This is a genomic window from Planktothrix rubescens CCAP 1459/22 (assembly GCA_904830895.1).
Lineage (GTDB): Bacteria > Cyanobacteriota > Cyanobacteriia > Cyanobacteriales > Microcoleaceae > Planktothrix > Planktothrix agardhii.
In genome coordinates, this window is sequence record LR882958.1 from 4621888 (window position 1) to 4679558 (window position 57671).

Consider the following 57671-nt stretch of genomic DNA (forward strand, 5'->3'; position numbering starts at 1 on the left):
TTGGCATAAATAATTGATCATCAGGATTTTGAAAAGCAAATCCTACCTGAAGACGAATCTCAGAAAGATTTTTAGATTCTAAACTAATACCATTAATGAAAATCTGACCGGATTGCGGTAATTTTAACCCGATTAAGTTTTCTAATAAAGTGCTTTTACCCGCACCTGTAGCCCCCATTAAAGCCACTCTTTCACCGGAATTTATGGTAAAAGATATATTTTGCAATATCGGCTCTTGTCGGGTATATCCAAACATTAAATCTTGGACAATTAGGGTTTTTTCAGAACTATTAATTTTTGACATAGGAAAAAAATGTTAATAAACCAGCGATAGTGATCACAATAATTAGGGCAAAATTATCTCTGGGTGTTGATTGAGATTCTACGGGTAATTTACCTTGATAACCTCGCAAAATCATGGCATTATAAACTCGTTCAGATCGATCTAAACTGCGTAAATAAAGAGAACCAATCATGGCGGCACTTGTATAACGTAACCAACCGGAATAACCGGATAAACCTCGCAATTTTGCCGATTGTTGCATTTGACGAACTTCTGAGATTAATATTTCTAAATATTGCCCAGTTAATAAGATAATTTCTTGAAAAGTTGCGGGAATTGGTAAACCTTTTAATGCAATTCCTAAACTATGGGATGGTAAGGTGATTAGAAAACTATTCATTATTAGTAAACAGACCAGGGAACGACTTACCATAAAACTGGCTTTTTCGTATCCCATGGGTAAGGCTAATAATGAAAGGAAGATTAATTCCGCCCCTAATAGTTTTGAGATGATTTTTAGGGGCGGTTTTAAAAGAATTACCCAAAAAAATGCGATCGCACTATAACAACCTAATGCCCACCATACAGATGTTTTGAGTAAGGCAATTCCGATGACAAGGATAAGAGAAACCCGTAATTTAAACGGGATAGAAAGTTGAATCATTGTTGAATTATAACTGATTTGGTTTACCAATTTGGAGAATTCCAAAAGCAACACCAAAACAGATTAAACTACCTATAATTCCGGCAATGCTAGTGCCAATTTCCCCTAATCCTTTGATAGTATAATCAGCGAGAGGTGTGGGAATACTAAACCGCACATTTTCGGCTAATGCACCAAAACCGTGAGTTTCTGCAACCTTTTCTAAACCATCTGGCCAAGCTGATGCAAATAAGGATAACACTCCGGCAATTAATAATATACTAATTACGGGAGTTAACCATTTATTTAATTGGGGTTGATCTCCGGGTAATAAATCTGGTCTGACTGTAATTAAATAAGTTAAAATTCCGGCGGTAATTAATCCTTCACCGATACCAATTAAACTATGAACTCCTATCATTGCGGGTAAAATTATCGCCGCCGTAGCTGTGCCTGATAAAATTAAATTTATAGAACAAGTGATCGCAGCAGCAATAACACTAATTCCCCCAGCAATACCCGCAGCTAAAGGTAAACGAAAACGAGAACCTCCTAATAATTGTTGGAGAATTTGTGTTAAGATCCAACCTACCCAAACTCCGACAATTGCCATGTTAAAAATATTGGCTCCTAGTGCGGTAATTCCGCCATCAGCAAATAAAAAAGCTTGAATCAATAAAACCGTCGCAATGGATACAGAAGCTGCCCAAGGATTTCCTAAAATTACTGCCGCTAAAGTTCCTCCTAAAAGGTGTCCACTGGTGCCACCTGCTACGGGAAAATTAATCATTTGGGCGGCAAAAATAAACGCGGTTGTTAATCCCATAACTGGCGCGTATCGTAACCCTACATTCTCGCGGGTACGCCCCAGGCAAACTGCTAAAAATCCGGTGCTGGTAAAACTGGTAACAGTTGCTACTGCGGGGGAAATAAATCCATCGGGAATGTGCATAAATTAAGCCCTGATCCTTGAATTGCTGTATTAATGAATTTATCAACATTAATATTAAATACCTTTTTTTGATAATTTGCAATCCCCTATAGGGGTATTATCAGGAATAAATAGCAAAAAATATTATCTAACTCTTGTATTTACTGACTTTTCCATGAATAAAAATAAAATTTATGCTAGATGAGTGTATTGAGTAGATATATTGTAATATAGTAATATTTGGAGTTGAATTTTAGATTGTTAATATTTGCGCTTAAGCGCAACAACAACGGAGTTTTTTCATGTTAGATCAATTTCCAACACCATTATTAACGGCTTTAAAAAATTGTGCTAATCAGCCTGACGTACCCTTTTATACTCCTGGCCATAAACGCGGGCAGGGGATTTCACCTTTATTAACGGAATTTTTAGGAACTCAACTTTTTAAAGCAGATTTACCCGAATTACCTGAACTGGATAATTTATTTAATCCAGAAAGTGTAATAGCAGAAGCTCAATATCTTGCATCCGAAGCATTTGGGGCAGAAAAAACTTGGTTTTTAGTTAATGGGTCAACTTCTGGAATTATTGCTACTATTTTAGCTATTTGTGGAACTGGAGATAAAATTTTAGTCCCTAGAAATGCTCATCAATCTGTGATTTCAGGTTTAATTTTATCCGGTGCGATCGCAATTTTTTTACAGCCAGAATATAATCCAAGCTGGGATTTATCCTATAGTATTACTCCAGAAACCGTTGCTAAATCTTTACAACAACATCCCGATGCTAAAGCCGTATTAATAGTATATCCTACTTATCAGGGAGTATGTGGAAATATTACCGAAATTGCTAAAATTACCCATCAATATAATATTCCTCTGATTGTAGACGAAGCTCACGGAGCGCATTTTAATTTTCATCCCGACTTACCAACCCCAGCCCTAAAAGCAGGAGCAGATTTAACAATACAATCTACCCATAAAATATTAGGTTCCATGACACAATCTTCCATGCTTCATGTTCAAGGAAATCGGATTAACAAAGAGCGTTTATCTCAAACCTTACAATTTGTCGAATCTACCAGTCCCAATTATATATTATTAGCCTCCTTAGATGCCGCCCGTCAACAAATGGCAACCCAAGGCTATAATTTAATGAATCAAACAATATCCTTAGCACAAATAGCCAGAACAGAAATTAGCAAAATCCAAGGTTTATCTGTTTTTGGAAATCTCGAATTAAAATCGACATCAGGATGTGTTAACCTAGATATCACCCGTTTAACTATTAAAGTATCAAACTTAGGAATAAGCGGGTATGAAGCCGATGAGATTCTCAGTCAACAATTCCATGTTATCGCAGAACTTCCTAGTCTTCATCACCTAACTTTTATTATTAGTTTGGGTAACACTGAAACCGATATTTACCAACTAATTAACGGATTAAAAACCCTCTCCGTTGAATACCAACTTTCTGCGGCCTACCACCCTGCCCTTAATTTCTTTCCTACACCCCACTCTGCGCCTTCTACACCCCCTTTTTCCTGTCGGGATGCTTTTTTTGCCCAAACAGAAAAACGTCCCCTTACAGACTGCGTGGGGTCTGTGAGTGCGGAAATTATTTGTCCCTACCCGCCTGGTATCCCCGTATTAATGCCAGGTGAAATTATCACCTCTGATGCTCTAAAATTTTTGCAACAAGTGATAGCGTTGGGTGGGAAAATAACAGGATGTAGTGATCCGAACCTGCAACAGCTTAAAATTGTTAAGGGTTAAATTAAGAATAGACAACTATTTATTTGTCCCCAACCTAATCAATAAAAGTTGAAATCTCACCCCCAATTAATTCCCAAAATGTCTAAACTTTGGCCTTATGTTACTCCGGGTATTCCTGATGATTTATTTGAACGGTTGCCCGGTATCCCCTTGAGTAAGCGGGAAGTCCGTTTATTATTAGTATCCTTCATGCGATTGCAACCTGACTCAATTGTATGGGATATTGGGGCTGGAACCGGAACAATTGCGGTGGAAACGGGGCTATTATGTCCCCAAGGTCGAATTATTGCCATTGAAAGGGATGAAGATGTGGTGAATTTAATTCGAGTCAATTGTGAACAGTTTGAACTACAAAATGTTGATATAGTTGAAGGGAGTGTCCCCGAATGTTTACAAAGTATTCCCTATCTACCTCATCGGGTTTGTTTGGAAGGAGGAAAACCCATTAAAGCCATTCTGCATGAAGTTTGGAAATACTTACAACCGCAAGGAAGAATTGTAGCCACAGCATCTAATTTAGAAAGTCTCTATGCCATTTCCGAAGGATTTTCCGAGTTACAAGTTCGCAATGTAGAAGTGGTTCAATCTGCCATTAACCGATTGGAAAAACGGGGAAATCATCAAACTTTTGAAGCCGTTAATCCTATGTTTATTTTAAGTGGTGAAAAAATAGATTAAATTTAAAATACGCTATAGATAACTGCCCCAGACCGTCTTAACTTCTGACTCCTAACACTATGCCTTCTTTGTCTCGTATTATCAGTGGAATTATTGGAATTATTTTAGCATTGGGAATGCTCATTTTTGGAGGATGGTATTTTACCCTGGGATTGAGTGTAATTATTTATTTAGGTCAATTAGAATATTTTCAATTAGTTCAAGCTAAAGGCACTGAACCTGCGGTTAAAACAACTTTATTTGTTAGTCAAGCCCTACTTTTGACCGCCGCATTTTCTCCTAGTTTAGTCGATGCGATGTTTGCCTTAGCTGGAACATTAGTCTGTTTTTATCTATTATTTAGACCTAAATTATCAAGCATTGCCGATATTAGTTCTTCAATTTTAGGCTTATTTTATGGGGGATATTTACCCAGTTATTGGGTACGGTTACGAGTTGGACTTGAACCCAATACTTTACTAGAAAAAGCCTTCGCTAGTCCCATTGCTTTTAATGAAAATTGGTTAGAAAATTGGTCAATTTCTAATTTATCCCCAGGATTAACTGCTACCTTATTAGCTTTTAGTTGTATTTGGGCGGCAGATATTGGGGCTTATATTTTCGGAAAAACCTTTGGTCGGACTCGCCTCTCAGATATTAGTCCGAAAAAAACCGTTGAAGGGGCAATATTTGGGTTTTTAGGTAGTATTATAGTCGCAATATTGGGGTCTTGGTATTTACAATGGCCGGGGTTTCCTTGGCCGGGTTTAATCCTAGGATTATTAATTGGAATTTCCAGTTTATTAGGCGATTTAACCGAATCTTTAATGAAACGAGATGCAGGAGTTAAAGATTCCGGTCAACTCATCCCCGGTCACGGTGGAATTTTAGACCGCGCCGATAGTTATGTTTTTACCGCCCCTTTAGTTTATTATTTCATCACATTATTTTTACCCTTGATGTCACTCTAAAAAATCATCAGGCTATCCACCCGCTTATCTTAATATTATGTCCGATTGATCAACGAGAAATTTAATGCTGATCTCGAAATTGTTTAATTAATTCTACGATCTCTGTATGTTTCTCCGAAGATGCCCAAATTAAAGCCGTCCAACTATTCTGATCTTTTGTAGTTAAATCTGCGCCACTATTTAATAATAATTCTACAATGGGTTTATGTCCGCTTCCAGCCGCACCCATTAACGCCGTTAACCCAAAATTAGTTTTAGCCTGAATATCCGCCCCGGTATCTAATAATAACTGCACCATTTCTAAGTAACCACTTGCCGCCGCTTCCATCAAAGGAGTCCAATGATCATTATCAGGCACATTAACATCCGCCCCCGCTTCTAGTAAGAGTTTTACTATCTCCTTTTTTCCTAAAGTAATCGCTGTAATTAATCCCGTATTTCCCTGTTCATTCTGAGCATTAATATCTGGGTTTTGACTTAAAGCTGTTTTAACTTGATCTATTTCTCCCGTTTGAATTGCCTGAATTAACTCAGTCATTGGTTTTGCTCCTTTCGTTTATTTAAAAGTATGGATATACAGTTAAGGATACCTCAAAAATAATAGCATTTATCCCTTGCTTCTTAATCCCTAATCTAAGATTTTTCCCCTCAGAAATTGACAATTTTGCAAAATAGGGGTAATATTGTCAATAGACTATCATTAGGGATTTTATGTCTAATCCGTTCCTGCACCTCGACTATGAACCCGCATTTGAGGCGTTAGGCGGTGACTACTCCGATATTGTCACGGCTGCGGAGTTCCCGATGCACCAACTCCGGTTCCGCAATGATTTAGTATTAACCCAGTTAGGACTCAACCCCGAAACCGTTACCGACGACCATTTTATCGAAGCCTTTGGCAAATTTGAAGCCGTGCGTCCGTTGTTGGCCATGCGTTACCACGGCTATCAGTTTGGGGAATATAACCCCTATTTGGGTGACGGACGGGGGTTTTTATATGGCCAAGCGCGGGGAATAGACGGGGAATTATACGATTTCGGGACAAAGGGATCGGGAAGAACCCCCTACTCTCGAAATGCCGACGGTAGATTAACCTTAAAAGGTGGCGTGCGGGAAGTTTTAGCCGCCGAAATGTTGCATCGAATGCGAGTCAAAACCTCTCGGTGTTTAAGCTTAATTGAAACCGGGGAACAACTGTGGCGAGGAGATGAACCTTCCCCCACCCGTTCTTCCGTGATGATCCGATTTAGTCGCTCGCATATTCGCTTCGGAACCTTTGAACGGCTACACTATTTTAAACGAAAAGATCTGATTGAAATTTTGTTAGATCACGTTATTACCTATTATTATTCTAGCATAAAATTAGAGAGCGATCGCTATATTTTATTTTACATAGAATTAGTCAAACGAGTCGCAGAATTAGCCGCCCAGTGGATGGCTTCAGGGTTTTGTCACGGGGTTTTAAATACCGATAATATGTCAATTACTGGGGAAAGTTTCGATTATGGCCCCTACGCCTTTATGCCCGATTATAACCCACAATTCACCGCCGCCTATTTTGATTATGGAAAGTTATATTGTTATGGAAATCAGCCCTTTATTTGTGAAGGAAACCTAGAATTATTACAAAAACCGTTATCCTTAGTTATACCTTTAGAAGAACTTAAAGCCGGGTTAGACCCTTTTCAAAACTATTATCGAGAATTCTATCGTCAACGGATGATTAATCGTTTAGGATTTGAACAACTTCCCACCCCAGAAGCAGAGGAATTATTGCAAATTACAATTAATTTACTCAAAAATAATCGAATTAGCTATCCCGACTTTTTTATACAACTGCGAGAACAATTTTGTCAGCAATGGCAAGACCAACCCCAGAATATTTTAAAAGATGCTGAACCTATGGAATATTTAGAGGCTTGGAGACAACAATATTATCATCATTTACAAACCTTGTCTAATCCCGAACTCAATGAAATTCAACAACGATTAAACTATTATAATCCTCAAGTGGTGATTATTCGTCCTGAAATTGAAGCAGTCTGGGAACAGATTACACTTGAAGATAATTGGCAACCTTTTTATAATTTATTAACACAAATTCAAACAGAATAGCAAAGTCTTAATTAAGGGCTAGAAAATCTTAAACAGGAGATTTATTGATACTATCTCAGCGCCCTATATCTTCCCTTACCCTACATCTTCAGGGAGATTTAGCCAGATCGAATCTAATTTTCAGTAAATTCAGTTAAAATATAGAAGTAATACTCTGGGCGTTAACCTGAAATTGGGCTTAACCCCAGCAGCAATTATTTTAAAGGAAAAATCTGATGACAGAAAATCAACCCACGGATACACCCACGCCGATAACAACATCCATCCTAGACAGTATTAAAGGATTTATCGGTAAAATTCTGAGTAATTGGAAAGTCAGAATCACCCTACTAGGAATTGTGCTTTTAGGAGGAGCAATTTTCGCCTTCTTTTATCAACATATTATAGCAGAAATGGGAATGAAAATGTGGACAAGTAGTTCCGGTGCTAGGCCAATTGAATGTGTTTTGAAAGATAGTAATAATGATAATTATGTTAGCTGTAGCGCCTTATTAGGTGATCAAGTTGTCCCGTTAGAGTGTAGTTCTAGTTTATTTAATTTGGGTTGTCGAGTTAATTATGGCTCTGCTGTACCTAATATTAAAGCCTCAAAAGGGAGTTGACAACAAACCGTAGTAAGCCCTTTAGGGCTATCTTAATCCAATATTTAAGAGAGTCCTAAAGGACTCATTACAAACCGTAGTAAGCCCTTTAGGGCTATCTTAATCTAATATTAAGAGAGTCCTAAAGGACTCACTACGATAGTAAGCCCTTTAGGGCTATCTTAATCTAATATTAAGAGAGTCCTAAAGGACTCACTACGATTTTAATTTTTGTTTATTTTTGAGGATTTTGATGTTTAATTTTAATCGTCAACAAAACCCTTTACAAACCCCCCATAGTGGGTATCATTGGGATGGAAGCGATCGCCGTTTTTTTGAAGGCTGGTACTATCGAGTCACATTACCTCAAGAAAAACAGACCTTTGCCTTCATGTATTCTATCGAAGATCCCATCGGAAATCAACCCCAAAGTGGAGGCGGAGCCCAAATTTTAGGGCCCGATGATGGGTATTTATGTCGCACCTTTCCCGACGTTAAAACCTTTTGGGCAACCTCCGATCAACTCGGATTAGGACATTGGGGAAAAACCGATTTAACTGCCATTCCTGGCTATTTAGAACCCACAATTTTTGAAAATTCGATTCAACAAGGCTATCAAGGAACAGCCACCTTACATCAAGGAAAATTAGCCGATTCGGGCAGTTCTCAATATTGTAATTGGCAATATAATATTCAACCGATTTATGGCTGGGGAAATCCCAATCAACCGCAACAATCGACCGCCGGATGGTTGTCTTTTTTGCAGATATTTGAACCGGGATGGCAAATTTTAATGGCCCATGGTTTAGCCACAGGTTGGATTGATTGGAATGGTCAAATTTATCAATTTGAAAATGCTCCCGCCTATGGCGAAAAAAATTGGGGTGGGAGTTTTCCTAAACAATGGTTTTGGGTAAATTGTAATAGTTTTGATGGAGAAACAGATTTAGCATTAACGGCCGGAGGCGGGATCAGAGATGTGTTATTCTGGTCAGAATCCGTAGCTTTAATTGCAATTCATTATCAGGGAAAATTCTATGAATTTGTGCCTTGGAATTCGGAAGTTAGTTGGCAAATCGAACCCTGGGGAAAATGGCAAATGACAGCTAAAAATAACGAATATGAAGTCTGTTTGACCGCTACCACCGAACACCCAGGAACTTTATTAAGAGCACCCACCCAAGCCGGATTAATCTTTCGTTGTCGAGATACCATGCAGGGAAAAATTAACTTGCAATTAAAAGCAAGAAATAGTATAATCTTAGAGGCTACGAGTTCCCTGGGTGGAGTCGAAGTCGGGGGGGATTTATGGCAAGAAACCTGGAAAAAATAAATTATATTTCAACATCACCGAATTAAAATTTTTCAAAGCCATGTATCAACGAAGTCACACCATGAAATTTTCCCTAATTCCTGAACTCGAAAACAGTTTATACTTTTTACAGTAACTCAGACACAAACAACAATGGAATTTACAGCCACCAACACATCCTCCTTAAACTGGTCGGGAGACATCCTCGCCCTGGGTTTATTTGAAGACCAGATAGAATTAACCGGGGACTTAGCCACCTTAGATGATAAACTAGCCGGAACTCTAAAAGAATTAATCACAGAAACCGAATTTAAGGGAAAAGCAGATAGCAATATTTCAACTCGCGTGGGGGGAAATAGTCCCATTCGCAAAGTGATTTTAGTCGGTTTAGGTAAATCCGATGCTCTCAAATTAGACAGCTTACGCCGCGCCGCCGCCAATATTGCTAAAACCGCAAAATCCCTGAAAGGCAAAAGTCTTGGGGTGAGCTTACCAATTTTTGAAACTCCAGAAACCACCGCCCAAGCTATTACCGAAGGCATAGAATTAGCCCTCTATCAAGATACCAGATTTAAGTCAGAAACCGATGATAAGGGTCACGGAATTGAACAGATTGAATTATTAGGTTTACCCGGCACAGAATCCGCCATTACCCGGGCTAAACAAATCTGTTCCGGGGTAATTTTAGCCAGGGAATTAGTCGCCGCCCCCGCCAATGAAGTCACCCCAATTACAATGGCAGAAATGGCTCAATCCCTAGCTAAAGAATACGGCTTAGAATTGAATATTTTGGAAAAAGAAGACTGCGAAAAATTGGGGATGGGGGCTTTTTTAGGAGTAGCCCAAGCCTCGGATTTACCGCCTAAATTTATTCATTTAATCTATCATCCTTCAGTCACTCCTCGCCGCAAATTAGCCATTATTGGTAAAGGCTTAACCTTTGATTCCGGTGGGTTAAATATTAAACCCACAGGTGGCGGGATTGAAATGATGAAAGTCGATATGGGAGGCGCAGGGGCAACCTTTGGGGCGGCTAAAGCTATTAGTCAATTAAAACCGGACGTAGAAGTGCATTTTATTAGTGCGGTGACGGAAAATATGATTAGCGGCCGCGCCATGCACCCAGGGGACTTTCTAACAGCATCTAATGGGAAAACCATTGAAGTTAATAATACCGACGCCGAAGGACGATTAACCCTAGCTGATGCCCTGGTTTTTGCTGATAAATTAGGGTTAGATGCTATGATTGATTTAGCCACTTTAACTGGCGCCTGTGTGATTGCTTTAGGAGATGATATTGCCGGGTTATGGAGTCCCGATGATCAGTTAGCAATCGAGTTAGAAACCGCCTCCAAAACATCAGGGGAGAAACTCTGGCGGATGCCCTTAGAAGACAAATATTTTGAAGGTTTAAAAGCCATCCACGCCGACATGAAAAATACCGGGCCAAGGGCTGGAGGGTCAATCACAGCCACCTTATTCCTGAAGCAATTTGTGGAAAAAACTCCCTGGGCCCATTTAGATGTTGCTGGCCCGGTTTGGGCTGATAAAGATAACGGTTATAATAACGCCGGAGCAACGGGTTATGGGGTGCGAATGCTAGTGAATTGGGTGTTGAGTTAGTTGATCTCCTAGCAGCATCGGGAAGGGGGAATCGGAATTTGGATCATTCCCCTACCTATTACCCATTCCCTATCCTTTAACATGAACTGGAAGCCAAACACTAAAAATAGAACCCTTATCCATTTGACTTTCCACCGTAATCACGCCTCCGAGAATTTGACATAAACGCTGACTAATTGCCAGTCCCAACCCAGTCCCACCAAACCGTTTAGTTGTCGAAACATCTGCTTGAATAAAGGGTTTAAAAATATGTTGTAATTGCTCTTCAGTCATCCCAATTCCCGAATCTTTAACCCGGAATACTAAATATTGAGACGAATTAGCAACCATTGTATACATAAATTCATCATCTTCTGGAATCGGGGGTTTTTCTTGGGTACGTTCAGCAATTAAATAAATCGTTCCTTTTTCGGTAAATTTAGAAGCATTGCTGAGTAGATTTAACAGAATTTGTCGAACTTTCGGCATATCGGCATACATAGTTCCAATATTCGCTTTGGTCTTGACCTTCAAAACATTATTATTTTTTTCTGCTAAAGGGGTAGCGGTGGTAATCACATCTTCTATGAGTTGATCAACAGGAAAATTTTCTAAATAGAGAGTAACATGACCCGCTTCAATTTTAGAAATATCTAAAATATCACTAATCATATCCCGCAGATGTTTTCCCGCAGTTTGAATCCTTTCTAGGTCGGGTAAAAAGTCCGTATAGCCTAAATCTTCCGATTCATCATGGAGCATTTCACTATAGCCAATAATCGCATTTAACGGCGTGCGAAGTTCATGACTCATATTCGCTAAAAACACACTCTTAGAACGGTTAGCCGCTTCCGCTATAATTTTCGCTTTCTGTAATTCTTCCGTATATTCAGCCACCCGTTGAATTAGATGATTTAAAGATTCAGTTAATACCCCAATTTCATCGGAACTGGTAACGGGTGCTTGTAGGGCAAAATCCGATTCCTCACTCACCTGTTCTGCAACTTTAATCATAATATCCAGGGGAGTTGCAATCATATTACCCGTAAAAATTGCAAAGATTATTGCTAAACCAGTAGATAAAAATAAAGTTATGATAATAATTTTATTGCCTAAAGATTGAATTTTTTCATAATCTTTTAGAGCAGTTTCAGCCCGCTTTCTGAATCTATTTTCCATTTGGGTTGTTTCAGCATAAACCGGATAAACTTGAATAATTCCGGTTGTCCGATTCAGGTTAATCAAAGATTTTTGAACCGACTGCAAAATTTGAGGATTCAAATTCGGTTTTTCCGTAGTTTGAATCAGGGTTTCAAACTGTTCTGAATAGCTAGTCAACTGTTCTTTATAGCGTTGAGTTAAGTCCTGTAGGGCTTGATAATCCTGTTGAATTGTAACATCCATTGTTTCAGGAATATCTTGAAGTTGTTGCAATTCATTATTCATCACAAAGATATTTGAACGCAGGGCGGAAACTCCCCGTTCAATTTTTTCTATATCCTTGGTATCGCTAAAAAACTGCGCTAGATTATCCTGATTATGCTTTAACTGGAGTAGACTTTGGCTGAGTCCATCGAGAACCTTAGCTTTTTGTTGGTCAATTTCTAATTGGGTACGCAAAGGTCGCACCGAATAGGTCGCCACCAAGAAAGCAGAGGTCACACCCACAAGGACGACCCCGATTACCACCCCATAACCCCAGCCAATTTTTTGCCGAATGCTTAAACGATTAAACATAGACAGGACAATGCCAGGAGAAGTTTTACTTTTGCTTAAGTTATGTTGAGACGAAATTGGAGACATCCGTGAGGTCGCTCTTAGCCTGGAAGTTCAATACTAATTCTATGCTAGGTTGCAAAGATATTCTTTAACTATACATTGGCTGATTACCTCATCTTTGATTTGGGTGGAAGTTTTTAGGTTTTTGATTAATAAGGCTGTCAATCATAGCATTGTTTAACCTTTTGTCAATTGTAAGTATGACAATTTCAGATCTGGTACAAACTTAATGAATAAATCTAATCTATGGGTTTACACTGAGAGGATAGTGCAGTTTATGATACACGCTATTCATTCAGAGTCGTCGGTATTGCATCAGTTTTTTTTAGTGTAAATTTCAATCTAAGTTTCAACTAGCCCATACATTTGTTGAAAGAAAAGCCAAACCAAGGAAAATCAGGGTATGTCATCTAACCATAATTATATTCAAGATCAAGTGAAAACTGTCGTAGTTATTGATTCTAGTGTCGATAACTATGAAACATTATTGCAAGGCGTTGACCCAAACGCAGAAGTTATTATACTCGATCCTAATCAAGATGGAATTGCTCAAATTAGTTCTATTCTTTCTACACAAAAAGATATTGATGCCCTTCATATTATTTCTCACGGTGAAAGTGGAAGTTTACAGTTAGGGACAACTGTTATTAATGCTAATAATCTCGACCAATATTCAACCCAACTCTCCCAATGGCAAGCCAGCTTAACAGAAAATGCGGATATTTTATTATATGGATGTAATGTTGCGTCTGGAAGTTTAGGACAATCCTTCGTTACAAATTTATCCCAACTAACTCAAGCCGATATCGCCGCCTCCGAGAATTTAACAGGTGCGACTCAGTTGGGAGGAGATTGGAATTTAGAATATGCAACCGGAAAAATTGACACCCGTTTAGCTATTCAAACTCCAACTTTATTGAACTATGAGGGCGTATTACTTACCCCAGCTTTAGTTGATGAATCCTTTAAAAATAGTACCCTAGACACAGCTACACTTAATTGGCTGTATGGAAATGGTCTGGCTAATCCAACCCCATCAGATAACCTTCCTTTCTTAACAGCAAGAACTGATAGGACTGCACAAACTGGAGGGATTCCGGGCGTTCCCACAGGAACAAATCCTACACCCATTGATAGCGATGGGACTGGTGCATTAAGACTAACTTCTGTTAAAAATGCTTCCGGTACATCTCTTACCAATCAGTCCGGTTTCGTTATTTACAATACACCTATTTCTTCCACCTCTGGATTAACCATATTATTTGATTATTATTCTTATGGAGGAACTGCTGATGCAACAACTAATAAAGGGGATGGATTAAGTTTTTTCTTAATTGATGGTAGCAAATCTCCAATCAAAGCAGGAGCCTTCGGTGGTTCCTTGGGATATGCTCAAAACCGCAATAGTGGCACAGACGGCATCGCTGGAGGCTATGTTGGAATTGGATTTGATGAGTATGGAAACTTTGCTACAGAGGTCAATAGCAGTAATAATACTATTCGCGTAGGAGGCAGTCCATTAACAGGGGATACTAGCATACCGAAAAAGCTAAAACTCCCTGTTCCTGACTCGATTACAATTCGCGGGAAAGAAATTGTTCCTGTAGCGACACAAGATCGCACCACGTCTTATCCCTGGATTGCTACTTATAATACCAATACCTTACCCACAGGTGTGAATGGAATTGATGGGCCGAGTACCGCAACAAACAGAACTGACACAGGTGTTGAAAGAAAAGTAGGAATTCAACTATCTACTAATGGGCTATTAAGTCTTTTCTTTGATACTAATTCTAATGGAGTTGGAGATGCGGGTGAATATGTCTTTCAGAATTTGGATATCAAAGCAGCCAATGGAAATATAGTACCTGCTAACTTCAAGTTTGGTTTCGCTGCTTCCACAGGCGGGGCGACAAATATTCATGAAATTGCGAACTTAAAAGTATTAACCCTCGGTTCTCCCCCCGTTGTTGATTTGGATTATGCCAATATAACAGTTCCAGCAGGCTATGATTACAACACAACTTTCACTGAAGGCGATAGTCCAATTCTCATTGCTAGTTCTGATAATATTGTCCCTACGGTGAGTGATCCTGATGGGGATGATATTATTAGTCTTACCCTTGGGATTTCTGGTATTTTATCAGACCTAGATTCAGAATCTTTAACTATTGGGGGTCAACTGTTTCCCCTGAATGTAACTTCTATACCAGTAACAGTTACAGTAGGTTCTACTGAATTCACGGTTAAATACGATAATACAACAAAGCAAGTTACAATCAATAAACCCGATAACAGCAATATTTTAACGGCTGACTTACAGAGTTTATTACAGGGCATTACTTACAATAATGATTCACAAAATCCCACTGCTGGCCCTCGGACAATTAGTGTAATTGCTAATGATGGTGTTAATGTTAGTAATACTGCTGTTAGTACAATTACAGTTGTACCCGTCAACAACCCCCCAATTATCGACCTAGATGGGACGACCACCGGAAGCAACTACAGCACAACCTATACCGAAAACAGTACAGGAATAGCCATAGCTAATACAGATATTAGTATCACAGACCTAGACGATACCAATATCGAAACAGCCGTTATTACCCTAACAAATAAACAAATAGGAGACAACTTCACCCTACCCCCATTCCCCAACGGAATTAGTGGAAGTATCGACAGCAGCGTCCCTGGAAAAATCACAATTACCCTAAGCGGGCCAAGCAGTTTAAGCAACTATCAAACCGCCATCAAAGGAATTCAATTTAGCAACAATAGCGACAACCCCGACCTCACCCCTCGGACAATTGAAGTTGTTGTTAATGACGGAGATAATAATAGTAATACCGCCCAAACCACAATTAATATTGTACCGAGTCCGACTCCAACACCAACACCAACACCAAGTCCAACACCAACACCAACACCAAGTCCAACACCAACACCAAGTCCAACACCAACACCAAGTCCAACACCAACACCAACACCGACTCCAACACCAACACCGACTCCAACACCAACACCGACTCCAACACCAACACCGACTCCAACACCAACACCGACTCCAACACCGACTCCGAGTCCGACTCCAACTCCGAGTCCGACTCCAACACCGAGTCCGACTCCAACACCGAGTCCGAGTCCGACTCCAAGTCCAAGTCCAAGTCCAAGTCCAACACCAACACCAAGTCCGACTCCAAGTCCAACACCTACCCCAGTACCTACCCCAGTACCTACCCCAGTACCTACCCCAGTACCTACCCCAGTACCTACTCCAGCACCAGAGAATATTCCTCCGGTGGCTAATAACCTGAATGCTGCGGTTTTAGCTAATAGTAAGATTCCTCTCTCACTATCAGGAAGTGACTCCGATGGTACTATTGCTAGTTTTACGATTGCCAGCTTACCGGATATAGCTGATGGGGTGCTGCTCCTCAATGGTAAACCTGTGACGGCCAATCAGGTTTTAACCCCAGAAGAAGCCTCTCAACTGCAATTTCAATCTACAGGTGACTTCGATGGCGGTGGTTTTAGTTACACGGTCACGGATGATAAAGGAGCAACATCGACCGGGACGACCGTAAACTTAAACTTTCAACCCATACCCAATCCCACCCCGGAACCTATACCCAGTCCAACTCCTAATCCCACCCCCGAACCAATACCCAGTCCCAATCCGACTCCGACCCCCGAACCCACTGCCGCGCCCACCTCAACACCATTACCCAGACAAAACCGTGAGTGTGGTATTTGTCTCCCGGCTCCTAAACTCCTAGAAGTGGTATTCCCCGAACCCCCGGTGCTGGGTTTAATTTCTCCTAACCCAACCTCAAATATCCTTAACAGCACAGAGAATAACGATACTCTGACGGGAACTGTTCTGAATCAAAGTATCTTTGCCTTTGGTGGAGATGATTGGATTACCCGCCTTTACAGGGAATGACAATATCTACGCTGGCGATGGGAATGATACCGTTGATGCCTCATTCGGCAATGACTTAGTAGAAGGTGGACTGGGTAATGATTACCTGCGGGGGAGTTATGGCAACGATACCCTGCAAGGTCAAGAGGGAAATGATACCCTCTTAGCCGGAATTGATGATCTGTCGCTTACCCAGGATTTAGAAGGACAGGATCTACTTCTGGGCGGCACCGGAGATGATTTTCTCTCAGGTAACGAAAACAACGATACCCTGCTGGGGGGAGATGGCAACGATATTGCCTATGGCGGTCAGGATGATGACCTGATATTTGGAGACCATGGTAACGATACCCTCTATGGCGACCATGGCAATGATACCCTGATTGGCAGTCCCAGTGATGGTTCTGCGATCGCAGCCCAGGAACAGGACGTCCTCTATGGCTACACCGGAGAGGATTTACTACACGGAGGCATTGGCAACGATACGGTCTATGGTGGTACGGGTAATGATTTTATCTTTGGTGGCCAAGACGACGACTTACTTCGAGGGGAGTTAGGGGCGGATACCATTTATGGGGATCAAGGCAATGACACCCTCTTTGGTGACAACCTGAATATAAACGGTGAAACCGATCCTCTGAGTAACGAGGGAGATGGCCCTGACCTCCTCTGGGGTGGAGCCGGAGATGATGCTATCTATGGCAACCGCAACAACGACACCCTGATGGGGGGTGAGGGTAACGATAATGTCTATGGTGGTGAACAGGTTGACACTCTCAGGTCTGAAGACACTGAGATTCTGCGGACAGAATTAGTTTAATCTAATTCTCGCTACGATTGCCGCATATCGTCTACTGAGTTGATTGAGCATTATACCCAATCTTCCCGATACTTTTCTTAGAATGTTTGCTGCACCATTCAGGTCAGCATTAACAACAAAACCATCAGATGTCCGATAAAGCCCACGTTTAATTCTGCTTCCAGATGCTTTCCACCCCATCGGTTTTTCACCGTATTTGGGTAGGGAGTCTCCATCTAAGAAACTAGCTTTTGAAGTGTAGGCTTCTTCAGTTTCAATAAACCTAATCCCGTGCAAATCACAAAGTTGTTTTACACGGGATTTTAGTTTACCCAAAGGCATTTGAACAAACTTTTGATTATTCAAATTACCCAGATTAGCATTAGTTTTGAAACCTTCATTCCAACCAATTACCAGTGTTCCAATACCATATTTAAGACAGTGGTTAATAATTAGTTTTGCTGCTTTATTAATCCCGTCACGCATTTGGTGATTGCGCTTACGAGTTACACAGTCTAACCAATTATCCCAATAATCTTGGGATTTACCTTCTTTACGAGTTGATACTTTTTTGTTCCAAAGTTGATTTTTAGCTTTTAAGTCTCTAGCATCAATCAAAAAAGAATTTCCCAAGGTATCAACACAAGCTGCTAAGTTATCGGCAGTACCTAAATCAATAGACAACGCTTGGTTAATATCTAAGAGATAACTAGGAGGTTTAGGTCGAAAATGGAGTTGACCTTTTTCATGTAAATCTCTCAAATTCTTGAAAGATTTGAATGCTTCTGTTACCGACATTAAAGTTTGCTGCATCGGTGTTGATGGCATTGATCGTGCCAATAAAGACTTTGATACCGATGGTTTAAAAGCCAGATCAAACTTTCCTGTTAGTAATTTACCTGTCTTAAATAATGTTTGACGAGCGAAATAAATTCCCGTGTTGTACAATTTACCTGATTGTTGACAAAGGTATTCTAATAACGCACGGGTTTCTGGATCTGGAGACAACAATATTTGCTGCACTCCCATTGTTTTACTTGTTTTAGTCATTGACTCGACTATCACGACTATGTTAATTTCTTTATGATAGCATAATTGAATATTTCTAGGGGAATAAATTCCCCTGAGTCGTGTTTCCTCTCAGGTCTGAAGACACTGAGTTTCCACACTCCCATCATGATCTTATGATGTCCTGTATGGAGATGCGGGAAATGATCTCCTGTTTGGTGACCAAGGCACGGATATCCTCTGCGGTGGCAATGGGGATGACACGATCTATGGGGGTGTGGGAAGCCATAATGTCGTGGGTAATAGTTCCGACCTAGATCAACTCAGTGGCGGTGCGGGCAATGACCTGCTCTTAGCTAATGAGGGAGAAAATCTACTCTGTGGCGGTGATGACAATGATACCCTCTACAGTGGACAACAAAACGATACCTTGAACGGCGGGGCTGGGGATGATTGGTTATTTGGGGATCTCGGTGATGATTTGATCACCGGAGGTACAGGTAAAGATTATTTTGTCATCGGTGCTGGTACTGGTTTTGACCAGATTACGGATTTCCGGGTGGGAGAAGATTTCTTGGTTTTGGCAAAGGGCTTAACCTTAAACCAACTGACTATTATCCAAGAGGGAACTTCTACCTTAATTAATCTTGGAGATCAGCCCCTAGTGCGTCTGGCGGGTGTACAGGCTAATTTAATTATTTCTAATAGCTTCCAGGTCTTAGGTTAAGCTAGATCCGTAGCGTCTTCAAGTCTGTACTATTTGTGACTCGATCTCCTAATTCCCAAAAGTTAATTTTTTCCTACCTATTTGCGTCTATAACGGGTCTACTGGTCTTGTTATGGACGCTTAGGGGTCTATCTGTTTTAGCGTTTATCCCGGGTTATGTGATTTGGATTTTGCTATTTCTGTCTATTGCAACTGGAATTCTACGTTCGGCGAGCCGCTAAACTTGAGTTGCTAGGTTCACCGAACCTAATATATTATCCGCTTTGTAGCCATTACAACATGGACTAGATATTACCCATTGTTGTAATATTGCATGAAGGGGAATAATCCCACAAAAGATTTTCAAATGTTGTTGTAGACCATTTAAGGAGAGGACATGACCCAAGTTATTCTGGGTGAAAATGAACAGCTAGAGTCAGCATTAAGGCGTTTTAAGAGGGAAGTTTCTAAGGCTGGTATTTTGGCGGATGTTAGAAAAAACCGTCACTTTGAAACCCCTACAGAGAAGCGTAAGCGCAAGGCGATCGCTAATCAACGTCAAAGACGTGCTTTCCGCAAAAAACGGACATCATAGTTTTAGTTTTGTTAAGATCGGAAAACTGCTTTTGTATCTACCGCGCCCCAACTCCCGCTTAATGCTTCATGGATGCAGCAGGGAGTAACGTCGCGGATTTTGCTTTTTATAACATAAGTCTGGGAGCTTGAAAACTCAGTGTCTTCAGACCTGAGAGTGTCAATTTCTAGCAGTTATTCTCTGGAGGCGCGGTCGGGTAATTCTACAATTTCAAACCAGTAAATAGGGCTTGCTGAAAAAAGACGAAAAGCAATTAAATATAAATTCTGAACACGGATTTAACGGATTACGCTGATTTCGCTGATTTTAATTCATTTAATCTCCCAAAATCTAAAAAAATCCGTGCAATCTGTGTAATCCCCTTAATCCGTGTTCAGCCTTTATTAATTTCCTAAATTTACAATTATCTCAAATTCAGCTTTAGTTAATGGCATTATGGCGAGTCTTGGCTGTTTGACTAAGCCAATATTTGCTAATTCTGGAATTTCTTTAATCTGGCTTAATGCGATCGCTTTCTCAAAGGTTTCTACTGGCTCAAAGGTGACGCTTAACCATTTGGGATCATCGGTGGTTGGGTCTTGATGGGCGGTGACGATTACTTTCATTTTACCCATGATGCTGTTTCCTTCTTGGCTGTGGTAAAACAAGACTTGATCGTTTAGTTGCATGGCTTTGAGGTTATTCCGTGCTTGGGGGTTGCGGACGGAATAGATTTCAAATTTGCCATGTAGTAGGATTTTTTGCCAACTGTAGCGGAAGGGTGCGAATTTTACTAGCCAGTAGTTCATATTAATTAAATGCTGAACACGGATTAAGGGGATTACGCAGATTACGCTGATTTTTAAGATAACCTAAATCTGTGAGATCCGCGTAATCCGTCTAATCCGTGTTCAGATGTTTATGTTCGTATTAGTCGTTTAAATTCTAGGCTTTTACTGCCGAAGTTAATTAATAGTCCGACGTCGAGTTTATAGACTTTGAGATAGTTTAGGGATTGGGCAAAGTGGACATCTTCTAGTTGTTTGGTGGCTTTTAGTTCGACTAATACTTTTTCTTCGACAACAAAATCAGCGCGGCGTGTACCGATTGGTTCGGGTAGGTTTTTGTAATAGATTTGTTGTTCGATTTCTCTGGCAAATGTTAATCCTGCTTGATGAAATTCGTAGGCTAATGCTCTTTGATAGATTACTTCTTGAAAGCCGTTACCGAGAAATTTATGAACTTCAAAGGATGCGCCGATGATTTTTTGGGTGATGTCTTGGTGTTTGAAGGTCATAATATAAATGCTGAACACGGATTTAACGGATTACGCTGATTTCGCTGATTTTAATTCATTTAATCTCCAAAAATCTAAAAAAATCCGTGCAATCTGTGTAATCCCCTTAATCCGTGTTCAAATAGTGGGGTTAAGTTTCCGCAGGTTAGCCTTCTGAGCTTGAGATAATTTTGGATATCTACGCGCATACCAATTCTCAACCTCGGCAATGTCTTCGGCGTTAAGTCCATAGGCTTCATAGACTAATTTATCTATTTCTATCTGTTCGTGACTGGCATAGTCGTAATAAGGATCAATTTTTTGTTTTTGAATAATTGAATGGGATAATTGATTAATAGCAGAGCATCCTAAAATATTTAAAGGAAATGAGGATACTTTAAGATCGTCAACCTGTGCGTCTACAGTATGTCCTTGAAAGTTTTTGAAAAAGAACTTTAGAAGTTTTGATGAACAATAAGCCAAAGAGCAAATAACAAAAGATTCTTTAGAAAAGAACAAAGTGCAACTTTTTGTATCAAAAACAGAACCTGTTGCAACCCTAAAAGTTGGAGCGTAATTTCCAGTTCTTGAATAAGTTATACCTTTTATAAAATATGTGTCAGGACTTCTTATAATGGCGGCATTAGTAGTTTCATAATGACTCTTTATTGATGTTTTTTCTTTATACTCTCTAATTCTTTGAGCGATTGTATAAGTTTTCATTCTATTTATACTCCATTCACTCCAATCAATAAAATAATCAGTTGTGACAAAATAGTTAGGCATCCAACCATCATCAGAATCACTTTCACCACCTTTATCGTAAGGAACAATATAACGCCCACCAAAATATCTTTGACTCGAAGGATCATCTTTAGAAATGCCTTTATTGATCACATCTAAACGCAAATTCTCGTTATTTCTAATCTTGTCTAAATTCTCCTCAGTCAGCAAATACTCTCTAAAATCTTCAATACTGCGATAATTCCCCCTTGCAGCAGGATTTTGGAATAAATAAGCCTGATTATCACCAGTCGCAAGTCCTTGCTTTACATCCGCAATATCCCCTAACTTCACCACCTGAATCTCTTTTCTATTCATCTCAATCTTGCGTACTGTTAATCTTTTGCCGCCAATTTCCTGCACAATAGTTTTTGGCAGACAATCAGGATCATTACTATCATTCATCAAAGCAAACAACTTAGGACTAGCCACAAAAAATGGCAAATTACTATTAGTCCGAATCAAACCCTGCGGATAATAATAAATCCCATACTCCTCATTACTCACACATTCTTTTACCTCATCAAAATCAACCCCTCGCGCCAGCCCCAACAACTCCACAAACCGACTATAACTATCATGAACACTCACATTAGTCATATCCACCATCTGACAAACATGATCCTGATTAAAAGACTTTGACCTATTCCGTTCGCAAATAATAATCGCCGTATTTACAGTTGCCTTAAACGTATCAGGATGCACCCGAATCATCTTATGAATGTAGTTATCCATCATCTGACGGCGCAAAGCATGATGACTCTTGATCGTCATGAAAGTATCACTGACAATGTAAGCCAAAACCCCACCATTTTTTAACGGTGTTTGCTTATCACAACTTGCCAAAAACCTCGCAATAAAAGCACCATAGGGATCTTTACTATCTATTCCCAAATCCTTACGCACATCATCACTAATCTTCGTACCACCATAGGGCGGATTGCCAATCACACAATCAAAACCCTGTCCCTCAAGCTCAGGATAGAAGAAATCTAAATTAAAAAATGGAGCCGCCACCGTCGCATGGGTAAACCAATGGCGCAATAATTCCCGATTCTGTCCTGCGATATGCTTACCCATAATCTCCGTACTAAACGATGGAAAAGCACCATCTAAAACCGTCACAATGTCATCAGTTACCGATCGCTTCTCATCAATCGACAAATCAGGCTTGTAATACTTGAGTCTAGCGATTTTTAACTGGGGAATCGCACCAAACGAAAGCAAATCTGGCTGAATATTTTTGAGACTATTTGCACAAATAATTTTTGTCTCAATATTTGGCATTGGTGTAATCCCTTTCTCAACCTTTTGATCAATTAGCAAAGAGATAAAAAAGCGTAACTTGGTAATCTGTACCGCCAAAGGCTGAATATCAATGCCATAGATACTGTCACGAATAATCCCTAACTTGCGACTGTAATCATCTAAATGTTGCTTCAGTGTCTTCTCAAACTCATCACGATAATTAGCATCCACAGGTTGTAACTTTAGCCGTAACCATTTGGAATTATCTGGATCAACCAGCTTCAAAATATCAACTAACCGATGTAACACACCCATCGGAAAAGCCCCCGAACCACAGGCAGGATCAAGCACCTTAAAGCGATCAATTCCATTCACCACACCTTCACAAAAAGCATTACTCGTATTGTCTAGGATATTCTCATAAACCAACTTTTTGAGAGTTTCTACATTTGCAGGAGCAGTATGTTTTTTCAAATAGATAAACAAACTCTCATTCACCATTTCCTGAATCACCTTACGCGGTGTGTAATAGCTCCCTGTCTGCTTACGGATACTCTTAATCGTATTCTCTTCCAAATTTGGATCGAGTTCTGCCAATAGGTTCTCAAATACCAAACCCAATAACTCAGGATCTAAGGCAATATCTTCATCATAGGGCGTATTTTCTTCCAGGGTAAACTTATAGGATTTGAAAATACCATTCAAACCATTATGATAAACCTTGCTAACTTCAATCTTTTTAGCCTTACCCTTAGCCACAATCTCCTCTGTCTCAATCCCATAAAACAGAAAATTAGGCACACGCATCACCGTATCCTCAATACTTTCCTTCGCATTATCTTCATCCAAATCATCAAAAATACCACCATTCAAATATGGAATATCTATAAACCATTCAACCTGAAAGTCAGAATGTAAATACTTAGTCCATTTAAAATCTTTGAGCGACTTTTTATCCTTTTGGTTCAACGAATTAAAAAATATATTTTGCAAAACGCCGCGATAGTAGCTATTTGACTCTAAAAAGTTCTCATCCTCAAAATCTTTAACCAAAGGAAAAACCCGACCATCCCAATCTCTAAGCTCTAAAATCTCAGGTTTAATCAATCCCTTTTCCTTGATAAACCAGCAAAACATAGTTCTGGCAAGCAACCGCACCAAAAAGTTTTTAATGTTTTCCTTTTCTGGCACATAGTCAGGTCTGAAAGGAAGCTTTATATGCTGTGAGGCATAGTAAAACCAATCTTGTAAATCTGCATAAAACTGATCATTTAAAGCTTGTAATGAAAATACTGTTTGCCAATAGTCATACAACTTTTTAAAACTATTGACCTTACTCGCATCAATCTTTAAACCCTTAAAACTCTTATCGCCAAAAATAATTTTTTCATGCGCCGAGTGAATATTGCTAATACTCACATCCCTTAACAACGTTACCTTCCCCGCCTTTTCCCCTTCCTGATTCCGCTTATACTTCGATCTCTCGGTATTAGCAAACGCCAGATATTTGTTATCAGCATCAGCATACTTAAACACTACTACGACAGGCGTATAGCAAAACTCCCGATTAAAAGCCCGTGCTATTTCGGCTAAATGCGATCGCGTTGGCAACAAACCACCATCACGATTATTTAAAGTCACCCCAAAAATGATAATCCCATCATAATCCGACTTAATTTTATCAATCGCTAAACTCTTACCACCCCGAAACGCAGCATCATCAACCATCCCCAAAAAATAAACATCATCAATCAATTCAAAAGGTTCGCGATCTTTGTAATTATTTCCCAGAATATCTCTAGCATTGATCGGCTTATCCGTCACCGCATTTATCGGTACTTGCAACTCCGCAAAAAAAGCCCGTAAAGCAGGCAAAAAGTCTAATTCATTAAAAATAGTGAGTTTCATATCAAAACAAAGCCACAATCACGGATTATGCAGATTACACTGATGTCACAGATTTTACTTATTTTTATCATATAGCTTTCAACAAAAAAAATCCCTTAATCACTCTTAATCCAAAAAATCCGCGAAATCCGTGTAATCCATCTAATCCGTGTTCAAAGATAGTTAGGTTCATTATTTACAGATTCTCAAAGGATTTCAGGATTTGAAACACGGAATAGAGTTCATTGGGTGATCGCTTAAAAAGTGAAAAATCATCAGAAAGATCGTATTGCGATTGTTGCAGCTTAATAAACATAAAATGATCGCCATTGGTGACGAGTGCATAGGTTGGTTTATCACCATTTGGACTTGCCATCATATAGGCAAGAGCCTGTGGTACTGCCACTAAAAACGAAAAACTAGAACGCTTTGCCTCAATTAAAACGATCCATAAATTGTTATTCAAAACTAAAGCATCAATTCTGCCGTGATAAGTAACACTACCACTGCGATCGCTAATTTCAACTGACTGTTCACTTCGCAAACTAAAAGGAGATTCCAGAAAACCTGCCAAAAATAGTAATGGTGAAACCATCAACAAATTTACTGACCCCTCAGACAAAAAGCCTTCAGCAACATGATGTAAATATGAGCGTTTGATCCGATCTAGAGTGTTTTTTTCAGTATCAACTAATTCTGCAAAATCTCCACGCCATTCCACAAAGAAGTCTGGATCGTGCGATCGGCGCAGACCTAACTTTGTCTCTACATCATTAAGCGATCGGATATTTTCTGTAACTGCAATAGTCATAGCTATTTACTCAAATTTTTTATGTTAAGCACTCGTTTCTAACAAAATTTTCTGCAAAGAATTAGGACTACGCTTACTGATATACAGCAACTCAATCCCAATAATTTTTCCCTCAGCGTTGTAATCAAGAATAATGCCATCACTCACTTCTTCTGACTCTATAACTTCTGAATCATCTAAACTCAAATACAGAGCATCATCTTCTTTATGAACAATCAATTTCATTTTACTCTCCTATCAAAAAAGATGGTCACAACTCGATTAGGCTCAACATTGGGATTTACGACCACTCGCAACCAGCGATCGCCAAATTCCTGTATGCGCTTTAAATAATGGGTATTCCCATGAATGTCAGCTAAAAGTTCAACTCTTTCAGGATATAGCAATGTCTGTTCTATCCATGATTCTAGTATTTTTCGCTTCAGAATTTGATAACGGGCGTGTTCAGTCAGATTAAAGCTTTCTATAAATTTTGCCTCCTATCAAAAAAACGTCTTAATCGCGGATTATGCAGATTAAAGGATTTCACAGATTTTACTTATTTTTATCATATAGCTTTCAACAAAGAAAATCCCTTAATCACTCTTAATCCAAAAAATCCGCGAAATCCGTGTAATCCCCTTAATCCGTGTTCAAGTCCCCCCCTAATCCGCGCTCACCAACACCCAAGCCACCAAATCAAACTTATCAACCTGAAATTTTTCATCAACCTTAATATTTTGCTTAACAATTTCCAATGCAGATTTATTACCTTTTTTGATTTTGGCTAATAAATCTCGCGGCTCCTGATCTATTTGACTACTTAACCAAGCTTTAAGCGCATTTACTAATTCAGCGATCGCACTTTCATCACCCCGATCAACAGCATCAGGCACAAAACGTCCTTTCTCCTTATTTAAAGTCAGAAAATCTAAAACCTCCTTTTGATTATTCAAAATTAAGTTACCCGACTTATTAATATAAATTAAATCAAAAACTTGATATTGATGATCGAACTTCTTAGAAGGTTTTGCCGGATAACCAAGTAAAGCCACAATCCCATTACGATCGCCTATTTTACCATCTCCCAAAAATCCCGTATATACCCCCTTTGGCATCTGGCGATATTTATCTTTATCGCGGTCAAATTCAGCGAGTAAATCCTGTCGATAGCGCTCCAAAGACAAACTATCAAAGCCTAAACCTTGATCGCTTACCTCGATATCATCCCAAGTAGTTTGCATTTGTCGCATCATCAGATCATTCATTTTCCGATCAAAATCTTCATCATGAGCCATCTTTGCAAAGCTATCAGAAAACTGATGATCGACTTCTGACCCCGCCAACTTCATCGTCGCCATCCGTTGCTCAATTCTTCCTTGCAAATTGAGATAGGAATTAATCTTATCTGAGGGCCAGAAGTTAATCCCAAATATTTGTTGATTTGGACTACCCAAGCGATCAATTCGTCCCATCCGTTGAATAATTCTTACCGGATTCCAATGGATATCGTAATTAATCACCATATCAGCATCCTGCAAGTTTTGTCCCTCACTCAAAGCATCAGTCGCAATCAAAATATCAATGGGTTTATTCAGCTTTTGGTGAGTATCAGGATGATTTTCTTTAATCCATTCTTGCCACTCTGTAAACGCTTCTAACCCTTCTTTTTCGGAACTAAAATTCCATTCCTTTTCACAAAATAACTTAGTATAGGGCGCAAATCTCTCTAAAATCATTTCCATTTTTTGAGGGCGATCGCTATCATCAGACTGTGAACTTGTACCCGATGCGATCGCAATTTTGTTAAAACCTCTAGCCTGAAGTTGCTCAAATAAATATATCGCCGTATCACGATAAACCGTAAAAATTATCACTTTTTGATTATGGTTATTTGCCCCTAACTTCCGCTTTTTAATAATCTGAGCGATCAATGCTTCTAACTTATCATCACAGGATTTAATTTGATTGGGTTTATTTAACTCTTTATTAATTTTTGCGTCAAATTTTTGCAAATTGACATAAAGATTATCAAGAGCATCCAAATCTTTTTTGAGATCCTCCTTAAACTTATCCAAACTACCAGCAGCATCAATATCAGCAATATTAATCGGACGTTTTTTGCCTAGTGTATATTCTTCAACTGCTTCTGTAAAATCATCATCATTTTGATCATCATCCAAATCAAGAACATCATTTTCTAGTAATACTGCTTTTGCCTTGTTGGTTTGATAATCTTTAATTTTATCTAAAGCATTTTGATGATGATATTTAATTTTCTCAACCGTTGAGTAAAAGGAACACCAAGAAGACTCTAAACGCTTGACCATCAAAATATAAATCATCTTGACCAGAAAGCGATCGCGTAGTTTATCATCGCGTAATACATCCTTTTTTGTTCCCGATTTATCATCTAAATAAAACGCTGGTTGATACCCTGACAGCATCGGGGGGAAATGGTCAAATAATTCTTCAAAGGTTTCAAAATTACCAAGTTGGTGTGGTGTCACAAATAAATTTACAGGCTTATTTTTAACAGGAAATATTAAATTAGTTTGCTGACTTTCTACCATCTTGCGAGTTCTCGCCACTAATAACGAATCCGTCAATCTAAAAAAATCATTACCTGAGAGTTTTTTAATAAAGTCTCCTATTTTGGGAATGTCATCTTTACGCCATTCATTAAATATTGTCTTTGCTTCTTTAAAGGAATAATCAATATTTTTGATACCCAATTTTGTTTCATACCCATGAACATTACCCTGCACCATTAACTTAAATTGATTTCTAGCATCATTTAAAGAGTTATTGATCGGAGTCGCTGATATCAACAAAACTTTGATATCTTGATTTTTCCGCAAAATCTGCTCAACTAAAAATTTATAGCGCTGGGATTTATCATTCCTGAGATTATGACTTTCATCAATCACAATTAGCTTAGGTTTATCGTCACAAAATAATTTATCAGCGCGATCATTATAGGAATTTAGGCGATCGCTATTCATATCCGTATGAAAGCGAATAAAAAACTTGAGTTTATCACTTTCAAATTTAGATTCCTGATCTTCCTTATAGCGTCTCCAGTTACTTTCTAATTTTTTAGGACAAAGCAATATAACTTCCCTTCCCTGCATCTGGAAAAACTTGATCACCGCCAAAGCACTCCAAGTTTTACCCAAACCCACAGCATCCGCTAAAATTGCCCCATCATATTTCTGAAGCATCCGAATTAAACTAAGAGCACCTTTTTTTTGAAAGTCATACAGGGAGTGAAAAATAGCGGTATTTTCTAACCGACCTATTTGACGATTAAACTCTGGATCATTCTCGATTTCCAGAATTTGATTACCAAATAACTCAAATAAAATTTTGTAGTAAATATCTCTGGGCGTATATTCAATAAATATCTTTTCAATTTCTGCAATTAAATATTGCTTGAAATTAACTTTTTTCCTCGAACCATCTTTAAAAATAAGAGTTTTTTCTTGATGTGCTTGTGGTTTGTTCCAAAGTTCTGCAAACCATTCGACTAGCTCTTTATATTGGTTATTATTACCAGTTTCAGCAATATTTAATTCTAAATTATTTGTATGTTTTAAGCCAATTCCTGCTTCAGTTAGGTTGGAGCTACCCGAAATAAAATATTTATTACGATCATCATTCTTCGACGGGTTAAATAAATAGCACTTAGCATGACAAAAATTGGGTTCTAAAGTTTTTGCTTTCACTTTATCCTGCTTTAAAAAAGCCACGGCTTCCCGTGCTAAACGGTTAAGATTAAGTGCCGCTTCAATTGTAATGTTTTCATTGAGCAAATCTAAGGGTCGGTTTTCCACCAGATCCAAATTAACAATATCCCCAAGCACTAGCCGAAATTTAGCAATTTTCTGATTAATTTGCTGCGAAAGATAAGCTAAAGCTCCGACGGTGAAATAACCTGTAATAATGTCTACAGTACCTTCTTCCGTATATTTTACAATCCACTCATAAACTTTCAGATTGCTATTTTCATTGTCTAGTATCATTAGCCTGTCTTTATAAAACTTGATTTGGGCTTGATTTTTGTTTAAGTCCCACTAGGACTTCTTGCATCAGTAGGCGATCATCTTCATCATCCTCCGCCACTAAAAATGATAGCGTGAGCGGTTCTTCTGATGCTGAAGTTATTTACGCTGGGAAAGGAAATGATTCAATTGATGGCGGAGGTGGTGATGATTCCCTTTTCGGAAACCAAGATCAAGACACTCTTATAGGAGGAAATGGCAATGATTGGTTATTCGGTGGTGGAGGCAATGATTTAATTGTCGGTGGTAGAGGCAATGATATTTTGTACGGCAATCGCGGTATCAATACCCTAACAGGTGGCGATGGCTCCGACACATTTTTCCTGAAGCTAGATGATCAGAGTATTGATTATATTACCGATTATCAAATTGGAAGCGATCGGATTACCAGCAAGAACGGCATTTTGAATTTTGATAACTACACTTTGACTGCGGGTACAGGTGCTGATGGTACTGGTAGTGACGATACGCTGATCATAGACAAACTTACTAATCGTGCGATCGCAGTCTTGTTGAATGTTCCTCGCAGCAGTTTTCCTCCGGCTCCAACTCCAACTGTTCAACCAACACCGGAACCAGCACCCGATCCAACTGTTCAACCAACACCGGAACCAACACCCGATCCAACTGTTCAACCAACACCGGAACCAGCGCCAACTCCTGAGCCAACGATAATACCAGCAAGCAGCTTGCAATTTAGTGCGGCTACCTACAGCGTCAACGAAGATGGCACACCAGTCACATTGGTGACTGTCACCCGCACAGGCAGCAGTGATGGAGCGGTTAGTGCTGTTGTTAGCCTCTCTGACGGTACAGCTAAATTTGGATCTGGCGACTACGGCACCACTCCCACAGCCGTTAATTTTGCTGCGGGAGACACCACGCCCAAAACGATTCAGGTTCCCATCCTCGATGACACTGCCTATGATCCCGGTGAAACCCTGACGATTACCTTAAAAAACCCTACTGGTGGGGCAACTGTAGGAACCCAGAGGAACGCAACTTTGGCTATAGTCGATAATGATACGCAACCGGAATGGCTGTCTACTATTAATTTCCATCGCACCGCAGCCAACCTGCCCCCCGTCCGAGAAAACCCGATTGCGGGAGCGGGTGCTGTCGCACACTCCAAATATCTGGTTAAAAATAACGGGGGTGGGCATTACGAAGATCCAGGGAACCAGTGGTACACCCCTGAAGGCGCGAAAGCTGGTATGTCCGGCAATGTAGCGTGGGGTGGTGGTCTCAACACTACTGATGTAGACGATATCGAGGTGTGGCTGAGGGCGCCTTTCCACGCAGCGGGAATTCTCAATCAGTACGTGACCGAAGTCGGCTATGGTGCTTATCGGGAAGCAGGCGGCCAGATTACTACTGGTGCCACGCTTGTGCTTCAACGTGAATACAGCAGCATCCCCTCATCAGTGAAGTTTCCCATTATCTGGCCAGGCGACGGTCAAACCATTCCAGCTTCCATACGCGATTATGGAGGAGGAGAGTGGCCCGATCCGCTAACAAGCACAGGTACCCCCCCGTACACTGCCCCTACGGGTTTGCCATTGCTCTTGCAGTTGGGGAATGGAGACGTTACTCCTAATGTTACTGCTCACTCATTCTCGCAGGGCGGCACACAACTTGCTCACGCGGTGTTTGATGAAACTAATTACATCAATCCCAAGAATGGGGTTCTCGAAGCTTACGGGCCAGGGTCTGGATTCAACAACGATCAAGAGGTAGGACGCTCTAGTCTCGACTCAAATGACATGGTATTATTGGTTCCGCGCGATCCCCTGCTGCCTGGGGAAACTTATACTGCCTCCATTACAGCCAACGGTCAAACCTACACATGGTCGTTTACTGTCGGCCCCAAAGCACCGATTGTCGGGACTGCTGGGAATGACAACCTCTTAGGGAACGAACTGGGTGACACTATTAGCGGTTTAGCTGGCAACGACACGCTGAGCGGAGGGGGTGGCGATGATTCCCTTGACGCTGGTGATGGGAATAATTACCTATGGGGTGATGTCGGCAATGATACACTGCTGGGCGGTGCTGGCAACGACTACCTTGATGGAGGAGATGGGGATGACTTCCTAAATGGAGGTAATGGGAATGATAATCTATTCGGTGGTGCAGGCAAAGATACCTTCATCTTTGGTGCGTCAAGTGGTCAAAATAGCGTGAATCAATTTGTTGTTGCTGATGATAAGATTCAGGTCGCTGCTGGTCTTGGTTTTAGCAATGGAGTCGCTGTTTTAGCCGCAATTACTAACCAACTTCCTGTTACTGGTGGAGGCCTGTTTTCTGAAATCACCCTCAGCCCAGGAAATAAAATTAGTATCTTCCACGATGTTTCCTTAACAGCAGCAAACTTTGCCATTATCTGAATCTGGTCATCAGATAGGTTGATGATTTCGGCGATCGCCTCTGTATTTCTCAGAGCGATCGCGCTTTTTTCAACAACAAATTGCCGGGGCGGGTTTAGGGAGATAATTGCTGATAATTAAAGATGGTCTCGGAACCCGCCCCTACGGTTGAATTGTTAATCATTGTCAAAACTCGCCCCTATTAAATACGATCGCCTGAGAACAGGTTTAGGAATCACTGCAATTCTAGGGCGGTGAGGATCTTAATTCATCCCCCACAATCACATTAAGTTGGGCTCCTACTAGCATAATTAAGGAACTAATTTGTAACCAGAGTAATAAAACTACAAACGCGCCAATTGTGCCGTAGGTAATATTAAATTTGCCAAAATAGTAAACATATAAACGAAATAAATTAGATACTAAAGCCCAAAATACAGCGGCTAAAATTGCTCCTGGCATTAGAGGAGTTCCAGGTTTTCTATAATTAGGAGCATAACGATAAATAAAAGCATAGTTAGTAGAAACAATTCCCAAGGTAATCGGCCATCGTAGTTTTTGCCAGGTTTCTAATAGGGTTGATTGTAATAAACAATTCTGTACTGGCGGTTGAATCATGCAAATGGCTAAATCTTCTAAGGCACAGTTTCCGATGGTTTCAATCATACAACTTTGACGGGCAATTCCTTCAACAATCATGTCACTCACTAATACTAATGCAGTGGCTAAAATTAATAATAATAGAGTTCCTAATGCTAAAGATAAGGCAATTAATTTATTTTTCCAAAAGGGTCTAATATGGGTCTTTTCTACCCCATGAATATGATTTAATGCGGTCATCGCTGCACCAATTACACCGGAAAAAACCCACAAAGAGGCAATAAAACTCACCGAAAGTAAACCCGAACTCGGTGTTAAAGATAAATGATAAATTCCAGTTCCTATTAAATTCTGGACATCTTCTGGGACAATTTGACTGAGTAAAGTTGCCATTTGATAGAGTTCCGTTTGCAATAATTCAAAGGAACTTAGGGCAATTAATAGGGCTAATACCGCCGGAAATAATGCTAAGGTAGCATGATAAGCCATTTCCGCAGCAAAACCCGGTAGACGCTGTTCTATAGTCGCCTGAATCAGTTTTTTAAAGGTTCTGGGATTCAAATATAGAAAAAAACGGCAGAAACGAATCATCCGTCGCCTACTTCTTTTAATCTGTTTAATTATGATAGGAAACAGGACAATTAATTGCTCCGCGACGAGATCAGCACCGCGCTGAATCAGTTTAACTAAATGGGTGTGAATAGCACAAGGTCGCCACTTAAACGATTTCAGATTTCGCCAGAACATCAAAAAGCTGGCTATGCTCATAAATATTGGGGATGGATACGGTATTCCTAATTTACTCGACTTGGGAAAGATTTTGTCAAAAAATAAGATTTATTTAAGTTCGGAATTGGTTTAGGATCAAATAGTTGTTAATTTCATCAAATATGAAAGACACTCTTTTACACACTAAACCTGAATATTCTCCCTTTTCTCGATATTGGTTATTTGATCCCAAGGTAACTTTTCTGAATCATGGTGCTTTTGGTGCTTGTCCAATTCCTGTGTTAGATTCTCAATATCAATTTCGACAACAACTTGAACAACAATCTTGTCATTTTTTTGTCAGAGAATATGAAATTTTACTCGATAATGCTAGAGTTGAATTAGCTAATTTTGTGGGTGCAAATCCAGAGGAATTAGTATTCATTCCCAATGCGACAACCGGGGTAAATACGGTTTTGCGATCGCTAATTTTCTCAGAACAAGATGAATTACTTACAACTAATCACGAATATAATGCTTGTCGGAATGTATTAGATTTTGTTGCTAGTCGCACGGGGGCTAAAATCATTATAGCAGATATTCCTTTTCCGGTCGCTTCATCTGAAGAAATTATTGATGCGATTATGGCAAAAGTTTCTCCTCGAACAAAATTAGTTTTAATCGATCATATTACCAGCCAAACCGGGTTAATTTTTCCAATTCAAGAGATTATTAAAAAGTTAACTCATTTAGGAATAGATACTTTGGTTGATGGTGCCCACGCACCCGGAATGTTAGAGCTAAACTTACAAGCAATTGGAGCAACTTACTATACAGGAAATTGTCATAAATGGTTATCTGCACCCAAGGGAGCCGCATTTTTATCGGTACAAAGGGATAGACAATCATTAATTCGTCCGCTTACAATTAGTCATGGAGCTAATTCTACCCGAAGCGATCGCTCTCGATTTTTATTAGAATTTGACTGGACAGGAACCCCCGACCCCAGTGCTTATTTATGTATTCCTGAAGCAATTAAATTCATGGGTTCTCTGTTACCCGGAGGATGGTCAGAGTTAATCAAAACTAATCATAATTTAGTGGTAAATGCTCGAAAATTATTATCTGAAAAAATAGGAATAAATTTATCCTGTCCTGATGATATGATCGGTTCAATGGCAGTTTTACCTTTAGGGGAAAAATGGCAAAATTATGATAATTTGAATCAAAAACTTTGGGAAGAATATCAAATTGAAGTTCCGATTATGCCTTGGGAAGATCAAACTAAGTCCTTGATGAGAATTTCGGCTCAAATTTATAATCATTTATCTCAATATGAATATTTAGCAGAAATTTTGTTGGGGTTATAAGGGTATGCATTGACACTCTCAGGTCTGAAGACGCTGAGATTCTGCGGACAGAATTAGTTTAACTTAATTCTCGCTACGACTGCCAAAGATCGTCTACTGAGTTGATTGAGCATTATACCCAATCTTCCCGATACTTTTCTGAGGATATTTGCTGCCCCATTTAGATCAGCATTAACAACAAAACCATCAGATGTCCGATAAAGACCACGCTTAATTCTATTTCCAGATGCTTTCCACCCCATCAGTTTTTCACCGTATTTGGGCAGGGAGTCTCCATCTAAGAAACTAGCTTTTGAAGTATAGGCTTCTTCGGTTTCAACAAATTTAATCCCGTGCAAATCACAAAGTTGTTTTACACGGGATTTTAATTTACCCAAAGGCATTTGAACAAACTTTTGATTATTCAAATTACCTAAATTAGCATTAATTTTAAAACCTTCATTCCAACCCATTACTAAAGTTCCAATGCCATATTTCAGACAATGGTTAATCATCAGTTTGGCTGCTTTGTTAATCCCGTCACGCATTTGGTGATTTCGCTTACGAGTTACACGGTCTAACCAATTATCCCAATATCCTTGAGATTTACCTTCTTTGCGTGTTGATACTTTTTTATTCCAAAGTTGATTCTTAGCTTTCAAATCTCTAGCATCAATCAAAAAGGAATTTCCCAAGGTATCAACACAAGCTGCTAAATTATCAGCAGTTCCCAGGTCAATTGACAAGGCTTGGTTAATATCTAATTCATGGTGTTGTTTCTCTGCTTCGTAGGACATTTCCAGATAAAAAGCACCGTTCTTAGGAAGAATAGTAAATTCTTTAACCTTGGAATAATCAAGGTTTGATGGCATGGGTAAGAAAAATTCAGATACCCCAAACCATCTTTTGACTGTTGTTCCGAGCGCGAATCTAAGTTGACCATCAATCAGTTTTGGTCTTTGTCCTCCCGAATTGGGATAGGCAACTTTAAACAACTTTGAACTTTTTAAATAACCAGGAGGTTTAGGTCGGAAATGCAATTGACCTTTGATATACAAATCCTTTAAATTCTTAAAAGATTTAAAGGATTCCGTCACAGACATTAGGGTCTGCTGCATCGGTGTTGATGGCATTGATTGTGCCAATAAAGACTTGGCTACCGATGGTTCAAAAGCTAAATCAAACTTTCCTGTTAGTAATTTCCCTGTCTTAAAAAACGTTTGACGAGCAAAATAAATTCCCGTGTTGTATATTTTGCCTGACTGCTGACAGAGATACTCTAATAATGCACGGGTTTCTAGATCTGGAGACAACAATATTTGCTGTACTCCTATTGTTTTAGCCATTGACTCAACTATCACGACTATGTTAATTTCTTTATGATAGCATAATTGAATATTTCTAGGGGAATAAATTCCCCTGTGTCGTGTTTCCTCTCAGGTCTGAAGACACTGAGTTTCCACACTCCCATCTTGATCTTATGAAAAGTAATAAACTATTCTCCAAAACGATATCCTTTACCATAAACCGTATGAATTAGGGGAATTTCCCCTGTAGTTTCGATTTTTCTTCTTAACAGGCGAATTTGTGCTGCTAATACATTGCTGCTCGGTTGTTCACCCTCTCCCCAGAGATATTGATGAATTTGATCATGGGTTAATAACTGTCCTGGTGAACGCATCAAATAAGCTAAAAGTTGACTTTCTTTTTCTGATAAATCAATCATGCGTTCACCTCGATAGGCGAGTTGATTATCGAGGTCTAATTCTAAGTCTAATACTTGCAAATGGTTAGAATTAATGGTAGATTCTATAACTTGATAACGACGCAGTAAGGCGCGGACTCTAGCTAATAATTCGCGTAATTCAAAGGGTTTCATTAAATAGTCATCTGCACCAGCATCTAACCCTTGAACTCGGTCATCTAGGGTGTCTTTTGCAGTTAAAAATAGAATCGGTGTTTGGTCAGAATGCGATCGCAATTCCTGACAAATTTCTAAACCGGATTTTTGCGGTAACATCCAATCTAAAATTAATAAATCATAATGATTTTGACGGGCTAAATCACAGCCAAAACAGCCATCCGTTGCAATATCAACTGTATACCCTTCCCTGGTTAATACCCGGCTTAAAGGATCTGTTAATTCGATTTCATCATCAACCAATAAAATTCGCATAAAATCGATCACCTCAGATACTGTCCAGTTTTGTGTGGGTCTGTCATCGGCATCAATCAAAAAGGAATTTCCCAAGGTATCAACACAAGCTGCTAAATTGTCGGCAGTACCTAAATCAATAGACACCGATGGTTCAAATGCTAAATCAAATTTTCCCGTTAATAATTTACCTGTCTTAAAAAACGTTTGACGGGCAAAATAAATCCCTGTATTGTACAATTTACCCGATTGTTGACAAAGATATTCTATCAACGCACGGGTTTCTGGATCTGGAGACAACAAGATTTGCTGCACTCCCATTGTTTTACTTGCTTTAGTCATTGATACGTCTGGTGTCCTAACTGCCTTGGCGGTTGCTATAAAACTAAAATTAGACTTAAGTATAGATTTGGTTGTCAATTTTATTGATACAATTAATAAAAATGTAACCTGCCCTGGTCAATGTATTAATCTGTAAGCAATGGGGTCTGACGATGAAAGTACGACTAAAAAAACAGAATCGCCATGAAGTAGAATCTGTAAATCAAACCGGAATTCAAGCGAAATACCTGACAGATATTCGCCCAATGGACAACGCCCTCGCAGCGCCACAGAAACACCAAACCGAAGATATAAACCATCAGCAAATACAGAAAAAACCGGGTTTTAATTTTGCGGAAATCCCGATTACAGGAAACACAGATAGGTCAACATCCAGAATACAACCTAAATTTAATTTATCCCTACAAAAAAAATTAACTGTCGGCGAGGCTGGGGACAAATATGAACAGGAAGCGGATAGTGTAGCTGAAAAAGTGGTCAAAAAAATTAATACTCCTTCTGGGGAACAGTCAACATCGGGTCAAGGAGTCCAACGTCAGGAAGAAGAAGACCTGCAAATGAAGCCCGATATTTCCTCAATTCAACGTCAGGAAGGGGAAGAAGAAGACCTGCAAATGAAGCCCGATATTTCCTCAATTCAACGTCAGGAAGGGGAAGAAGAAGACCTGCAAATGAAGCCCGATATTTCCTCAATTCAACGTCAGGAAGGGGAAGAAGAAGACCTGCAAATGAAGCCCGATATTTCCTCAATTCAACGTCAGGAAGGGGAAGAAGAAGACCTGCAAATGAAGCCCGATATTTCCTCAATTCAACGTCAGGAAGGGGAAGAAGAAGACCTGCAAATGAAGCCCGATATTTCCTCAATTCAACGTCAGGAAGGGGAAGAAGAAGACTTGCAAATGAAGCCCGATATTTCCTCAATTCAACGTCAGGAAGGGGAAGAAGAAGAAATTCAAGCTAAATCAACCCAACCTGATCAGCAAGTTATGGCTGGTGGAGACGCATCAACAGAATTAGAGACATCAATTCAAACTGCTAAAGGAGGTGGACAGCCCTTAGATGGGGGACTGCAACGGTCGATGGGGCAAGCAATGGGGGCAGATTTTAGTGGGGTGAAAGTTCATACAGATTCGCAGTCTGACCAATTAAATAAATCAATTCAGGCAAAAGCCTTTACAACAGGGCAAGATGTGTTCTTTCGGCAGGGGGCGTATGAGCCGAGTAGTCGAGGTGGGCAGGAGTTGATCGCCCATGAGTTGACCCATGTGGTGCAGCAGAATGGCAAATCAACATCGGGTTCATCGCCAATTCAACGCAAGATGCAGTTTAAGTCAGAAGACCTAATAGGTACAATGTCTTTGGGTGCGCGTGTGAACAGATTTTTGGGCAGATCCACCAGTACTTTCACTCAGATCCAAAACCTATTAACTAAGTACGAAACAGCCAATGCTCCGAAAGACCAAGAAAAATTATTGAAGGAGTTACGAACTCTAGCTCAATCTTGGCTTGGCAATCACAATGATGACCCGATAAAGAAGGCTAGCCTTGAAAAAATGATTCCTGCGATTAATCAAGAGCTTGAACATATTATTAAAACAGAAGCCCTCGAGCACGAGAGAGACAACAAATATAAGGGAAGATTTGCACAAGAACTCCGTAAAAAAGTGAAACGTGAAATACTTGAAGATGAAATGGATTCAATCTGGCAAAGGTTTTCGTCGGCGATGAAAAACAATCAGATCTCGTTCCCGGGATGGAGCAAGGAAAAGGGAGCAGAGCTCAACTGGGGCAAGCTCGACTATTACGACAAAGAAAAAGCCGAGGGGTGGGATAAGACTGAAATACAGTTAGCCAAATTAGAAGCCTTCAGAAAAGATATAGAGTTTCTGACTAAACTCGTTGAAACTGATCAGGGTGAAGAGTTACAAATTAATAATGTCACTTTATGGAGCGATATTAACATCGGACGACCTGCCGCCAACAACCCAGAGTTAAACAAGGAAATGAGCGTAGCTAAACGTCTGGATGGTGGAACACCACTGAATAAGATGAGCATGGGCGCTTTGTTAGATCTCTTTGCGGTTGGGGCAAGTGAAGGCGACACTCCGGATTTGAAGAACGTCAACGGCGATCTTTTACTGAACGACAACAACCCGTATATGCAGTGGGGAGGATCTTTTAACGTCTGGGCAGCCGTGAGTGCCAACTTTGCCGCTAAAGCTACTGGTGAGGTACATGTGTATGTGCCTATAGGGACGAATACAGGGTCTGTGTTTTGGACGGCTGAGTTACCCGAATTACAGAAAAATCCCGCCGTCACGGGCATCTTTATTCACGAATTGAGCAGCGCTGGTAAAGCCGCGGTTGCTCAAGAAAAAGCCAAAACGATTGATCAAATGGAAATGCAAACGATCCTCAACTCACCCGAAGCGTGGACAACCTCCACTATTGGTGGTCTAACGGTCAAGGGGGCTGGCGGCAAAGAGGGGGTATCTGGGGGGACATTGAAGAAGATGGGCAACAAATGGAAAGGTTATAAAAAGCCAAAACCTTACTACAAGTTCTGGTAGTGCGATCGCGTAGGTTAGGTTGAAGAATGAAACCCAACAGGCATTATATGCAATGTGATTAACCGTTGGGTATCGCTGACACTCCACCCAACCTACTTTTTATAATTTCGCATTTTCAAACTTGGCAATAGGCGATCTTCGCAGTTTTAGTTATTGATTTTTTACTGATGCGATTCGGCGATCGCGTGGTATTGATTTCACTTTTCAACCCAACACCAACAAAGCTTGTATATATTGCGATCGTCGTTCTAGTTGTTGATTTTTTGCTGGTGCGATCGGAGATCAAAACTGCCTGAGATTTCTCAATATCTAAGTTCTTAAACTACAATAAAACTAAACATACATTGCACTTCCGCAGGTGTATCTCAGGCAACTATGAAAACTATTGCGATCGCTAGCCCCCTAGACACTTTTCTCCAGCAGCCCAACATTGAAACCTCACCTGCTTGGGAATTTATCCACGGGCAAGCCCAACAAAAGACGATGCCAACACTGTTTCATTCCCGCCTTCAGCGCAACCTAGTTAACACGATCAACAGCCAAACCCAAGCATACGAAGCCATCCAAGAACTTCGTTGCATCGTGCCACCATTATCCCCCGTCCCAGACATTACCGTAGTTAAAAGCGATCGGCTTACAGATGTTGATGGTCCACTGCAAGGAGCGCCAGACTGGCTGATTGAAATTCGCTCCCCTGACCAAAACACATTAGAGCTACAAAACAAAATCCTGCACTGCTTGCTTAACGGGACTCAACTCGCTTGGCTAATTGATATTCAGCGAAAGCAAATCTGGGTTTGGGAACAATCAGAACTGCCACTAATCTATTCTGGAACCGACAAACTCCCAACCCTTGTCAATATCTCAGACCTGACAGTAGAAATGATCATGGCAATGACCCAGCAGCGGTGAAAATAGAAATATTGCATCGCGTAGGTTGGGTTGAAGAATGAAACCCAACAGGCATTATATACAATGTGATTAAATGTTGGGTATCGCTGACACTCCACCCAACCTACTTTTTATAATTGCGCATTTTCAAAATTGGCAATAGGCGATCGCGATCGCAGTTCTAGTTATTGAACAATTACCTCTTGAATTGTGTCGTAAATAATTAGTTTGATTTGGTATCTCTCTAATGAGATTTGGGCAAATTCGCCCTTAAAGAATGATTCGTAAACACCCACTGGCACTGCTAAATACAAAATGCGTGTTGATTCAGCAATTTCTAAGGCAAGACGATAATTCAAAAACTGCCCTAATGCAGCATGATAATCAGTCAATACCCTAAAAAAGCGATACCTACAAAAAATAAAATGAGAGCGAATTTTCGTTTATCCAATTTATTGATATAATTAATAGAAATATATCCCACTTTGGTCAATGTATTAATCTGTAAGCAATGGGGTCTGACGATGAAAGTACGACTAAAAAAACAGAATCGCCATGAAGTAGAATCTGTCAATCAAACCGGAATTCAAGCGAAATCCCTGACAGATATTCGCCCAATGGACAACGGCCTCGTAACACCACAGAAAACCCAAACCGAAGATATAAACCATCAGCAAATACAGAAAAAACCGGGTTTTAATTTTGCGGAAATCCCGATTACAGGAAACACAGATGGCTCACCATCCAGAATACAACCTAAATTTAATTTATCCCTACAAAAAAAATTAACCGTTGGCGCCGCTGGGGACAAATATGAACAGGAAGCAGATAGTGTAGCTGAAAAAGTGGTCAAAAAAATTAATACTCCTGCTACAGAAAAAGCCACATCTTCTAAAGGAGTACAACGTCAGGAAGAAGAGGAAGAAATTCAAGCTAAACCTGATAATTCTGCTATTCAAAGAGAAGGAGAAGAAGAAGAAATTCAAGCTAAATCCCAAAATAAAACCCTGGGTGGGGGTGCAGTTTCAACAGATATAGAAACAACAATTCAAAGTGCTAAAAGTGTTGGAAGTCCCCTAGATGCGGGACTGCAACGCAAGATGGGGAAAGCAATGGGGGCAGATTTTAGTGGGGTGAAAGTACATACTGATAGTCAATCAGATAAATTGAATCGTTCCCTGAGTTCCCGTGCCTTTGCAACCGGGCCAAATTTGTTTTTTAAACGGGGAGAATATAATCCGGGAAGTCGAAGTGGACAGGAATTAATTGCCCATGAATTAACCCATGTTGTGCAGCAAGGAGCGAGTCCAATTCAATCTAAAAGAGAATCTGTAACACATTCTACAGGTTCTAATTCAGTTATGTTGCAAATGAAGAAATATACTGTCAAAGACAACGCTCATGCTAGAGATGAAAGTCTTAAAAATGAGGGGATAAAATATAAATCGGGTCAAGAAATTGAAATTAGTGATAATCCCAAAGACCATATAATAGAAGCTACGGGCAATAATAAGTGGTATCGAATTAAAGATAGCAATCCTCCTCAATATATTCGAGCGACCAGATTGCAATTATATGGAACTTATATTCCAGAGAAAAGTCGGGTAAAAGAAAGTGAGGTAAAAACTGAAAATGATGAAAAAGACGAGACGAAAAAACCTTCCAAAGAAATTGTCAAAGACTTACTAAAAGTTGAAAATCGGAAGTTTAAAGATAAGCATGGTGATATTAAAAGCGAGAAAATGACCTTGGCTAAACAAATAGATTTAGGGAAAGATTTTTTGCCAGATGAAGCAGTTAAGGCTATAGAAGAATTAAGCGCAATACCAAAAGGGAAAACCTTTTTATCTCAAAATGGTATGCTCACGCAGGAAGAAGTAGCAGAGATAGCCGTAGACAAAAAAGTCTTTGGTGATTGGGAGAGAGTCGAAGAACATGATTTTAGCAATTGGACTGGAGGAAAGCGGTCTGGACTGGTACCCGATGTCCGTGGTGAAGCTGTGTTGAGTCCCATTCAACGTCTTCAAATTGCTACATATCAACGAGATCTGGGTATTAAGGATGAAAAATTCCGCCAAACTCCAGGGTATTTACGTTATGAAGCCAACCAGTTAAAGAAAGGTAGTGATGATAAATACAAAAAGAATATTTATGAAAAAGATACGAAAATGTGGGAGCAAACACTTGACAATCAGACAAACAGTAAAGATGAAAGTTTAGAAAAATACAAAGAGCAAACCGACTCAGCTAATAGTATTTTGCGACGAATTTTTATCATTCTTCATGATGGTTTGAAATATAGAGAGGATCAAAAACAAAACATTTTTAAGGATTGGGATGAATCAGTTGCAGTTGCTCTCTCTCACGGAGGGCGTGTCATGATTAACTTACCACCTATTAAACAAGATGAAAACGAAAATGAGTTTATTCAATGGCTTTTTGGTGCTTCACCTGAATCCGACCAAACTAGAAAACCTCAATCATACAATAAGATAAAAGATCCAAACAACAAGAGTGACCATTATAAAGCTAAAGTAGATACCAGAATCGCTTCTAGTCATAATGTCAAAGTAACTGAAAGTTCATTAGAAGAGGAAAAGAGTAATACATTTGATGTCAAGGGTAAAACCGGGTTGAAAAGCACTATAAAACACTATGGTATGGATATACCTCTTGGCGGATTGGGGAATGAAGATCTCGCAGGTGACGTCATCCTACCCGATGGCAGACATGGCCATATTTATATTTACTATAGACCCCCAAGCTTAACATTACCTGGTAGCGTACTCATAGGGGCAGAAACATCAAGAATGGCTCATACAGATGTTTTTGGTATGTATCATGATCAGAGGGGCGCTCCTGCTGAGTTTTCCTCTACAGGTACCAGTAAAGGAGGAAGAATTGGTGGCGAATTTGGAGGCCGAGTTGTTGACTACACTAAAACTGTCACCAAAACTGAAAAACGTAGGCTCCTACCAGATACAACAAAAGACGTACTCGAAGTTAAAGACCCCAATTGGTTACAACGGTTACGACAAGCAGAACAAAATGTGCAAGCTGGTCTGATAACATCCAAAGAATTAGTGGGTAAAGCCAGTAAAGAAGTTGAAAAAAAGCTGTTTAGCCCACCAGAAGAACAATCCCTATCAGCAGAAAATGCTAACAACTCCGCTAGTTCAGAAATTGAGGATGAGAGCATGAATCAAGAAACACAAAACAATCTGAATACAGAACAAGAAGAAAACGAATAACCATAGGAAGTAGAATCTGTCAATTCAACTGGAATTCAAGCGAAATCCCTGACAAATATTCGCCCGATGGACAACGCCCTCGCAACACCACACCAAACCCCAAACCGCAGACGCGAAATCAAGAAATATGGAGAATATCGTACCCAAAGATTAGTGTTGAAAGCCAGGGATATGTTAGGCTTTTGATAGGTTTAGTTTTAATCACCATTATCAAGGAGATAAAAACATGACATCCTTAATTTTAAATAACCCAGAAGCCGCCCCTATTACCGACGAGCAATTTTATCAACTTTGTGTCGCTAACCGCGAATTAAAATTAGAACGAACCGCCAAAGGAGACTTAATTATTATGCCACCCACAGGAGGGGAAACTGGAAAACGTAACTCTGATATTAATTTTGAATTAAATTTATGGAATCGACAAACAAAATTAGGAATTGTCTTTGATTCTTCGACTTGTTTTAAACTTCCTAATGGTGGAGAGCGTTCCCCCGATGCGGCTTGGATACCGTTAGGAAAATGGGAATCCCTTACCCCCGAACAGCGAGAGAAATTCCCGCCAATCTGTCCTGATTTTATCATAGAATTGCGTTCCCCTAGCGATTCTTTAAAACCCCTACAAGATAAAATGCAGGAATATATGGATAATGGTTCTCGTTTAGGTTGGTTAATTAACCCCAAAAACCGTCAAGTCGAAATTTATCGTCAGGGACAAGAAAAGGAAATTTTAGAAAATCCCCCAACCTTATCAGGAGAAGATGTTTTACCCGGATTTGTTTTAAATATCCCAGGACTTGCGTAAGTCCTGTTCACATCTCAATAGCTAATTCTGAACTCAACCCCCAGAAACAACCATGAATACCAAAGCTGTTGTCACACCCGTTAAAAAAAGTATAGCCACTCCCATTCCCCAACTGTCACCAACGTTTTTATGACATGAAATCCAAAGTTTATATCGAAACCAGTATTCCTAGTTTTTACTATGAAATCCGCACTGAGCCTGATATGATCGCTCGTAAAGAATGGACTTGTTTATGGTGGGATCAGATTAGTAGTCGCTACGATCTTGTCACCAGTATTGCTGTTTTAGATGAACTTAATCAAGGAAATTTCCCTAGCAAAGAAAAAGCAATTCAACTTCTTAATGATATCCCTCTTATAGATATTGAAGCAGAAATTGCAGAAATTGTAGAGGCTTATATTCAAAATCAGGTTATGCCTAATGATCCTTTAGGTGATGCTCTCCATCTTGCTATGGCATCCTATCATAAATGTGACTTTCTTTTAACTTGGAATTGTCGCCACTTGGCTAATGCCAATAAATTTGGGCATATCAGACGAATTAATGTTATGCTGGGCTTGTATGTCCCCTTATTAGTGACACCCTTAGAATTAATAGGAGAAGAATAATGATTACCCTTAATGATTCCACACTTGAGCAAATTCGAGATATTCGTCATCGAATTTCTGAGAATAATAATCATAACCCCTATCAATTGATTGCTTATTACTTAGAATTACAGCAAAAATATAAACTTCAGAAAACCTCAATTTTAAGGGAAGTGGTAGGTACAGATCAGAAAGATGTACAATCTACTGATCAAGAATTCTAGGCAAAAAAACTTGGTTCAATGAAACGACATCAAACATAGCTAATTCTGAACTCAATCCCCAGAAACAACCATGAATACCAAAGCTGTTGTTACACCCGTCAAAAAAAGTACGCCGACTCCTATTCCCCAACTGTCACCAACGGTGGGATTAACCAGTGTGCGGCCGTTTGCGGATGAACAACTGGCTTTAAAAGAAGATGACAGCACCAGTGAACAAAAATTAGCGGGGGCGGCGGCTCCTCCTCCACCCGAAGTACAACGGAATCAGAATCTTAATTCCGGCTATAATTTTGGTCAAATTTCGATTAGTGAATATATTCCCGCCACACCGCAAGCCAAGTTAGTTGTGGGTGCGCCTGGGGATAAATACGAGAAAGAAGCCGATGCAATGGCGGATAAAGTCGTGTCTACGGTTATTCCGGTGCAGAAGCAGGAGGAGCAGGAGGAGCAGGGGAAGGTTAACCTGAAACCGACAACGGACACCATTCAAGCTCCACCGGAGGAAGAGGGAACCATTCACCTCAAACCCTTAACAGAAAACATTCAACAGCGCCAGGAAGAAGATGGAACCGTTCACCTCAAACCCCTAGCTCAAACGATCCAGCGATATGAACAAGAAGCAACCCTTCACCTGAAACGGTTAAGCGGAATTCTTCAACCAAAGGAAATAGAAGGGGTCGTTCACCTCAAATCCATAGACAACCATATTCCGTCAGGGATGAGCCAAACCCTGAAACAGTCTACCTTGATCTCCCGCCAAGGAAACGGCGGATTTGCAGCCAGCGAGAATATTGAAACTCGCGTTAAAAGTAGTAAAGGTGGTGGTGGCCCCCTACCAGATGAAACCCGTGATTTCATGGAAGAAAGGTTTGGGAATGACTTTAGTGGCGTCAAAGTTCACACGGGTTCCGATGCGGTTCAACTCAGTAAAGATCTCGGTGCTCAAGCCTTTACCCATGAGCAAGATGTCTATTTTAATTCGGGAAAATATTCACCCCATACCGACGAAGGGAAAAAACTCCTCGCCCATGAACTCACCCACACAATTCAACAAACCGGCCCTAAAGCCAAGCGTAAGTCTCTGAGTCGGAAAATTCAAAAAAAATCCCAAATTCAGCGTCAAATCCAACCTTCTCCGGTTAAAAATGGAGTTAAAAAAAATCCGCCATTAAATCTCTCTGGCTTAAAAACTTTACCTGAACAATCTCTACAAAAAGAAGATAAAAATAAGTCTGAACCCGCTACCTCAAAAACTGAAGACAAAAAAGCGACGACAACCGATACTAAAGCTGAAGCCACCACCGAAACTAAGACTGAGGAAGCATCAGTTACTAAAGGGGATACTAAAGAAACAGCCGAAACTAAGGCGGAGGAACGGAAAAAGAACGTTGAAAAGGAAAAAGAAGAAGCTAATAAAGAATTAGCTGAAGAGGGGAAAGACAAGGAAGATAAAGGCGCTGAAATGAAAAAATATTTAGCGGCTGAATCCTTGAAAAAAGTTGAAACTCAAACTGCTAAAGTTAAGGAAGATACTGATACTGTTAAAAATAAAGTTAAATCCGGTGAAACTGGGGATAATTTAGGAAAATTAGAGAAAGAAAGCGGGGAAAAAATAGAATCTCAGGCTAAACAAGAAAGTCAAGAAGCTGAAGCAAAAGTTAAAGATAAAGCCGACGAAAAAGGCAAACAAGATGCAAGCGGTCAAAGTCCCTCTAAAGAGACTGTAACACTTCCGCTTCAGGACAAACCTGGGGCTGGGGAAAATTCTCAGCCAGAGCAAACGGATCAGCCTGAAGCCGTCCCACCCATCCCAGAAGGGGAAGCGAAAACCGCCGACACTTCACCGATCGCAGTCCCCGAAGTCAGTGGTGATCAAGCACCAGCGACACCCGAAGCCGACCCCGCTTTTCAGGCGGTGATTAAACAGTCCCAACAACAAGCCGATCAACAAAGCTCTCACCAGTCACCCAAATCCGCCGCCAAGGAAGCCCAAACCGCCGCCGAAGATCCCGACCAACAAATGCGGGAAGCCCAAGCGACCAAAATGGATGATCTGAATGCTAAAAAACCGAAACCCTTTGACCGCAAAGTTTTTGAAGATAGTTTATTAGAAAAATTAAACTTAGTTAAACCCAAAAATGCAGATCAAGCCGATAATTTTGCCAGTAGTGGCAAGACTGATGATATTAAAAATGCCTTAAATACCGAAGTTAAAGGAGCTAAAAAAGAATCAGGAGGGGGTTTGCCAGAGGAAAGTAAAGCACCTCCTGAGCCCGATGCCGAACAACCTAAAAAGGTTGACGAACTGAAACCGACTCAGGAAGTTGTGGGGACTGTACCACCGGAAATTGAAACGGAAAAAGCCGTTCCCAAGGAAAAAACTGAACAGGAAATTGAGGCCCCTTTAGCAGAAACAACCCAGAATTTAGAGGGTGCGTTTGGTGAGATTCAGGCGAAGTCAATCGTTGGTTCTAGCAGTGATCCTGATGAAGTCCAAGCGGATCAAGTGGCGGAACAAGTGATGGCGACGCCCCTAACCCCCCCTAACTCCCCCTTAGCAATGGGGGGAAGGACAGATGCCGAATCTAACTCCCCCATTACCAAGGGGGGCTGGGGGGGTCAAAAGGGGGGGGAAACGATTCAACTGCTTCCTGAAGTCTTGATTCAACGCAAAGAAGAAGTTAAACCCCAGTCCGTTGCCCAACCGGATTCGGAAGTTCCCCTGAATGTAGACCGTTTAGAAACCTGGAAAGATGAGGGCGGGGGGCAAGCCTTAGATGCCTTAAAAGAAGCCAAAACCCATGGCACCACAGAAGGCCCCCAAAAATTCCGTCAAGGGGAACAGGAAACCCTGACTACGGCTAAAACTGACGCCCAGGCATCGGCTAAACAATCCAACGATGATATGTATGCGACTCGTACAGAGTCGATGCAGCAGACCGGGGATTCCCAAGAGGCAACCAAGACGACTGATGAAATAAAACGGACTGAAATTAATACCAATATCCAAAATATTTTTGACAAAACTCAGGGGAATGTTAAGGGTATTTTGGGGAAAATGGATAGTGATGTTAATACTGAGTTTAATCGCGGGATTGGTGCGGCTAAAAATGCTTTTGAAAGCCATGTTAAAAGGAGAATGGCTGAGTACAAAGAAAAACGCTATACCTTGGTATTTCCGATTAAATTACCTAAGCCTTACTGGTTTGGGATCAAAATGGTGAAAGTTGGAGAACTTCGCATTTTTGACTTTATTACCTGGATTAAAGACAAGTTTGCTGGCTTACCCGATGAAGTTAATGTTTTTTATGAAGAGGGAAAAAAACTATATATTGAAGAAGTTAAAAAAAGTATTTCTAATATTGGTGGAATTGTTGAAAAAGGATTAACCGCAGCCCAAACAGAAGTTAACCAAGGGCGAGAAAAAGTTAATGCTTATGTACAAACCTTACCGAAAGACCTGCAAGAAATTGGTGCTCAATCGGCGGCGGATGTGCAAACTAAATTTGATCAATTAGAACAGAGTATTAGCGATAAACAAAATCAACTACTGGAAGATTTAACTAAAAAATATCAATCTAGTTTAAAAGAACTTGATAAACGCATTGAACAGTTAAAAGCCGAAAATGCCAGCTTAATTAGTAAAGCCTTAAAATTTATTGCGGATTTAGCTAAGAATATTATTAAAATTCTCCTCTGGCCGATTAAGAAAATTTTAAGTGTTTTTATTGGATCTCTGGCCGAGGATGTGATTGATGCCCTGATCGATGATCCGGTGCAATTTATGAAGAATCTCTTTAAAGGGATTGGAGATGGGATTAAGAATTTTGCCAATAATATTGCAAAACATTTACTCAATGGGTTAATTACTTGGTTATTTGGTAATTTAGGAGACTTAAAACTTCCTGAAAAATTTGATTTAAAAGGATTTTTAGATATTATTTTACAGGTTTTAGGCTTAACAAAAGAATATGTTTTTGGCATTCTTGGAGATATTTTAGGTGCGCCAGCTGCTAAATTAATTCAGTTTATTCTCGATGTTGTCCTCAAAAAAGGTATAGATAGCCTCAACTATCTTTGGGATTTAGTTAAATTGGTCGTAGAAGCTGGCCCCGATGTGATTATGACTTTAATTAATAAAGGGGTAGAAGCCGTAGAAACTTTCCCTGATTCTGTACAGAACATCTTAGGAAGTGTTAGTGGTGGCCTTGGCGGTATTCTGGGATTTGCTAAGGATTTAATCGGGTCTTTAGGAGAAGATGCCCTTGACTTCATTTCCGGCCTGCAACCGGGCGTAAAATTTATTTTTACCTTCTTTAGTACCTTAATTAAAGATGGTATATCAGGAGTTTGGGAGTTCATCAAATCCTCTTTGGATGATATGAAAAAAATCTTTCTCAAAGGTTTGATGGAAATGGCAATTGTGGAAATCGTCAAGGCGGGGATTAGTTGGCTGATTGGGATGATGAATCCAGCGTCAGGAATTGCTAAAATTGCTAAGATGATTTTTGATGTAATTTCCTTTTTTGTGGAAAAACGGGAAGATATTAAACTCTTTGTGCAAGCAATTTTAGATACTTTAAAAGCCATTTGTGACGGGGCTCCGGCGGTGATGGCGATGATGATTGAACAGGCTTTGGCTAAAATGATTCCGGTTTTATTAGGATTCTTAGCGTCCCTAATTGGTGTTGGGGGAATTCCTAGTAAAGTTAAGAAAATTGTGACTACATTAAAAGCACCTGTGGATAAAACTATCGGGGGAATATTTGGAGGAGCAGCCGCTTTCTTTGGTGGTGGGAAAAGCAAGAAAGGAAAAACAGCCCGCAAAGGTAAAAGCACAAATTCTCAAGGTACAAAGTCTAAAGACACAAAGGCTAAAGACAAGAAAAATAAAGATAAAAAACAACCTCAGAATGATGCCCAGAAACAAATTAAAGGTGCGGGTAATCAGACTCAGAATCTAGCAAGAAATCTTCGAGATCCTGATGCCGTGAATCAAAAATTATCAGGAATTAAGTCTAAACATAAACTCAAACAGTTGAAGTTGACTAAAAAAGGTAAAAATAAATATCAAATTGTCGGTCAAGCGGAAGCGACTAAAGTTCAACGACAGGTTGATTCGGTCGTAACTCAAGGAGAATTACCCCTGAATCTGATGGTGCAACGGTCGGGTGAATCTGCTTGGAAAGATAAGAAAAATCAACTCGTTGTCAAACAGAAAATTACAGGAAATAAGAAGAAAGCTAGTTTGACAATAACGGCAAAATTAATGGATCAGAAAAAGATTTTGCCTAAAGTTGCTAATAAACTCAGATCAATTATTAAGAAAAAATCGAAAGCAAAATTAGTAAAAAGTCAACTTCCAGCCCTGAAATCTCAATATAAACTCAAAACCTTAAGTCTAAATATCCTGAAACCCGATGGCAGTAAATATGTGATTACTGGGGTTGCTCCCGATGAGGATAAATCAACCAAAGCCCAGCGTCAAGCTATGTCAGGAACAACTGATCAAATGCTTGATGCCCATTCCGGGGTAGAAACAGCCATTCAACGTTCCCTCGGTCAAGGTCAACCCCTACCTACCCCCGTGCGGGAACCCATGGAAAATGCCTTTGGTTTTGACTTTGCTCAGGTGCGGATTCATCATGATACCGAGGGCGATCGCCTCAGTCGCTCCCTCGACGCCCGCGCCTTTACCACCGGATCTGACGTTTTCTTCCGCCAGGGTAATTATGAACCTGAAAGTCCTAGTGGTAAAAGGCTCCTCGCCCACGAACTTACCCACGTTGTCCAACAGTCCGGTGAATCCCCCCTATTGTCTCGCACGGTGCAGCGAGTAGAGACGTTGCATGCAACGTCTCTACAGATGCCTTACTTTGTTCAGAGAGAAGCAGAAAACAGTTCAGGGGATTCAGAAGCTTTAGACAAGAGTGAAAATCCCCCAAAATCCGATAAAAACAGCCAAACGTCAGCGCTTGTCGGTGCGGGACTTCTGATTGGAGGCAGTATGTTAGTATCTGGTCTTAGTAAAGGTTTTGGAGGCGGCGGTAAACAAAAAGAACAGGCTAATATCACTCAAAGCATTCAGGGTAACAAACTGACGATGCGGGTGATGATTACAAAACAGCAAGATCAGGATGAGCAAAAAAATCAACGCAAGAAAAAAGATTCATCCGTTGCTAATAATTTGGCTTTACCCGATGATATTGTCGATGATATTGTAGCATTAATTCAACAAATTGTCAATCAATATCCTGACCCTGATATTGTTCAGAAGAAACTGGATAAACTCTCTGTTGATTTTGATTTAGATTTGCTAAAAGTTGTGGGTTCGGCGACAATTGGTAATAGCATAACCTACGATATTCAGGTCAAAGGCCGTCCGCAGGAACCGACGGATGAAAATAACGCAGCGATCGCTAAAAATTTAGATAATCTTACACCTAAAGAACCTGAAACTAGACCCAGAAGCGGTAGTTTATTGGGAGGGTTGTTAAGTCAAGTATCTAAGTCTAAAAAAGACAGCAAAACCAAAGACGGCAAAACTAAAGAAGATCAACCAGAAAAAACTCCGAAAGCTCAAGAAGAAAAGCAAAAAACTAATCCTGAAAAAACTAAAAAAGCAGCAGAAGATGACGCTAAATCTAATCAAGCTCAGGAAGAATTGGCAGACGAAAAAGAAACTGCTAAATCTCAATCTAAGCAAGGCAATAAGCCAGGGAAAAACCCGCTTGACGTTAATACTAAAGTTAAGCGAATTGATCCTGCAACTGTTGAAATTTCTGTTCGGGCTGACCCTAAGAAAAAATAGACTTTTCTCCCCTTTCAAAACGGGACTTATCTGGGTTAATTTAGACTAAAGTAGAATAGGATTTGTACACCGAATCATGTAATACTAACGGCAACATAAACGGTAAGTTTCTCAGGGTCAGTCTAATTCAGGGGCATGGTTATGAAAGCATTTCAACGAAAACGGAATATTCAAAACACCCATCATGATATTCAGCCTGTCCAGGCACAATTTCAGTCCCGTCCCTTTGCAGAACCGCAAGCAGAAACGAAGTCAGTTAGTGAAAATACTTCCTCTTTACAGTCGGGAAACTCTAAACCAGGGTTTAACTTTGCCGAAATTCCCCTTTATCCAACACAACCTCAAGTTACTGCACCCGTTCAACCTAAATTTACCTTCGCTCAAGCTAAATTGGAATCAGGTATTGTCCAACGGGAAGAACAGGAAGAAGAACCTCAAGCTAAATTAGAATCAGGTATTGTTCAACGTTCAGAAGAAGAAGAAGAACCTCAAGCTAAATTAGAGTCGGGTATGGTTCAACGTTCAGAAGAAGAAGAAGAACCTCAAGCTAAATTAGAGTCGGGTATTGCTCAACGTTCAGAAGAAGAAGAAGAACCTCAAGCTAAATTAGAGTCGGGTATTGTTCAACGTTCAGAAGAAGAAGAAGAACCTCAAGCTAAATTAGAGTCGGGTATTGTTCAACGTTCAGAAGAAGATGATGAACCTCAAGCTAAATTAGAGTCGGGTATTGTTCAACGCTCAGAAGAAGATGACGAACCTGCCCAAATGAAAGCACAGTCCTTACCTGTTATCAGTGAAAACAAAGGGCTTCAGTCAAATCGTCAATTTCCACCCATGCAAGTTAAACTGAATCTTGCACCTAGAGATAGTGTTCAATCATTGCCTATACCCGTACAACGGAAAATGGAATGGGCATTTAATACCGATTTTTCCGGGGTGCGAGTCCATACAGGGCCACAAGCCAAACAAATTCAAGCAAAAGCCTTTACTCAAGGTTCAGATATTCACTTTCAACCCGATCAATATAATCCCCACAGTCAACAAGGTCAAGAATTATTAGGACATGAACTCACCCATGTTGTTCAACAACGGGCCGGGAGAGTGAATAAAAAACCTCAAAGTAAAGGCAATAGAATCAATTTTGATTATCAATTAGAAGCTGAAGCAGATAATTTAGGAGCCAAGGCATCTCAGGGTGAACAAGTAGAAGTTTTAGGGGCAAAAAATTTACCTAAATTGTATTCATCTAAAACCATTCAACGGAAAACTCAGCAACTTACACCACTTCCTGATAATGTCGTAACGACAGGTAAGATTTTTAGTAATAAAACTGAAACAATCCAAAAAAAAATTATAACGTATAATCAAATACCCCTGAACGATAAGGATTACGATAAACACGAGAAAATATTAGATGAGATTTATCATGAAACTCATCTGTGGTTAGAAGAAAAAGGAGATAAGGATAGTAGATCTAAATCGATGAAAGAACTAAAGCAGCAAATCGAAGATGAGAAAAAGAAAGTTGAACAACAAAAATCGGGAAGAGATATGTCAATCAATGAAGCGTTCGGAGAGAATATAAACAATGCTACTTTTGCGGCAGATGCTAAAGGTTTTATTGAAGATATAAGCCAAAATATTCAGCAAGGTGAACACTTATCAGTTGGGGAAGTAATCGCAAATCGATCTCTAAATTATGCTGAGTTAATCAAAGCATCTCCTCTAAGTTCGATAGCAGGTTCAGTCGTATCTTTCTTGACATCAGCTTATAGTATTTATGACAGCTATTCTATTAGGAAAGCATTAAAAACAGCGGCGATGGCGAAAAATAAGATTGACCCAGATTCAGTAGACTGGAGCAACCAAGAGGAAGCCGATCAATACTTCGCCACCCAGACGTTTGATTACGGTGCTATCTTAAGTGGTGATGATCAAGTGATGCAGTCGGCTGAATACGGTTATGCTAAAGTTTCAAGAAGATTTTATCGATCAATCTACCATACTGTGAATTCTTTTATTAAGATGATTAGCGATATTCTCTGTGTAACTGGAATAGGTATAATACCAGGAGCTATTATTAAGACCGCACAGGGAGTGCTAAAGTTTGCCGAAGTAGCTATGGACAAGATTAAAGGTTTTATAAAAATTATCACAGGTCGAAGAGGTGTTGGGCGTAAAATTAATGCGGAACATATTGTGGAAGCTGCATTCAAAGGAAATCAAAGAGCTTTACAACTGTTAGTAGATTTAGATCCTATAGGACTTCTATTTAGAATATTGGGGCCGACGGGGAAAAAAGGAATGATCAAAAAACCTAAAAATATTGAAGAGATGATGCAACTTTTAGAAAAAACCAGGAGCGATCCAAAAAATTATGGGACTGAAGGGCAGTTTGTCAGTGCAGTTGCGGAAAAATTGAAATCTTTATAACATCAAATCAATTGCCCCATTTATTAATCAAGAATGTAGTAATTTTAGGAATATGGCTTGATTGAATAAAAATTAACGTCAGGAGAACAGTTTAAGATGTTTATAGACAACACAGAAACAGTATTACAATTCTTGCCGATTGATCGAGAGTTGATATTTCGGGAGGATTCTGATAATTCATTGGTTTTTAAAGGTATAGCGATCGCCCTTAACAAAAAACCCAACAATCACTATGATCGCTGCTGTTTAAAACTTAATATCAGTGAGGAGCAATATCAAAATATTCTCAACAATCAATTATTTAACCTAAAAAAAGATGCCTTAATTCCCATCAAAGAGGGGGAATTTAAGCCCGGTTTAAATCTGGATTTAGTCATAGAATTACGTCCTGATTTATTATCCCAATTTTCAGAATATCAGACCAACGATGCTATTATTGATCACCTCAACGCTGCTCCTGCTAATACCGATTCTGATCAAGAGTTAAATTATACAGAAAATTGGTATTGTTTAATCATTGAACAACAGCAAGAAACCGATGTTATTCAATATCGAACGGTTTGGGATTATCTCAAATTAAGTGCAGCCTTTAACACCCTGAATGGGGCCTCAGAAATCTTACAATCCCTATCTAATTTTCTCAAAGAAACCTTTAATCAAATTGAAACCAATGGAATTGAGAATGATCACTCAAATGGTCAGATTTCCCTAGATACAAATAATTTTATTAAATTTCTCAAAACTATTGAACCCGATGAAGATAGCGAAATGAATCCCCCTCGCTCAATTTCCGAAGTTATGCGAGAATTCTTTAGTGAAGATGATTGGGAATTTGTGGAAATAGAAGAAGAATCAATTTTACAAATGGTGTTTGAAGGAGATAATGGACGTTGGACTTGTTTTGCTTTAGCCATAGAAGAAAATCGACAATTTGTTTTTTACTCCCTGTGTCCAGTTAATACACCGCCTGAAAAATTATCAGCTATGGCAGAATTCTTAACTAAAGTTAATTATGGCACAACAATTGGTAATTTTGAACTGAATTATAGCGATGGTGAAATTCGCTATAAAACCAGTATTGATGTAGAACATGAGCGTTTTACCACCGGACTTGTGAATAATTTAGTTTATATTAACGTTTTAACAATGGATAAATACCTGCCGGGAATTATGGCTATTGTCAATGATAAATTATCCCCAGATGATGCGATCGCCTTCGCTGAATCATCTGCCTCAGAACAGGAGTAAAATAGGATCACGGATTTAAGAAGATTTCACGGATTTCACGGATTTTAATCTGTGTTAATCTGCGTAATCCTCTTAAAATCCGTGATCCTCATTACCCATAATAAATCGTGACCTTACCTAAATTTAAGCCCAAAGTTCCCCGGCGTAGCGTCGAAGAATTCAAAAGACAAGGAATGTGGACAATCACTGGCAGATTGAGCTATTTAACCTACGGATTACGCTACGGACTTTATTATCTAATACCTCCTTCCCTGCGCTGGTTTCTGCCCTTAATTCAAGAAGATGTTAGGGACTTATTTAGACCGGAAACCGAAGCAGAAACCGCCTCCGAAGGAATTGCCCCATCCGTTGAAATAGAGGAAGAATTTCCAGCGAGTAGTTTACAGCTTTATGAAAAATATCGCTGTCCGTTTAACAACCCTTTAAACTGTCAAGAATCTCGACAAGCCCCCCCAAACCCTCCGTGCACGGGGGGCTTGGGGGGGCAGATAATCCCGAAATAAAATCCTGTCCTAAATGTGGATTTCCCACCCCCTTACCCCAACAGGGAGAAATTCAAGGAAAACGGGGACGTTATCGAATTGAACGCTTTATAAATAGTCGAGATCAGAAGCGAATTTATACAGGGATTCAGTTAATAGAAGAACAACCCGTTATAATTCAAGAATATTTACTGCCCAAACGTTATTTTAACGAAAAAGAAGCAATTCAAACCCAAATTGCCTTTGAAAATATTAGTGGTATATCCTTAGCTGATGGTAGAATCCAAACCGGGCGGATTACAGAAGTTATAGAAGCGATTAGCGATCGCAATGATCGGGAACGATGCTATTTAATTACTACTATTAATGATGGCATCACCGCCCGCACCTATTTAACTCGAAAAGGGGCAATGTCCCCTCGCCAAATGCGTTACTTTACAAACCAAGCACTGCAAAGTTTAGAATACCTTCATGGCCAAAAATTCCGCTTACCAAACGGCCAAATTCAAGCCAGTTTTGTTCATGGCAATTTGAGCCTTGATAGTGTGTTTATTTCACCTCAAGAACAACTTTATTTTCACGATCCCCAATTTCGCGTTTATTTGGGGGATTTAGCTCTTTGGGAGCGGTTATTTGATCCCCCTCCCTCTGTGCGTTTAATTCCCACCGTCGCCCAAGATTTAAAAGCATTAGGTTATGTCTGTTTTTACCTGTTAGCAGGAGGTGAACGAGATTACAATGATCGCTTTTTTGACCCTAGATTAAGTCAAGATTGGGGTAAAACCGATATCGCCCTGAAGTTGTTTCTATTGCGTTTATTAGAACTCGATATCCCCTTTAGTAGTGCTACAGAAGCCCGTCGCGCCCTGTTAAACTTACCCGAAGAAAACCTCCTAGACGAGATTTATAGGGATTCTCTACCGACCGAGGAGACCCGTAAACGCCAGAAAAAATGGTGGTGGTGGCTGTTGCTATTTTTCCTTGTAGGTTTGTTGGTAAGTGGGTTAGCCTGGTGGCTATGGCGGCGACCCGTGGCAATGGCTAAGAATAATACTCCGACTTGCTGTATTAGTGATGTGGCAGGAGTTCCAACCGGGGAATTTACCTATAGTGGGGAGGAGAATGGGATTTGGAATTATGTGT

42 protein-coding genes and 1 pseudogene (2 of these 43 only partly in view) are annotated in these 57671 nt (G+C 39.9%); 25 read left to right on the forward strand and 18 right to left on the reverse strand.

Annotation, left to right across the window (positions count from 1 at the left end; translation table 11 throughout):
- The 3 genes in view from NMG86_RS21165 to NMG86_RS21175 are tightly spaced (at most 7 nt apart) and all read right to left on the reverse strand, a layout consistent with a single transcriptional unit that may run on beyond the window.
- Positions 1-304: the 5' end (the start) of an energy-coupling factor ABC transporter ATP-binding protein gene (locus tag NMG86_RS21165; protein ID WP_026796450.1), read on the reverse strand. It extends 434 nt beyond the left edge of the window; 304 of the gene's 738 nt are visible here — the first part of the coding sequence; its start codon is at positions 302-304; its stop codon lies off the left edge, out of view.
- Positions 291-947, reverse strand: coding sequence for an energy-coupling factor transporter transmembrane component T family protein (locus tag NMG86_RS21170; protein ID WP_026796451.1), 657 nt, complete (start codon positions 945-947; stop codon positions 291-293). The genes NMG86_RS21165 and NMG86_RS21170 overlap by 14 nt, the downstream gene beginning before the upstream one ends.
- A gap of 7 nt (positions 948-954) precedes the next feature.
- The gene (locus NMG86_RS21175; RefSeq protein WP_026785246.1) at positions 955-1878 is read right to left on the reverse strand and encodes an energy-coupling factor ABC transporter permease; all 924 of its coding nucleotides are present in this window, start codon (positions 1876-1878) and stop codon (positions 955-957) included.
- Between the two features lie 281 nt (positions 1879-2159).
- Here NMG86_RS21175 and NMG86_RS21180 point away from each other — a divergent pair, with 281 nt between their 5' ends.
- The 3 genes from NMG86_RS21180 (at position 2160) to NMG86_RS21190 (ending at position 5260) form a co-directional block, all read left to right on the forward strand.
- Positions 2160-3632 carry an aminotransferase class I/II-fold pyridoxal phosphate-dependent enzyme gene (locus tag NMG86_RS21180; protein ID WP_026785245.1) on the forward strand — a complete coding sequence of 491 codons (1473 nt, stop codon included), beginning with the start codon at positions 2160-2162 and terminating at the stop codon, positions 3630-3632.
- 78 nt (positions 3633-3710) lie between these two features.
- Positions 3711-4310 carry a precorrin-6Y C5,15-methyltransferase subunit CbiT gene (cbiT, locus tag NMG86_RS21185; RefSeq protein WP_036831466.1) on the forward strand — a complete coding sequence of 200 codons (600 nt, stop codon included), beginning with the start codon at positions 3711-3713 and terminating at the stop codon, positions 4308-4310.
- A gap of 59 nt (positions 4311-4369) precedes the next feature.
- On the forward strand, positions 4370-5260 hold the full coding sequence (locus NMG86_RS21190; protein ID WP_026785243.1) for a phosphatidate cytidylyltransferase: 891 nt from the start codon (positions 4370-4372) through the stop codon (positions 5258-5260).
- Positions 5261-5321: 61 nt separating this feature from the next.
- Here the strand turns inward: NMG86_RS21190 and NMG86_RS21195 are convergent, their stop codons facing one another.
- Positions 5322-5798 carry an ankyrin repeat domain-containing protein gene (locus tag NMG86_RS21195; RefSeq protein ID WP_026785242.1) on the reverse strand — a complete coding sequence of 159 codons (477 nt, stop codon included), beginning with the start codon at positions 5796-5798 and terminating at the stop codon, positions 5322-5324.
- 173 nt (positions 5799-5971) lie between these two features.
- Between NMG86_RS21195 and NMG86_RS21200 the strand changes: the two genes are divergently transcribed.
- The 4 genes from NMG86_RS21200 (at position 5972) to NMG86_RS21215 (ending at position 10891) form a co-directional block, all read left to right on the forward strand.
- Positions 5972-7375: a protein adenylyltransferase SelO gene (locus NMG86_RS21200; protein WP_026785241.1), complete on the forward strand. Its 1404-nt coding sequence runs from the start codon at positions 5972-5974 to the stop codon at positions 7373-7375.
- 215 nt (positions 7376-7590) lie between these two features.
- Complete coding sequence (locus NMG86_RS21205) at positions 7591-7977, forward strand: hypothetical protein (RefSeq protein ID WP_026785240.1); 387 nt, start codon at positions 7591-7593, stop codon at positions 7975-7977.
- 232 nt (positions 7978-8209) lie between these two features.
- Positions 8210-9289: a tocopherol cyclase family protein gene (locus NMG86_RS21210; protein WP_026785239.1), complete on the forward strand. Its 1080-nt coding sequence runs from the start codon at positions 8210-8212 to the stop codon at positions 9287-9289.
- A 132-nt stretch (positions 9290-9421) separates the two neighbouring features.
- Positions 9422-10891 carry a leucyl aminopeptidase gene (locus NMG86_RS21215; protein ID WP_026785238.1) on the forward strand — a complete coding sequence of 490 codons (1470 nt, stop codon included), beginning with the start codon at positions 9422-9424 and terminating at the stop codon, positions 10889-10891.
- A gap of 69 nt (positions 10892-10960) precedes the next feature.
- Here the strand turns inward: NMG86_RS21215 and NMG86_RS21220 are convergent, their stop codons facing one another.
- Complete coding sequence (locus tag NMG86_RS21220) at positions 10961-12673, reverse strand: sensor histidine kinase (RefSeq protein WP_026796452.1); 1713 nt, start codon at positions 12671-12673, stop codon at positions 10961-10963.
- Positions 12674-13052: 379 nt separating this feature from the next.
- On the opposite strand from NMG86_RS21220, the gene NMG86_RS21225 reads away from it, so the two are divergent.
- Together NMG86_RS21225 and NMG86_RS21230 are read left to right on the forward strand one after the other, a co-directional pair.
- Positions 13053-16595, forward strand: coding sequence for a DUF4347 domain-containing protein (locus tag NMG86_RS21225; RefSeq protein ID WP_026796453.1), 3543 nt, complete (start codon positions 13053-13055; stop codon positions 16593-16595).
- Complete coding sequence (locus NMG86_RS21230) at positions 16564-17394, forward strand: calcium-binding protein (protein ID WP_026796454.1); 831 nt, start codon at positions 16564-16566, stop codon at positions 17392-17394. Before NMG86_RS21225 ends, NMG86_RS21230 begins: the two co-directional genes overlap by 32 nt.
- On the opposite strand, the gene NMG86_RS21235 is transcribed toward NMG86_RS21230, so the two are convergent.
- Entirely contained in the window at positions 17386-18423 is a 1038-nt protein-coding gene (locus NMG86_RS21235; protein ID WP_199918577.1) for an RNA-guided endonuclease InsQ/TnpB family protein, read from the reverse strand. The genes NMG86_RS21230 and NMG86_RS21235 overlap by 9 nt on opposite strands.
- Positions 18424-18562: 139 nt before the next feature.
- Here NMG86_RS21235 and NMG86_RS21240 point away from each other — a divergent pair.
- Both NMG86_RS21240 and NMG86_RS21245 read left to right on the forward strand, forming a co-directional pair.
- Positions 18563-18619 (forward strand): annotated as a pseudogene (locus tag NMG86_RS21240) (hypothetical protein); the annotation flags it as partial.
- A gap of 39 nt (positions 18620-18658) precedes the next feature.
- Complete coding sequence (locus NMG86_RS21245; protein WP_081694404.1) at positions 18659-19108, forward strand: calcium-binding protein; 450 nt, start codon at positions 18659-18661, stop codon at positions 19106-19108.
- Between the two features lie 217 nt (positions 19109-19325).
- Here NMG86_RS21245 and NMG86_RS21250 read toward each other — a convergent pair whose 3' ends face one another.
- Positions 19326-19493: a hypothetical protein gene (locus tag NMG86_RS21250; RefSeq protein WP_158442178.1), complete on the reverse strand. Its 168-nt coding sequence runs from the start codon at positions 19491-19493 to the stop codon at positions 19326-19328.
- On the opposite strand from NMG86_RS21250, the gene rpsU reads away from it, so the two are divergent.
- Entirely contained in the window at positions 19485-19682 is a 198-nt protein-coding gene (gene rpsU / locus NMG86_RS21255) for a 30S ribosomal protein S21 (RefSeq protein WP_026785235.1), read from the forward strand. The genes NMG86_RS21250 and rpsU overlap by 9 nt on opposite strands.
- 383 nt (positions 19683-20065) lie before the next feature.
- On the opposite strand, the gene NMG86_RS21260 is transcribed toward rpsU, so the two are convergent.
- The 7 genes from NMG86_RS21260 to NMG86_RS21290 all read right to left on the reverse strand — a co-directional run bounded on the left by NMG86_RS21260 (position 20066) and on the right by NMG86_RS21290 (position 29670).
- Entirely contained in the window at positions 20066-20470 is a 405-nt protein-coding gene (locus NMG86_RS21260) for an EVE domain-containing protein (RefSeq protein ID WP_026785234.1), read from the reverse strand.
- Positions 20471-20580: 110 nt separating this feature from the next.
- Positions 20581-20958 (reverse strand): GxxExxY protein, encoded by a 378-nt coding sequence (locus NMG86_RS21265; protein WP_026785233.1) that lies wholly within the window; start codon positions 20956-20958, stop codon positions 20581-20583.
- Between the two features lie 117 nt (positions 20959-21075).
- A complete protein-coding gene (locus NMG86_RS21270) occupies positions 21076-24876 on the reverse strand; it encodes an HsdM family class I SAM-dependent methyltransferase (RefSeq protein ID WP_026796455.1) in 3801 nt (1266 codons plus the stop codon).
- Positions 24877-25051: 175 nt separating this feature from the next.
- Complete coding sequence (locus NMG86_RS21275; RefSeq protein ID WP_043939035.1) at positions 25052-25666, reverse strand: type I restriction endonuclease; 615 nt, start codon at positions 25664-25666, stop codon at positions 25052-25054.
- A gap of 24 nt (positions 25667-25690) precedes the next feature.
- A complete protein-coding gene (locus tag NMG86_RS21280) occupies positions 25691-25885 on the reverse strand; it encodes a DUF2283 domain-containing protein (RefSeq protein WP_199918578.1) in 195 nt (64 codons plus the stop codon).
- Positions 25886-25887: 2 nt separating this feature from the next.
- Complete coding sequence (locus NMG86_RS21285) at positions 25888-26133, reverse strand: DUF4258 domain-containing protein (RefSeq protein ID WP_071782636.1); 246 nt, start codon at positions 26131-26133, stop codon at positions 25888-25890.
- A gap of 177 nt (positions 26134-26310) precedes the next feature.
- Positions 26311-29670 (reverse strand): helicase-related protein, encoded by a 3360-nt coding sequence (locus NMG86_RS21290; protein WP_026785229.1) that lies wholly within the window; start codon positions 29668-29670, stop codon positions 26311-26313.
- Between the two features lie 113 nt (positions 29671-29783).
- Here NMG86_RS21290 and NMG86_RS21295 point away from each other — a divergent pair, with 113 nt between their 5' ends.
- Complete coding sequence (locus NMG86_RS21295) at positions 29784-32096, forward strand: Calx-beta domain-containing protein (RefSeq protein ID WP_026796457.1); 2313 nt, start codon at positions 29784-29786, stop codon at positions 32094-32096.
- Positions 32097-32321: 225 nt separating this feature from the next.
- Here NMG86_RS21295 and NMG86_RS21300 read toward each other — a convergent pair whose 3' ends face one another.
- Positions 32322-33443, reverse strand: coding sequence for a YihY/virulence factor BrkB family protein (locus NMG86_RS21300; RefSeq protein ID WP_227350592.1), 1122 nt, complete (start codon positions 33441-33443; stop codon positions 32322-32324).
- 122 nt (positions 33444-33565) lie between these two features.
- Here NMG86_RS21300 and NMG86_RS21305 point away from each other — a divergent pair, with 122 nt between their 5' ends.
- Positions 33566-34753, forward strand: coding sequence for an aminotransferase class V-fold PLP-dependent enzyme (locus tag NMG86_RS21305; protein ID WP_026796459.1), 1188 nt, complete (start codon positions 33566-33568; stop codon positions 34751-34753).
- 53 nt (positions 34754-34806) lie between these two features.
- Here NMG86_RS21305 and NMG86_RS21310 read toward each other — a convergent pair whose 3' ends face one another.
- Together NMG86_RS21310 and rppA are read right to left on the reverse strand one after the other, a co-directional pair.
- Entirely contained in the window at positions 34807-36078 is a 1272-nt protein-coding gene (locus tag NMG86_RS21310) for an RNA-guided endonuclease InsQ/TnpB family protein (RefSeq protein WP_141296263.1), read from the reverse strand.
- A gap of 149 nt (positions 36079-36227) precedes the next feature.
- Positions 36228-36908 carry a two-component system response regulator RppA gene (gene rppA, locus NMG86_RS21315; RefSeq protein WP_026785226.1) on the reverse strand — a complete coding sequence of 227 codons (681 nt, stop codon included), beginning with the start codon at positions 36906-36908 and terminating at the stop codon, positions 36228-36230.
- Between the two features lie 473 nt (positions 36909-37381).
- Here rppA and NMG86_RS21320 point away from each other — a divergent pair, with 473 nt between their 5' ends.
- Both NMG86_RS21320 and NMG86_RS21325 read left to right on the forward strand, forming a co-directional pair.
- Entirely contained in the window at positions 37382-39799 is a 2418-nt protein-coding gene (locus tag NMG86_RS21320; protein ID WP_499103719.1) for an eCIS core domain-containing protein, read from the forward strand.
- Positions 39800-40174: 375 nt separating this feature from the next.
- Positions 40175-40711: a Uma2 family endonuclease gene (locus NMG86_RS21325; RefSeq protein WP_026796461.1), complete on the forward strand. Its 537-nt coding sequence runs from the start codon at positions 40175-40177 to the stop codon at positions 40709-40711.
- Between the two features lie 164 nt (positions 40712-40875).
- On the opposite strand, the gene NMG86_RS21330 is transcribed toward NMG86_RS21325, so the two are convergent.
- Positions 40876-41082: an element excision factor XisH family protein gene (locus tag NMG86_RS21330; protein ID WP_199918580.1), complete on the reverse strand. Its 207-nt coding sequence runs from the start codon at positions 41080-41082 to the stop codon at positions 40876-40878.
- Between the two features lie 93 nt (positions 41083-41175).
- Here NMG86_RS21330 and NMG86_RS21335 point away from each other — a divergent pair, with 93 nt between their 5' ends.
- From NMG86_RS21335 to NMG86_RS21375, 9 genes are all read left to right on the forward strand, one after another.
- Positions 41176-43941, forward strand: coding sequence for an eCIS core domain-containing protein (locus NMG86_RS21335; RefSeq protein WP_237747555.1), 2766 nt, complete (start codon positions 41176-41178; stop codon positions 43939-43941).
- Positions 43942-44167: 226 nt separating this feature from the next.
- The gene (locus NMG86_RS21340) at positions 44168-44743 is read left to right on the forward strand and encodes a Uma2 family endonuclease (protein ID WP_026785224.1); all 576 of its coding nucleotides are present in this window, start codon (positions 44168-44170) and stop codon (positions 44741-44743) included.
- Positions 44744-44877: 134 nt separating this feature from the next.
- Complete coding sequence (locus tag NMG86_RS21345; protein ID WP_026785223.1) at positions 44878-45351, forward strand: type II toxin-antitoxin system VapC family toxin; 474 nt, start codon at positions 44878-44880, stop codon at positions 45349-45351.
- Entirely contained in the window at positions 45351-45554 is a 204-nt protein-coding gene (locus NMG86_RS21350; RefSeq protein ID WP_026785222.1) for a hypothetical protein, read from the forward strand. The genes NMG86_RS21345 and NMG86_RS21350 overlap by 1 nt, the downstream gene beginning before the upstream one ends.
- 70 nt (positions 45555-45624) lie before the next feature.
- Positions 45625-52365 carry an eCIS core domain-containing protein gene (locus NMG86_RS21355; protein WP_026796462.1) on the forward strand — a complete coding sequence of 2247 codons (6741 nt, stop codon included), beginning with the start codon at positions 45625-45627 and terminating at the stop codon, positions 52363-52365.
- Positions 52366-52506: 141 nt separating this feature from the next.
- A complete protein-coding gene (locus tag NMG86_RS21360) occupies positions 52507-54798 on the forward strand; it encodes an eCIS core domain-containing protein (protein ID WP_052338559.1) in 2292 nt (763 codons plus the stop codon).
- A 96-nt stretch (positions 54799-54894) separates the two neighbouring features.
- Positions 54895-56046, forward strand: a complete 1152-nt coding sequence (locus NMG86_RS21365; protein WP_026796463.1) for a type III secretion system chaperone family protein — start codon at positions 54895-54897, stop codon at positions 56044-56046.
- A gap of 107 nt (positions 56047-56153) precedes the next feature.
- On the forward strand, positions 56154-56549 hold the full coding sequence (locus tag NMG86_RS21370; RefSeq protein ID WP_026796464.1) for a hypothetical protein: 396 nt from the start codon (positions 56154-56156) through the stop codon (positions 56547-56549).
- Positions 56510-57671, forward strand: the 5' portion of a protein-coding gene (locus NMG86_RS21375; RefSeq protein ID WP_052338560.1) for a substrate-binding domain-containing protein. It continues 917 nt past the right edge of the window; 1162 of the gene's 2079 nt are visible here — the first part of the coding sequence; the start codon lies at positions 56510-56512; its stop codon lies off the right edge, out of view. Before NMG86_RS21370 ends, NMG86_RS21375 begins: the two co-directional genes overlap by 40 nt.

Bases quoted from the DNA above. Each gene is read 5' to 3' on its own strand.
- NMG86_RS21170 (WP_026796451.1), bottom strand. From the start codon at position 947: ATGATTCAACTTTCTATCCCGTTTAAATTACGGGTTTCTCTTATCCTT.
- NMG86_RS21175 (WP_026785246.1), bottom strand. From the start codon at position 1,878: ATGCACATTCCCGATGGATTTATTTCCCCCGCAGTAGCAACTGTTACC.
- NMG86_RS21180 (WP_026785245.1), top strand. From the start codon at position 2,160: ATGTTAGATCAATTTCCAACACCATTATTAACGGCTTTAAAAAATTGT.
- cbiT (WP_036831466.1), top strand. From the start codon at position 3,711: ATGTCTAAACTTTGGCCTTATGTTACTCCGGGTATTCCTGATGATTTA.
- NMG86_RS21190 (WP_026785243.1), top strand. From the start codon at position 4,370: ATGCCTTCTTTGTCTCGTATTATCAGTGGAATTATTGGAATTATTTTA.
- NMG86_RS21195 (WP_026785242.1), bottom strand. From the start codon at position 5,798: ATGACTGAGTTAATTCAGGCAATTCAAACGGGAGAAATAGATCAAGTT.
- NMG86_RS21200 (WP_026785241.1), top strand. From the start codon at position 5,972: ATGTCTAATCCGTTCCTGCACCTCGACTATGAACCCGCATTTGAGGCG.
- NMG86_RS21205 (WP_026785240.1), top strand. From the start codon at position 7,591: ATGACAGAAAATCAACCCACGGATACACCCACGCCGATAACAACATCC.
- NMG86_RS21210 (WP_026785239.1), top strand. From the start codon at position 8,210: ATGTTTAATTTTAATCGTCAACAAAACCCTTTACAAACCCCCCATAGT.
- NMG86_RS21215 (WP_026785238.1), top strand. From the start codon at position 9,422: ATGGAATTTACAGCCACCAACACATCCTCCTTAAACTGGTCGGGAGAC.
- NMG86_RS21220 (WP_026796452.1), bottom strand. From the start codon at position 12,673: ATGTCTCCAATTTCGTCTCAACATAACTTAAGCAAAAGTAAAACTTCT.
- NMG86_RS21225 (WP_026796453.1), top strand. From the start codon at position 13,053: ATGTCATCTAACCATAATTATATTCAAGATCAAGTGAAAACTGTCGTA.
- NMG86_RS21230 (WP_026796454.1), top strand. From the start codon at position 16,564: ATGATTGGATTACCCGCCTTTACAGGGAATGACAATATCTACGCTGGC.
- NMG86_RS21235 (WP_199918577.1), bottom strand. From the start codon at position 18,423: ATGACTAAAACAAGTAAAACAATGGGAGTGCAGCAAATATTGTTGTCT.
- rpsU (WP_026785235.1), top strand. From the start codon at position 19,485: ATGACCCAAGTTATTCTGGGTGAAAATGAACAGCTAGAGTCAGCATTA.
- NMG86_RS21260 (WP_026785234.1), bottom strand. From the start codon at position 20,470: ATGAACTACTGGCTAGTAAAATTCGCACCCTTCCGCTACAGTTGGCAA.
- NMG86_RS21265 (WP_026785233.1), bottom strand. From the start codon at position 20,958: ATGACCTTCAAACACCAAGACATCACCCAAAAAATCATCGGCGCATCC.
- NMG86_RS21270 (WP_026796455.1), bottom strand. From the start codon at position 24,876: ATGAAACTCACTATTTTTAATGAATTAGACTTTTTGCCTGCTTTACGG.
- NMG86_RS21275 (WP_043939035.1), bottom strand. From the start codon at position 25,666: ATGACTATTGCAGTTACAGAAAATATCCGATCGCTTAATGATGTAGAG.
- NMG86_RS21290 (WP_026785229.1), bottom strand. From the start codon at position 29,670: ATGATACTAGACAATGAAAATAGCAATCTGAAAGTTTATGAGTGGATT.
- NMG86_RS21300 (WP_227350592.1), bottom strand. From the start codon at position 33,443: ATGAGCATAGCCAGCTTTTTGATGTTCTGGCGAAATCTGAAATCGTTT.
- NMG86_RS21305 (WP_026796459.1), top strand. From the start codon at position 33,566: ATGAAAGACACTCTTTTACACACTAAACCTGAATATTCTCCCTTTTCT.
- NMG86_RS21310 (WP_141296263.1), bottom strand. From the start codon at position 36,078: ATGGCTAAAACAATAGGAGTACAGCAAATATTGTTGTCTCCAGATCTA.
- rppA (WP_026785226.1), bottom strand. From the start codon at position 36,908: ATGCGAATTTTATTGGTTGATGATGAAATCGAATTAACAGATCCTTTA.
- NMG86_RS21320 (WP_499103719.1), top strand. From the start codon at position 37,382: ATGAAAGTACGACTAAAAAAACAGAATCGCCATGAAGTAGAATCTGTA.
- NMG86_RS21325 (WP_026796461.1), top strand. From the start codon at position 40,175: ATGAAAACTATTGCGATCGCTAGCCCCCTAGACACTTTTCTCCAGCAG.
- NMG86_RS21340 (WP_026785224.1), top strand. From the start codon at position 44,168: ATGACATCCTTAATTTTAAATAACCCAGAAGCCGCCCCTATTACCGAC.
- NMG86_RS21345 (WP_026785223.1), top strand. From the start codon at position 44,878: ATGAAATCCAAAGTTTATATCGAAACCAGTATTCCTAGTTTTTACTAT.
- NMG86_RS21350 (WP_026785222.1), top strand. From the start codon at position 45,351: ATGATTACCCTTAATGATTCCACACTTGAGCAAATTCGAGATATTCGT.
- NMG86_RS21355 (WP_026796462.1), top strand. From the start codon at position 45,625: ATGAATACCAAAGCTGTTGTTACACCCGTCAAAAAAAGTACGCCGACT.
- NMG86_RS21360 (WP_052338559.1), top strand. From the start codon at position 52,507: ATGAAAGCATTTCAACGAAAACGGAATATTCAAAACACCCATCATGAT.
- NMG86_RS21365 (WP_026796463.1), top strand. From the start codon at position 54,895: ATGTTTATAGACAACACAGAAACAGTATTACAATTCTTGCCGATTGAT.